46 protein-coding genes and 1 tRNA gene (2 of these 47 running past the window's edge) are annotated in these 57,671 nt (G+C 70.4%); 16 read left to right on the forward strand and 31 right to left on the reverse strand.

The window, feature by feature from the left end; translation table 11 throughout:
• The 10 genes from ACFSE6_RS09035 to uvrA all read right to left on the reverse strand — a co-directional run.
• Nucleotides 1-796, reverse strand: the 5' portion of a protein-coding gene (locus ACFSE6_RS09035; protein ID WP_388005354.1) for a phosphoglycerate kinase. Its footprint begins 395 nt before the window's first position; 796 of the gene's 1,191 nt are visible here — the first part of the coding sequence; its start codon is at nucleotides 794-796; its stop codon lies beyond the left edge, outside the window.
• 90 nt (nucleotides 797-886) lie between these two features.
• The gene (gene gap, locus ACFSE6_RS09040) at nucleotides 887-1,891 is read right to left on the reverse strand and encodes a type I glyceraldehyde-3-phosphate dehydrogenase (RefSeq protein ID WP_388005357.1); all 1,005 of its coding nucleotides are present in this window, start codon (nucleotides 1,889-1,891) and stop codon (nucleotides 887-889) included.
• Nucleotides 1,892-2,124: 233 nt separating this feature from the next.
• A complete protein-coding gene (gene whiA / locus ACFSE6_RS09045; RefSeq protein ID WP_388005947.1) occupies nucleotides 2,125-3,105 on the reverse strand; it encodes a DNA-binding protein WhiA in 981 nt (326 codons plus the stop codon).
• Between the two features lie 17 nt (nucleotides 3,106-3,122).
• Nucleotides 3,123-4,136, reverse strand: coding sequence for a gluconeogenesis factor YvcK family protein (locus ACFSE6_RS09050; RefSeq protein WP_465254134.1), 1,014 nt, complete (start codon nucleotides 4,134-4,136; stop codon nucleotides 3,123-3,125).
• On the reverse strand, nucleotides 4,133-5,092 hold the full coding sequence (rapZ, locus tag ACFSE6_RS09055; RefSeq protein ID WP_388005360.1) for an RNase adapter RapZ: 960 nt from the start codon (nucleotides 5,090-5,092) through the stop codon (nucleotides 4,133-4,135). Before rapZ ends, ACFSE6_RS09050 begins: the two co-directional genes overlap by 4 nt.
• Nucleotides 5,093-5,097: 5 nt before the next feature.
• Nucleotides 5,098-7,068, reverse strand: a complete 1,971-nt coding sequence (gene uvrC, locus ACFSE6_RS09060; RefSeq protein ID WP_388005363.1) for an excinuclease ABC subunit UvrC — start codon at nucleotides 7,066-7,068, stop codon at nucleotides 5,098-5,100.
• Nucleotides 7,069-7,190: 122 nt separating this feature from the next.
• Nucleotides 7,191-7,673: an OsmC family protein gene (locus ACFSE6_RS09065; RefSeq protein WP_388005366.1), complete on the reverse strand. Its 483-nt coding sequence runs from the start codon at nucleotides 7,671-7,673 to the stop codon at nucleotides 7,191-7,193.
• Between the two features lie 57 nt (nucleotides 7,674-7,730).
• Nucleotides 7,731-9,506 (reverse strand): outer membrane protein assembly factor BamB family protein, encoded by a 1,776-nt coding sequence (locus ACFSE6_RS09070; protein ID WP_388005369.1) that lies wholly within the window; start codon nucleotides 9,504-9,506, stop codon nucleotides 7,731-7,733.
• 198 nt (nucleotides 9,507-9,704) lie between these two features.
• Nucleotides 9,705-11,975: a family 43 glycosylhydrolase gene (locus ACFSE6_RS09075; protein WP_388005372.1), complete on the reverse strand. Its 2,271-nt coding sequence runs from the start codon at nucleotides 11,973-11,975 to the stop codon at nucleotides 9,705-9,707.
• 115 nt (nucleotides 11,976-12,090) lie between these two features.
• Entirely contained in the window at nucleotides 12,091-14,943 is a 2,853-nt protein-coding gene (gene uvrA, locus ACFSE6_RS09080) for an excinuclease ABC subunit UvrA (protein WP_465254135.1), read from the reverse strand.
• Nucleotides 14,944-15,092: 149 nt separating this feature from the next.
• Here uvrA and ACFSE6_RS09085 point away from each other — a divergent pair, with 149 nt between their 5' ends.
• The 8 genes from ACFSE6_RS09085 (at nucleotide 15,093) to ACFSE6_RS09120 (ending at nucleotide 22,497) form a co-directional block, all read left to right on the forward strand.
• Nucleotides 15,093-16,994 carry a glycoside hydrolase family 15 protein gene (locus ACFSE6_RS09085; protein ID WP_388005378.1) on the forward strand — a complete coding sequence of 634 codons (1,902 nt, stop codon included), beginning with the start codon at nucleotides 15,093-15,095 and terminating at the stop codon, nucleotides 16,992-16,994.
• 4 nt (nucleotides 16,995-16,998) lie between these two features.
• Entirely contained in the window at nucleotides 16,999-17,685 is a 687-nt protein-coding gene (locus ACFSE6_RS09090; RefSeq protein ID WP_388005381.1) for an MBL fold metallo-hydrolase, read from the forward strand.
• A gap of 69 nt (nucleotides 17,686-17,754) precedes the next feature.
• The gene (gene pcaD, locus ACFSE6_RS09095) at nucleotides 17,755-18,522 is read left to right on the forward strand and encodes a 3-oxoadipate enol-lactonase (protein WP_388005384.1); all 768 of its coding nucleotides are present in this window, start codon (nucleotides 17,755-17,757) and stop codon (nucleotides 18,520-18,522) included.
• Between the two features lie 41 nt (nucleotides 18,523-18,563).
• Complete coding sequence (locus ACFSE6_RS09100; protein ID WP_388005387.1) at nucleotides 18,564-18,851, forward strand: YciI family protein; 288 nt, start codon at nucleotides 18,564-18,566, stop codon at nucleotides 18,849-18,851.
• Nucleotides 18,851-19,813 (forward strand): bile acid:sodium symporter family protein, encoded by a 963-nt coding sequence (locus ACFSE6_RS09105; RefSeq protein ID WP_388005390.1) that lies wholly within the window; start codon nucleotides 18,851-18,853, stop codon nucleotides 19,811-19,813. The genes ACFSE6_RS09100 and ACFSE6_RS09105 overlap by 1 nt, the downstream gene beginning before the upstream one ends.
• 146 nt (nucleotides 19,814-19,959) lie before the next feature.
• Nucleotides 19,960-20,652, forward strand: a complete 693-nt coding sequence (locus ACFSE6_RS09110; protein ID WP_388005393.1) for a 3-oxoacid CoA-transferase subunit A — start codon at nucleotides 19,960-19,962, stop codon at nucleotides 20,650-20,652.
• A complete protein-coding gene (locus tag ACFSE6_RS09115) occupies nucleotides 20,649-21,302 on the forward strand; it encodes a 3-oxoacid CoA-transferase subunit B (RefSeq protein ID WP_388005396.1) in 654 nt (217 codons plus the stop codon). Before ACFSE6_RS09110 ends, ACFSE6_RS09115 begins: the two co-directional genes overlap by 4 nt.
• A 10-nt stretch (nucleotides 21,303-21,312) precedes the next feature.
• The gene (locus ACFSE6_RS09120) at nucleotides 21,313-22,497 is read left to right on the forward strand and encodes a thiolase family protein (RefSeq protein WP_388005399.1); all 1,185 of its coding nucleotides are present in this window, start codon (nucleotides 21,313-21,315) and stop codon (nucleotides 22,495-22,497) included.
• A gap of 288 nt (nucleotides 22,498-22,785) precedes the next feature.
• On the opposite strand, the gene ACFSE6_RS09125 is transcribed toward ACFSE6_RS09120, so the two are convergent.
• Complete coding sequence (locus ACFSE6_RS09125) at nucleotides 22,786-23,862, reverse strand: TerC/Alx family metal homeostasis membrane protein (protein WP_465254138.1); 1,077 nt, start codon at nucleotides 23,860-23,862, stop codon at nucleotides 22,786-22,788.
• Nucleotides 23,863-24,098: 236 nt separating this feature from the next.
• On the reverse strand, nucleotides 24,099-26,195 hold the full coding sequence (gene uvrB / locus ACFSE6_RS09130) for an excinuclease ABC subunit UvrB (protein ID WP_388005405.1): 2,097 nt from the start codon (nucleotides 26,193-26,195) through the stop codon (nucleotides 24,099-24,101).
• A gap of 170 nt (nucleotides 26,196-26,365) precedes the next feature.
• Here uvrB and ACFSE6_RS09135 point away from each other — a divergent pair, with 170 nt between their 5' ends.
• Complete coding sequence (locus ACFSE6_RS09135) at nucleotides 26,366-27,919, forward strand: Re/Si-specific NAD(P)(+) transhydrogenase subunit alpha (protein ID WP_388005408.1); 1,554 nt, start codon at nucleotides 26,366-26,368, stop codon at nucleotides 27,917-27,919.
• Nucleotides 27,920-27,929: 10 nt separating this feature from the next.
• Complete coding sequence (gene pntB, locus ACFSE6_RS09140) at nucleotides 27,930-29,348, forward strand: Re/Si-specific NAD(P)(+) transhydrogenase subunit beta (RefSeq protein WP_388005411.1); 1,419 nt, start codon at nucleotides 27,930-27,932, stop codon at nucleotides 29,346-29,348.
• Here the strand turns inward: pntB and coaE are convergent.
• Nucleotides 29,332-29,934: a dephospho-CoA kinase gene (gene coaE / locus ACFSE6_RS09145; protein WP_388005414.1), complete on the reverse strand. Its 603-nt coding sequence runs from the start codon at nucleotides 29,932-29,934 to the stop codon at nucleotides 29,332-29,334. The two genes, pntB and coaE, sit on opposite strands and share 17 nt — an antisense overlap.
• A gap of 162 nt (nucleotides 29,935-30,096) precedes the next feature.
• Between coaE and ACFSE6_RS09150 the strand changes: the two genes are divergently transcribed.
• Nucleotides 30,097-30,528: an OsmC family peroxiredoxin gene (locus ACFSE6_RS09150; RefSeq protein ID WP_388005417.1), complete on the forward strand. Its 432-nt coding sequence runs from the start codon at nucleotides 30,097-30,099 to the stop codon at nucleotides 30,526-30,528.
• A 97-nt stretch (nucleotides 30,529-30,625) separates the two neighbouring features.
• Here the strand turns inward: ACFSE6_RS09150 and rpsA are convergent, their stop codons facing one another.
• Nucleotides 30,626-32,104 (reverse strand): 30S ribosomal protein S1, encoded by a 1,479-nt coding sequence (rpsA, locus tag ACFSE6_RS09155; protein ID WP_388005420.1) that lies wholly within the window; start codon nucleotides 32,102-32,104, stop codon nucleotides 30,626-30,628.
• Between the two features lie 244 nt (nucleotides 32,105-32,348).
• Complete coding sequence (locus tag ACFSE6_RS09160) at nucleotides 32,349-33,734, reverse strand: hypothetical protein (RefSeq protein ID WP_388005423.1); 1,386 nt, start codon at nucleotides 33,732-33,734, stop codon at nucleotides 32,349-32,351.
• A gap of 435 nt (nucleotides 33,735-34,169) precedes the next feature.
• On the opposite strand from ACFSE6_RS09160, the gene ACFSE6_RS09165 reads away from it, so the two are divergent.
• Complete coding sequence (locus ACFSE6_RS09165) at nucleotides 34,170-35,036, forward strand: class I SAM-dependent methyltransferase (protein WP_388005426.1); 867 nt, start codon at nucleotides 34,170-34,172, stop codon at nucleotides 35,034-35,036.
• Nucleotides 35,036-35,503, forward strand: a complete 468-nt coding sequence (locus ACFSE6_RS09170; protein ID WP_388005429.1) for a TIGR03668 family PPOX class F420-dependent oxidoreductase — start codon at nucleotides 35,036-35,038, stop codon at nucleotides 35,501-35,503. Before ACFSE6_RS09165 ends, ACFSE6_RS09170 begins: the two co-directional genes overlap by 1 nt.
• 208 nt (nucleotides 35,504-35,711) lie before the next feature.
• Here the strand turns inward: ACFSE6_RS09170 and polA are convergent, their stop codons facing one another.
• The gene (gene polA, locus ACFSE6_RS09175) at nucleotides 35,712-38,447 is read right to left on the reverse strand and encodes a DNA polymerase I (protein ID WP_388005432.1); all 2,736 of its coding nucleotides are present in this window, start codon (nucleotides 38,445-38,447) and stop codon (nucleotides 35,712-35,714) included.
• On the opposite strand from polA, the gene ACFSE6_RS09180 reads away from it, so the two are divergent.
• Nucleotides 38,446-38,883 (forward strand): PaaI family thioesterase, encoded by a 438-nt coding sequence (locus ACFSE6_RS09180; protein ID WP_388005435.1) that lies wholly within the window; start codon nucleotides 38,446-38,448, stop codon nucleotides 38,881-38,883. The two genes, polA and ACFSE6_RS09180, sit on opposite strands and share 2 nt — an antisense overlap.
• Before the next feature lie 40 nt (nucleotides 38,884-38,923).
• Here ACFSE6_RS09180 and ACFSE6_RS09185 read toward each other — a convergent pair whose 3' ends face one another.
• From ACFSE6_RS09185 to hisI, 15 genes are all read right to left on the reverse strand, one after another.
• The gene (locus tag ACFSE6_RS09185) at nucleotides 38,924-39,490 is read right to left on the reverse strand and encodes a GNAT family N-acetyltransferase (RefSeq protein WP_388005438.1); all 567 of its coding nucleotides are present in this window, start codon (nucleotides 39,488-39,490) and stop codon (nucleotides 38,924-38,926) included.
• A 9-nt stretch (nucleotides 39,491-39,499) separates the two neighbouring features.
• Entirely contained in the window at nucleotides 39,500-40,129 is a 630-nt protein-coding gene (locus tag ACFSE6_RS09190; protein WP_388005953.1) for an ANTAR domain-containing response regulator, read from the reverse strand.
• A 256-nt stretch (nucleotides 40,130-40,385) separates the two neighbouring features.
• Complete coding sequence (locus ACFSE6_RS09195) at nucleotides 40,386-40,778, reverse strand: VOC family protein (protein WP_388005441.1); 393 nt, start codon at nucleotides 40,776-40,778, stop codon at nucleotides 40,386-40,388.
• A 273-nt stretch (nucleotides 40,779-41,051) separates the two neighbouring features.
• Nucleotides 41,052-41,133 (reverse strand) — tRNA-Leu (locus tag ACFSE6_RS09200).
• An 81-nt stretch (nucleotides 41,134-41,214) separates the two neighbouring features.
• Nucleotides 41,215-42,645: a pyruvate kinase gene (pyk, locus tag ACFSE6_RS09205; RefSeq protein ID WP_388005444.1), complete on the reverse strand. Its 1,431-nt coding sequence runs from the start codon at nucleotides 42,643-42,645 to the stop codon at nucleotides 41,215-41,217.
• Between the two features lie 86 nt (nucleotides 42,646-42,731).
• Nucleotides 42,732-44,216 (reverse strand): glutamate synthase subunit beta, encoded by a 1,485-nt coding sequence (locus tag ACFSE6_RS09210; RefSeq protein WP_388005447.1) that lies wholly within the window; start codon nucleotides 44,214-44,216, stop codon nucleotides 42,732-42,734.
• Nucleotides 44,209-48,771 carry a glutamate synthase large subunit gene (gene gltB / locus ACFSE6_RS09215; protein ID WP_465254139.1) on the reverse strand — a complete coding sequence of 1,521 codons (4,563 nt, stop codon included), beginning with the start codon at nucleotides 48,769-48,771 and terminating at the stop codon, nucleotides 44,209-44,211. Before gltB ends, ACFSE6_RS09210 begins: the two co-directional genes overlap by 8 nt.
• 259 nt (nucleotides 48,772-49,030) lie before the next feature.
• The gene (gene lgt / locus ACFSE6_RS09220; protein ID WP_388005956.1) at nucleotides 49,031-50,149 is read right to left on the reverse strand and encodes a prolipoprotein diacylglyceryl transferase; all 1,119 of its coding nucleotides are present in this window, start codon (nucleotides 50,147-50,149) and stop codon (nucleotides 49,031-49,033) included.
• Between the two features lie 13 nt (nucleotides 50,150-50,162).
• Entirely contained in the window at nucleotides 50,163-50,999 is an 837-nt protein-coding gene (gene trpA / locus ACFSE6_RS09225; RefSeq protein WP_388005453.1) for a tryptophan synthase subunit alpha, read from the reverse strand.
• Nucleotides 50,992-52,257, reverse strand: coding sequence for a tryptophan synthase subunit beta (trpB, locus tag ACFSE6_RS09230; RefSeq protein ID WP_388005456.1), 1,266 nt, complete (start codon nucleotides 52,255-52,257; stop codon nucleotides 50,992-50,994). Before trpB ends, trpA begins: the two co-directional genes overlap by 8 nt.
• Nucleotides 52,254-53,069 carry an indole-3-glycerol phosphate synthase TrpC gene (gene trpC / locus ACFSE6_RS09235; protein WP_388005459.1) on the reverse strand — a complete coding sequence of 272 codons (816 nt, stop codon included), beginning with the start codon at nucleotides 53,067-53,069 and terminating at the stop codon, nucleotides 52,254-52,256. The genes trpB and trpC overlap by 4 nt, the downstream gene beginning before the upstream one ends.
• Nucleotides 53,070-53,223: 154 nt before the next feature.
• Nucleotides 53,224-53,502: an HGxxPAAW family protein gene (locus tag ACFSE6_RS09240; RefSeq protein WP_388005462.1), complete on the reverse strand. Its 279-nt coding sequence runs from the start codon at nucleotides 53,500-53,502 to the stop codon at nucleotides 53,224-53,226.
• 77 nt (nucleotides 53,503-53,579) lie between these two features.
• Complete coding sequence (locus tag ACFSE6_RS09245) at nucleotides 53,580-54,236, reverse strand: Trp biosynthesis-associated membrane protein (RefSeq protein WP_388005465.1); 657 nt, start codon at nucleotides 54,234-54,236, stop codon at nucleotides 53,580-53,582.
• Complete coding sequence (locus ACFSE6_RS09250) at nucleotides 54,233-55,843, reverse strand: anthranilate synthase component I (RefSeq protein WP_388005468.1); 1,611 nt, start codon at nucleotides 55,841-55,843, stop codon at nucleotides 54,233-54,235. The genes ACFSE6_RS09245 and ACFSE6_RS09250 overlap by 4 nt, the downstream gene beginning before the upstream one ends.
• Nucleotides 55,840-56,241 carry a phosphoribosyl-AMP cyclohydrolase gene (gene hisI, locus ACFSE6_RS09255; RefSeq protein WP_388005471.1) on the reverse strand — a complete coding sequence of 134 codons (402 nt, stop codon included), beginning with the start codon at nucleotides 56,239-56,241 and terminating at the stop codon, nucleotides 55,840-55,842. The genes ACFSE6_RS09250 and hisI overlap by 4 nt, the downstream gene beginning before the upstream one ends.
• Before the next feature lie 47 nt (nucleotides 56,242-56,288).
• Between hisI and ACFSE6_RS09260 the strand changes: the two genes are divergently transcribed.
• On the forward strand, nucleotides 56,289-56,969 hold the full coding sequence (locus ACFSE6_RS09260) for a TIGR03085 family metal-binding protein (RefSeq protein WP_388005474.1): 681 nt from the start codon (nucleotides 56,289-56,291) through the stop codon (nucleotides 56,967-56,969).
• Between the two features lie 92 nt (nucleotides 56,970-57,061).
• Nucleotides 57,062-57,671 carry the 5' end (the start) of a CocE/NonD family hydrolase gene (locus ACFSE6_RS09265; protein ID WP_388005477.1) on the forward strand. The gene runs 1,460 nt beyond the window's last position, so only the first 610 of its 2,070 coding nucleotides appear in the window; its start codon is at nucleotides 57,062-57,064; the stop codon falls past the right edge of the window.

Below are 57,671 nucleotides of genomic sequence, written 5' to 3' on the forward strand. Positions count from 1 at the left end.
GCAGGACGATCTCGACGCCCTTCTCCTCGGCCTCGGCCAGGTAGCCCCGGACCGTCTCGATCTGGTCCTCCTCGAGCAACGAGGAGCCGACGCCGTAGCCCTTCGCCTTGAGGAAGGTGAACACCATGCCGCCGCCGATGAGCAGCCGGTCGGCCTTGCCCAGGAGGTTGGCGATGACGCCCAGCTTGTCCGAGACCTTCGACCCACCGAGCACGACGGCGTACGGGCGTTCGGGGCTCTCCGTCGCCCGGGAGAGCGCCTCGATCTCCGTGCCGACGAGCTTGCCCGCCGCGTGCGGCAGGCGCTGGGCGACGTCGTAGACGGAGGCCTGCTTGCGGTGCACAACGCCGAAGCCGTCCGAGACGAATGCGTCGGCGAGCTGAGCGAGCTCGTCCGCCAGCGCGCCGCGCTCGGCCTCGTCCTTGGCGGTCTCGCGTGCGTCGAACCGCACGTTCTCGAGCAGCGCGAGCTGCCCGTCCCCCAGGCCGGCGGTCACGGCGCGGGCGTCCTCGCCGGTCACGTCCTTAGCGAGCGCGACCTCGGCGCCCAGGAGTCCCCCGAGCCGCTCCGCGACCGGAGCCAACGAGTATGCCGGGTCCGGCGCGCCCTTAGGGCGTCCCAGATGCGCCGTGACGATGACGCGCGCCCCCTGAGCCAGCAGTGCCTGCAGGGTCGGCAAGGCGGCCCGGATGCGGCCGTCGTCGGTGATTCTCGTCCCGTCCAGCGGGACGTTGAAGTCGGAACGGACCAATACGCGCTTGCCGCGCAGGTCACCCAGGTCCTCGAGGGTCTTCACGGGATGCTCCTCAGGCTGAAACGGTGGGGTCGGCACACGGGCGCCCGCGTGCGCGGCGGCTCGGGCCGCGCACGCGGGCGCCCGGGGGTGTCAGAGACGCTCGCCGACGTACTCGGACAGCTTCACGAGCGAGTTCGAGTAGCCGTACTCGTTGTCGTACCACGAAACGACCTTGACCTGGTCGTCGATCACCTTGGTCAAGCCGGCGTCGAAGATGCTCTGGAACGGGTTCCCGGCGATGTCGGAGGAGACGATCGGGTCCTCGGTGTAGGACAGCACGCCCTTCATCGGGCCCTCGGCGGCCTTCTTCATCGCGGCGTTGACCTCCTCGACGGTCACCGAACGGCCGGCGGTGAAGGTCAGGTCGGTGGCCGAGCCGGTCGGCGTCGGCACGCGCAGCGCGTACCCGTCGAGCTTGCCCTTGAGCTCCGGCAGCACCAGCGAGACCGCCTTGGCGGCACCGGTGGAGGTCGGGATGATGCTCAGCGCGGCGGCGCGGGCACGGCGGAGGTCCTTGTGCGGGCCGTCCTGGAGGTTCTGGTCCGCGGTGTAGGCGTGCACGGTGGTCATGAGGCCGCGCACGATCCCGAACTCGTCGTTGAGCACCTTGGCCATCGGGGCCAGGCAGTTGGTGGTGCACGACGCGTTGGAGATGACGTTGTGGCTGGCCGGGTCGTAGTCCGTGTGGTTGACACCGACGACGAACGTGGCGTCCTCGTTCTTCGCGGGCGCGGAGATGATGACCTTCTTCGCACCGGCGTCGAGGTGGGCCTTGGCCTTGGTGGCGTCGGTGAAGATGCCGGTCGACTCGATGACGATGTCGGCGCCCAGCTCGCCCCAGGGCAGGTTGGCCGGGTCACGCTCGGCGAGTGCCTTGACCGTCTGGTTCCCGAACGAGATGGAGTCCTCGGTGTGCGAGACCTCCTCGGAGAGCGGCCCGAAGACGGAGTCGTACTTCAGCAGGTGCGCGAGAGTCTTGTTGTCGGTGAGGTCGTTGACACCCACGATCTGGATGTCCGCCCCCGATGCCAGCACGGCGCGGGTGAAGTTACGCCCGATGCGGCCGAAGCCGTTGATGCCGACGCGGATGGTCACTATGTCCTCCTGAAGTGCGCCAGCCCGGCGCACGCATCTCGTCCTATGTCGTCAGCACCGCAGAGGTGCTCCCGGTCGGCACGGCGGATGGCGCGGTGACCGCGCGGCCGCACCGGACCAGCAGAGGCGAGTCTACCCACGGACGAGGGCCGCTCCCACGCGAGTGGACGACCGCGACGCGATCGTCTCGTTGGCGGCCCCCGACCGCTCGCCCCGGCGCCGGCCGGCGACGCTCACAGGTCGAGCATGTCGGGGGTCAGGCTGGCCTCGGTGTCGGGGACGCCGAGCTCGTGCGCGCGGCGGTCCGCCATCGCCAGCAGCCGGCGGATACGGCCGGCCACGGCGTCCTTCGTCAGCGGCGGGTCGGAGAGCTGGCCCAGCTCCTCCAAGGACGCCTGTTTGTTCTGCAGGCGGAGCCGGCCGGCCTGCAGCAGATGGTCGGGCACGTCGTCACCGAGGATCTCGAAGGCACGTTCCACCCGCGCCCCAGCGGCCACGGCCGCGCGGGCGGACCGCCGCAGGTTGGCGTCGTCGAAGTTCGCGAGCCGGTTCGCCGTGCCCCGGACCTCCCGGCGCATGCGACGTTCTTCCCACTGCAGGACGGCGTCGTGGGCACCCATCCGGGTGAGCATGGCGGAGATGGCGTCGCCGTCGCGGATGACCACCCGGTCGATGCCGCGGACCTCGCGGGCCTTGGCCGTGACGTTCATCCGGCGGGCGGCGCCGACCAGAGCGAGCGCGGCCTCCGGGCCGGGACAGGTGACTTCCAGTGAACTCGAGCGGCCGGGTTCGGTCAGAGACCCGTGGGCGAGGAAAGCGCCCCGCCACGCAGCCGTCGCCTCGGCGACCCCGGCCGAGACCACCTGCGGCGGCAAGCCGCGCACGGGCCGGCCGCGGTTGTCCAGGAGCCCCGTCTGCCGGGCGAGGGACTCCCCGTCACGGATCACGCGCACCACGTAGCGGTTACCGCGCCGCAGTCCGCCGCCGGAGACGACGATGATGTCCGAGTGGTGCCCGTAGACGTCGAGCATGGTCTGGCGGAGTCGACGCGCCGAGACGCCGGCGTCCAGCTCGGCCTCGACGACGATCCGGCCGGAGATGATGTGCAGTCCGCCGGCGAACCGCAGGGTCGCCGCCACCTCGGCCTTGCGGGCGGAGACCTTGTCCACGTTGACCCTGGCGAGTTCGTCCTTCACGGCTGACGTCAACGACATGCCGGCCATCTTCGCACTCATCCCCCCTGCTCCTCAGACTCCATCGGACCCACGTCACCCAGGACGCCTTCGAAGGCATCACGGTAGGCCGCGGCCAGGCGCAGCGGGTCGTGCCGTGGTGTGCCGTCGCCCACCCTGATCTGCCGCAGCAGCACACGTGCGCCGCACGCGGCGGCCGCGTCTGCCAGGTCGTCGAGGTCCTCCACCGCCGTGGGGTCCGCGAGGACGACGTCGATGCGGAAGTCAGGCGCCGTGTCCGTGAGACTGCGCACGTGGTCGGCCGCCGTCATGTCGTCGGTCTCCCCCACCTGTGCCGAGAGGTTGACCGTCAAGGCGCGACGGGCCCGCGTGGTGCGCAGCGCCTCGCCGAGTTCCGGCACGTAGAGATGTGGGATCACGGAGGTGTACCAGGAGCCCGGTCCGAGGACCACCCATTCCGCCTCCCGCACCGCAGCCACGGCCTCCGGGCAGGCGGGCGGTGACTCCGGCAGCAGCCGGATCTCCTCCACCCGACCGGGTTCGACGGCGACGGCCGACTGGCCGCGGACGGTGCGCAGCCCTCCGCCGGCGTGCACGTCGGCCTCGATCTCGAGCGGCACGGCGGCCATCGGCAGCACGCGCCCGTGCACGCCGAGCAGCCGGCCTACCATGTCGAGTCCGGCCACTTCGTTCCCGAGCAGCTCCCACAGGGCGACGATGAGGAGATTGCCGACGGCGTGCTGGTCGAGCTCCCCTTCGGTGGCGAACCGGTGCTGGAGGACGTCGCGCCACAGCAGCCCCCAGTCGCTCTCGTCACAGAGCGCGGACAGAGCCATGCGCAGGTCGCCCGGCGGCAGGACGTCGAGTTCGCGGCGCAGCCGCCCGGAGGAGCCGCCGTCGTCCGCGACGGTGACGACGGCGGTCAGGTCCTTCGTCAGGTGCCGCAGGGCGCCGAGCGTCGCGGCCAGGCCGTGGCCGCCACCCAGGGCGACGACGGCGGGGCCGGCCGGCTGACGGCGCACCGACGGCGGGAGCTCGGGCACGGCGGTCATTCGCGCCCCATGTCCCGGTGCAGGGTGCGAACGGAGAATCCGTGTCGGCGCAGCCGGTCGGCGAATGCCTCGGCCATCGCGACGGAGCGGTGCTTGCCACCGGTACAGCCGACGGCGATCGTCACGAACGGCTTGAGCTCGTTGATGTAGCCGTCCAGGACGGGGGCGAGGGCGTCCACGTAGTGATCCGCGAAGTCCGTCGCGCCGTCCTGGCCGAGCACGTACTCACTCACCTTCTCGTCCTGGCCGGTGAGGTGGCGGAGTTCGCTGACCCAGTACGGGTTCTGCAGGAAGCGGACGTCGACCATGTGGTCGGCATCGAGCGGCAGGCCGTACTTGAATCCGAACGATACGACGGTCAGCCGCAGCGAGCGGTCCCCCGTCTCCCCCGCCACGAGCTCGCGGACCTTACGGGCGAGGTCGTGCACGGACAGGTCGGTGGTGTCGATGAGAACGTCCGCGCGGTGGCGCAGGTGCCCGAGCATCGACCGTTCCTCGGCGATGCCGTCCAGCAGGCGACCGTCGCCCTGCAGAGGGTGCGGACGGCGGACCGACTCGTAGCGCCGCACCAGTTCGGAGTCGGCGGCGTCGAGGAAGACGATGCGGTAGCCCACGCCCTGGGCCCGCAACTGGTCGAGGACATCGATGAGCTCGGCGAAGAAGGTGCGTGAGCGCACGTCCACGACGGCGGCCAGGCGGTGCACTCCGCCCTCGCCCGGACTCATCATCCGGGCGAGCGTGGCCAGCAGCCGGGGCGGCAGGTTGTCGACGACGTACCAGTCGAGGTCCTCCAGCGCCGCGGCGGTGCGGGAGCGTCCGGCGCCGGACATCCCGGTGATGATGAGGAGTTCGGGCGGATCGTTCGGAGGCAGTGGCGTGGACTCGTCGAGGACGGGGATCCCCTCGGGAACGGTCGGTGGCCCGTCGTCGCCGGCCGCGGCTGCACGCTGCTCCATGGTGCTCAGGATGCCAGGTCGTCCTGGGGAGCGGCGCCCAGCGATTCCAGGACGGCCCGGGCCGTGCGCGGCCCGATGCCCTTCACGGCGGCCACCTCGTCCACGCCGGCCCGCCGGATGTTCTTCACCGAACCGAAGGCCTTGAGCAGGGCGGCCTGGCGGGTGGGCCCGAGCCCGGGGACATCGTCGAGCACGGACCGGGTCATGGCTTTGCCACGTCGCGTGCGATGGTGGCTGATGGCGAACCGATGTGACTCGTCGCGCAGATGCTGGAGCAGGTAGAGCGCAGGTGAGGTGCGCGGCAGCACGACCGGGAAGTCGTCCCCCGGGAGCCAGACCTCTTCCAGGCGTTTGGCGAGGCCGACGAGTGCGACCTCGTCGATGCCGAGGTCGTCCAGGACCCGGTGAGCGGCGGCGACCTGGGCGGGTCCGCCGTCGACCACGACGAGCTGCGGCGGGTAGGCGAACTTGCGCGCCTTGCCCGTATCGGGGTCGACCGGACCGGTCTGCAGGGGCACGCCGTCGTCGTCCATGGCGGGTGTGCCGCCGGGCGCGGCGCGCCCGGCGTCCCGTTCGGCGACGTAGCGGCGGAAGCGGCGGCGCAGCACCTCGTCCATGGCGGCGGTGTCGTCCGCCGCCCCCTCGCCGTGCTCGCCGCGGACGATGTAATGGCGGTACTCCGACTTCTTGGGCACCCCGTCTTCGAACACGACCATGGAGCCGACCTGGTGCGAGCCCTGGATGTGCGAGATGTCGTAGCACTCGATCCGCAGCGGCGACTCCTCCAGGTCGAGGGCCTCCTGCAGCTCGGCGAGCGCCTGGGACCGGCTCGTGAGGTCGCCGGCCCGGCGGGTCTTGTGCAGGCTCAGCGCCTGCTCGGCGTTGGTGCGGACGGTCTCCGCCAGGGCCTTCTTGTCGCCGCGCTGCGGCACCCGGATGCCCACCTTGGAGCCCCGCTCCCCGCTGAGCCAGGCCGCCATGCCCTCGACGTCGTGCGGGAGGTAGGGCACGAGGATCTCGCGGGGCACGGCGGTGGTCGGGTTGTCGCCGTAGACCTGTTGCAGCAGGTGCTCGACAAGGCCGGCCTCGTCGACCTCCTCCACGCGCTCGACCACCCAGCCGCGCTGCCCGCGGATGCGGCCGCCGCGGACGTGGAAGACCTGCACCGAGGCCTCGAGGTCGTCGGCGGCGAGGCCAAAGACGTCGGCATCCGTCTTGTCCGGCAGCACGACGGCGTTCTTCTCCACCACGCGGCGCAGGGCGGCGGCGTCGTCGCGCAGCCGGGCGGCCCGCTCGTAGTCCTGCTCGGCGGCTGCCTCCTTCATCTCGCGTTCCACGCGCCGCAGGTGCGGTCCCGTCTCCCCCTCCATGAAGTCGCAGAACTGCTCGGCCAGGTCGCGGTGGTCCTCCGGGGAGATGCGCCCGACGCAGGGGGCGGAGCACTTGTCGATGTAGCCGAGCAGACAGGGCCGGCCGGCGGACTGGGCGCGCCGGTAGACCCCGGGCGAGCAGCTGCGGATCGGGAACACCCGCAGCAGTTGGTCCACGGTCTCCCGGATGGCCCAGGCGTGGCTGTACGGGCCGAAGTAGCGGGTGCCGGGCTTCTTGGCGCCGCGCATGACCTGCACGCGGGGGATCTCCTCGCCCATGGTCACTGCGAGGAACGGGTAGGACTTATCGTCGCGGTATTTGATGTTGAACCGCGGGTCGAACTCCTTGATCCAGGAGTACTCCAGGGCGAGGGACTCGACCTCGGTGCGCACCACGGTCCACTCCACCGACGCGGCAGTGGTGACCATCTGCTGGGTGCGCGGGTGCAGCGCCGCGAGGTCCTGGAAGTAGCTCGCGAGGCGACTGCGCAGGCTCTTCGCCTTGCCCACGTAGATGACCCGGCCGTGCGCGTCGCGGAACCGGTAGACCCCCGGCCGGTCGGGCACCTCACCCGGTTTCGGGCGGTACGTGGACGGATCGGCCATACCGTCGAGGTTACGTCAGCCCACCCATGCGGCGTGTTCCACGGCGGTTGGTCACGGGACGGTCCCTGGGCGGGCGCCGCACCCCCGTGCTGCCGCGCCCCGCGGCACCGCGGTGGCCGGGTTCACGCCGTCGGCAGCGGGACCGCGACGGGTTCGACGTGGACGGGGAAGGTCACGGACCGGGCGAGGTGGTTGTACTCGCGCGCTTCGGTGTGCAGTCGTGCCGCCAGCTCCTCGGTGATTCCGGGATCGGCGTAGGTCACGTGCGGACGCAGCACGACGTCGACGAACGGACCGGAACCGGCGCCCTCGACGCGTTGGGTCCCGGTGGCCTTGTCGGCATAGCTGGTCACGACGACGTCGCGCTTGGCGGCCGTGCGCAGGAACCAGAGCATCTGCGCCTGGGCCAGCGATCCGAGGAACAGTTCCTCCGCGCGATGTCGGCTGACGTCGGTGCGGACCTTGAGGTCCGAGGTGGCCAGCAGCGTCGGCTTTCCCTCCACGCGTACCTCATGGTCGCGGGAGTAGCCGGTGTAGCTCGCAGTTCCGCGTTCGTCTGCCCCGGTCCAATCGACAGTGACGTCGTAGGTCAGCAGTCCGCCCATGCAGCAACGTTACCTGGATCACACCCCGCCTGCCCATGCGGCGCACCCGGGATACCGTCAGCCGGCCGGCGCGAGGCCGACCACGAAGGCGGTGCCGTCCCGCACCGTGTTGGCGACCACCCCGCCGGGGACTGCCGCGACGGCGGGCGGACCGTCCGAGTCACCCCCGGGGATGAAGAGCTCGCCGTCGGCCTCCTCGAGCGGCACGGGCTCGGACGCCGTCCCGTCCGGTGCCACATGGACGGCGACCGGTCCGGACGCGTCCGACGTCGACAGGCACCAGAAGCCCGATCCGGCCCCGGAACCGGCCGAGCCGGCCCCGGAGCACTCCAGCTGGGCGACCCAGATGAGGTTCCGTGCGTCGGTCTCGAGGGTCGCGGACGCGCCGGTTTCGGTGTCGAGCACGGCTTCGGTCGGGTCGTTGTCGGAGCGGATCTCGTCCCAGGGCAGGTCGCCGCCCGCGGCGATCAGCACATGGCTGCCCGACGCGGCATAGGCCCGTGCGGTCCCGATGTCTCCAGCGACCTCCCCGGTTCTCGCGTCCACCAGCAGACGCCGTTGCTCGGCGCTGTCGTCCCAGGTGTACTCGAGCGTCAGGAAGCCGGGCACCCGGGACGCGAACCGTTCGGCCGCGGAGACCGGGACGTCGTCCGGGCGGAGGTCGTTGGCGTCGACGATCCAGCGCTGCTCGCCGGTCCGCGCGTCCACACCCCACGCCTGGTCGCCGCCGCCGCACACCAGGGTGCGGCCGGTGGTGGTCAGCGGATCACACTCGTCGTCTTGCCGGAGCGCGTCGCCGGTATCCATGTCCACCACCGTGGTCAGGGCTTCGTGGCCCGGATCGGCACTGCGTCCCGGACCGCCGGTGGTCTCGGAGCGCTCCTCCCGGTGCAGAACGACGGTCTCGTCGGTGGCGGCCACCAGCTCGCCCGGCAGCTGGCGCTGCCGCGGAGGATGGGACCAGACCTCTTCCCCGGTCATCGCGTCGAGCACGACCAGCCCGCCTTCGCCGGCCACGCGGTAGTCGACCACCACGTGTGAGCCGTCCGGCGAGACCTCCGTCGCCAGGGCGATCGCTCCCCGGCGGGACCAATGCCAGCGTTCCTCGCCTGTCGCGCCCTCCAGGGCAACGATGGTGTTACCACCGTGGTACGTCGGGTCGACCGACGGGTCCGTGACCCCAGGTGGGGGCAGGTCCGCGACTTCGACGACGACGCCGTCTCCGGCCGGCCACATCCCGGAGACGTAGTCGTCCACCGGACTGCCCCACCGGCGCACGACCGGCGGGTCGGGGACCGGCCGCGGCTCGGCGGCGTCCGCCCTCGTACTGTTCACGAAGAACGGCTCGGCCACCGCCGGGGGAACCAGCGCTATCACCGCCGGCACCGCGATCGCCACGACGGCCACGACTCCCCCACGCCAGTTCAGCTGCCAGGCGGTTCGACGCACCGGAACCACGAGCACGCCGCCCGCCAGGCACCCGCCCGCCACCGCGGCCATCAGTGTCGCCTCCGGCAGCAGTCCGGCCTGCCAGCCGGAGTACACGGCACGTGCCAGGAGCACCGTGCCGCCCACCAGTGCGAACACGGTCACCAGGCGGATGACCTGTCCGGGCCACTCGAGCAATCCGCTGTACGGCCGGTCCATCGCTCGCTGGTACCGCGTCAGCGCGACCATTCCCGCAATGGCGACGGCGACCATGACGACGGCCAGGTAGGGCAGCCCAGCGAGATCCGGTTCCGTCGCCGTGACGACAAACCCTCCGGCCACAGTCCCGACCGTGCCGACAAGCAGCAGGCCCGAAGCCAACCCGGCACGCACGCCGACGATCATCGGCCCTCCGGAACCCGGTCTCCGGCGTTGACGCCGCCTGGCGCCGCGGAGACGGACGTGCCCGCGTACGGAACCAGCGCGGCGAGGCAGCCCCTCCACTGCGCGTCGGTCATTGCAGCGAGACTAGACCGACGACGCACGGCAAGCGATGGGCAGTTCTGCCCGGCCCGCCCCGCACGAGCCTCATCGGCTGGGCTGCTACGCCTCCGGCCAGGTGGTCTCGTAGAAGCGGACGTAGTCGAACTGCGCGCTCACGTCCGGCGAGGCACCGCCCTGCGAGATCAGTCCGATGCGTGGCGTCTCGCCGGGCTCGAACGCCCAGACGGCACCCCAGGTCCAGGTCTCGCCGTCGTTGCTGCTTCCCGCGCGGTAGAGGTGCTCGCCCTCGGCGTTCACATGGTGCGCGATCCGGAGCCAGGTGCTGTCCTGTCCCGGCCGGCCGACGATAGACCCGCCGAAGGACAGCCCGTCGGCCTCGGGCATCTCGCGGCCGAACTCGACCTGACGCGTGTCGTTGATGGCGACCTTGCTGAGCCGGGCGAAGTCATCGTCGCCGCGGTAGACGACCAGGCCTGCCTGCTGGAAGTTCTGGTTGCCGCGGATGTCGAGATCGAGGTCCACCCGAGTCTCGACGATCCAGTCCTCGTCACTCGGGGCATCCCGGAGTAGTACGCCCGCCGGGTTCTCGCCGCCGACGAGCTCGCCCTCCTCGACGGGCCAGGTCAGCTGACCGCCGGACACCTCGGCGTCCGGGTTCTCGCGCACCCAGGTCCAGTCCGCCAGGTCGGGCGCGTCGAACTCGTCGCCGCCGAGCTGCCGGCCCGGCTCGGGTACCGGGACCATCTCGGTCGCCTCGGTGGCCGGTTCTGCCACGGTGAGGTTGTCCAGCACCGCCCCGCCGGCTCCGTGGCCGCGGAAGCGGACGGGGGCGCTGGGCAGGCTAAGACCCTCGTGCCGCGTGCGCACTTCGGCCGCCGGGTCGTTCAGATCCGACTCCGAGGCCTGCACGAGTACCTCAGGACCGTCGACCTCGACGACGACAGTCTGCCAGTCGGGAGCGGCCGGCAGCTCGTCGGTGGCAACCTGCCTGGCACCGCCGGAGGCGGTCTCCACCGTGAGTGTGCCGGCACCGGGGTCAGCAGTCACCACGGCGCCGTCGCGCCGGGTCCCGAGACGCACCGTGACCGGGCCCCCGTCGGAGCGGGCGTCGAACCGCACGCGCACCCGGTCGGCGGGCGCGGCCGCCGCCGTCCGTGCGTGACCACGCAGTTTCGCCGTGGCACCGGCCAACGGATCCTCGGGGCCGCGGACGAAGCCGCGCATGCCTCCGGCCGTCAGGTCCTCGGAGACGATCCCGAGGTCGGACTCGGTCACCGGCGGCGTCTGCGGCCCCGACGACGGGCCCGCCCCGGCACGGACGCGCGGCCAGCCGTCGATCCAGTCGATCGGATCGATGAGGGTGGGACGCCGGTTGATGCCGAACGGCTCGTCCAGCCATGGCTCGTTGCGATCGATACCGTGGTAGACCATCCAGTCGCGTCCGGCCGCGTCGGTGGCGATCGCGTGGTGGCCGACGCCGATGAACTCGTTGCCGTTCTGGTGGATGACGTTCGTGCCACCGATGTACGGATCAAGCAGGCTCTGGCCGGTGTCGTCGACGAACGGGCCGAGCGGGGACCTCGACCGGCCGGCGCTGACCGTGTAACCGGTGGTGGGTCCGGCGCAGCAGTTCGCCGACGACCCCATGAAGTAGTACCAGTCGTCGTGCCGGACGACGTAGCCGCCCTCATACCGGTCCCCCAGAGTCAGCTGGGTGTACTCACCGGTGGCGGTGAGGCCGTCGTCGCTGACCGGTGTGCCCCAGAAGCCGCCGTCGTAGGCACCGAAGTAGAGGTAGTTCTGCCCGTCGACGTCGGTGAAGCCGGCCGGGTCGATGGTGCCGAGGAAGCCCTCGCCGTCGTCGTCCGGACGGGGCTCGATGATGGGCTCGTCGGTCGGGGTGAATGGCCCCTCGGGCCGGTCGGCCGTCGCGACGCCGACCGCGCTGTCCGCGCCCTCGTTCAGGGTCGTGTCCGTGACGGTGAAGTACAGCACGTACTGCCCGTCGATGTAGCGGATGTCCGGCGCCCACAGGAAGGTCTCGTCCGTGGCGTAGGACGGCATCGTCGTCTCGTCGAAGAGCGTGCCCAGGTACTCCCAGTCCGTCCAGTCGCGGGTGCGGGCGACGTGCATCATCCCGTACTCGTCACCGGAGACCAGGGGGTCGGCGGTCGCGTAGACGTACCACCACCCGTCCTTGCCCTGGATGACGGCCGGGTCCGCGTAGGTGTCGGAGAAGCTGTCGGTGACGGCGTTCTCGTACTGGTCCGGGGCCGCCCCCGCGGGCGCCGCGACCGCGAGCAGGGTTCCGGCGAGCAGGACAGCGAGGGCGTGGCGCAGGCGTGAGCCGGAGCGTCGTACGGTGATCATCCTCGATCTTTCTGGCGACGTGGGTGGGCGTGTGACCAGCGCTTACGGTGGCAAATCGATTACAGTTCCGTCAAGCTGACGCCCAGCTCGCCCCCAGACACGTTGGGGAACCCGCTCAGACCGCCGCCGCGGCAGGCTCGAAGATCTCGGCGAGGAACTGGCCGGTGTACGACCCCGCCACACCGGCGACGTCCTCGGGGGTCCCGCTCGCGACGACGGTGCCGCCGCCGCTCCCCCCCTCGGGCCCCATGTCGATGATCCAGTCGGCGCTCTTGATGACGTCGAGGTTGTGCTCGATGACGATGACCGTGTTGCCCTTGTCCACCAGGCCCTGCAGGACCATCAAGAGCTTGCGGATGTCCTCGAAGTGCAGGCCCGTCGTGGGCTCGTCGAGCACGTACACGCTCCGACCGTTCGATCGCTTCTGCAGCTCGGAGGCGAGCTTGACGCGCTGCGCCTCCCCTCCCGAGAGCGTCGGGGCCGGCTGACCGAGCCGGACGTAGCCGAGCCCCACATCGACCAGGGTCCGCAGGTGCCGAGTGATGGCGGGCACCGCAGAGAAGAAGTCGGCCGCCTCCTCGATCGGCATGTCGAGGACCTCGGCGACCGTCTTGCCCTTGAAGTGCACCTCGAGCGTCTCCCGGTTGTACCGAGCACCGTGGCAGACCTCGCACGGGACGTAGACGTCCGGCAGGAAGTTCATCTCGATCTTGATGGTGCCGTCACCCTTGCAGGCCTCACAGCGCCCGCCCTTGACGTTGAACGAGAACCGGCCGGGACCGTAGCCCCGGATCTTGGACTCGGTGGTCTCGGCGAACAGCTTGCGCATGTGGTCCCACACGCCCGTGTAGGTGGCCGGGTTCGAGCGGGGGGTCCGCCCGATGGGCGACTGGTCGACGTGGACGACCTTGTCGAGCTGGTCAACGCCGGTGACCCGCCGGTGCCGCCCGGGCACGCTGCGGGCCCGGTTCAGCTCGTTGGCGAGCGCCTTGTACAAGATGCCGTTGACCAGTGTCGACTTGCCCGAGCCAGACACACCCGTCACCGAGATGAACGTCCCGAGCGGGAAGTCGACGGTGATGTCCTTGAGGTTGTTCTCCCGCGCCCCGACGACCGTGAGCTTCCGCTTCTTGTCGATCGGCCGGCGTACGGCCGGGGTGGGGATCTCTCGCCGGCGCGCCAGGTAGGCGCCGGTCACCGAGTCCTCCGTCTCGAGCAAGCCGGGCAAGGTTCCTGAGTGGACGACCTTGCCGCCGTGCTCCCCGGCCCCGGGGCCGATGTCGACGATCCAGTCGGCGGTGCGGATGGTGTCCTCGTCGTGCTCGACGACGATGAGCGTGTTGCCCAGGTCACGCAAGCGGCTGAGGGTGTCGATGAGGCGCCGGTTGTCCCGCTGATGCAGGCCGATGCTGGGTTCGTCGAGCACGTACAACACGCCGACCAGGCCGGACCCGATCTGCGTGGCGAGCCGGATGCGCTGCGCTTCGCCGCCGGAAAGCGTCGCCGCGGCGCGCGAGAGCGTCAGGTAGTCGAGCCCGACGTCGAGCAGAAAGCCGAGGCGGGCGTGGATCTCCTTGAGCACCTGACCGGCGATCGCCGCCTCACGGGCGCCGAGCTCGAGGCCGTCGAGATAGCGCTTGGCGTCCGCGATCGAGAGGTCGCACAGTTCGGCGATGTTCAGCTCGCCGACTCGCACCGCGAGGACCTCGGGCTTGAGGCGGGTGCCCGAGCAGATCGGGCACGGGATCTCCCGCATGTAGCCCTCGTACCGCTCGCGGGACCAGTCCGACTCGGTCTCGGCGTGCTTGCGCTTGACGAAGTCGACGACGCCCTCGAACCCCGAGGTGTACGACCGCTCGCGCCCCCACCGGTTCCGGTAGCGGACGTGGACCTGGTAGTCCTTGCCGTGCAGCACGGCTTCCTTCGCGCGCTTCGGAAGCTGGCGCCACGGGACGTCGACCGAGAAGTTGAGCTGCTCGCCCAGGGCGGTGAGCTGGCGGACGAAGTAGTCGCTCTGTGCAGCCCACGGAGCGACGGCCCCCTCGGCCAGGCTGAGTTCCTCGTCGGGCACGACGAGTTCGGGGTCCACCTCGAGCCGGGTGCCGAGTCCCGTGCATTCGGGACAGGCGCCATACGGAGCGTTGAAGGAGAAGGTCCGCGGTTCGATCTCGTCCAGCACGAGAGGGTGGTCGTTCGGGCACGCGCGCTTCTCGGAGAAGCGCCGCTCACGTTCCGGATCGGCGCCGTCGAGGTCGACGAAGTCGGCGACCATGAGCCCGTCGGCAAGCCGTAACGCGGTCTCCACGGAGTCGGTCAGGCGTTGACGGACGTTCTCGCGGACCACGAGCCGGTCGACGACGACGTCGATGTCGTGCTTGATGTTCTTCTCCAGCGACGGCGGCTCGGCGAGTTGGATCACCTCACCGTCGACACGTGCGCGCGCGAAGCCCTGGGACTGCAGCTCACGGAAGACGTCGGCGTACTCACCTTTGCGTCCGCGCACCACGGGCGCGAGCACCTGGAACCGGGTGCCCTCCGGCATCTCGCGGAGACGGTCGACGATCTGCTGCGGGGTCTGGGCGGTGACCCGCTCCCCGCACACCGGGCAGTGCTGCGTGCCCGCGCGGGAGTAGAGGAGTCGGAGGTAGTCGTAGACCTCCGTGATGGTGCCGACCGTCGAGCGCGGGTTGCGGTTGGTCGACTTCTGGTCGATCGATACGGCGGGACTCAGTCCCTCGATGAAGTCGACGTCCGGCTTGTCCATCTGACCGAGGAACTGCCGCGCGTACGCGCTCAACGATTCGACGTAGCGGCGCTGCCCCTCGGCGAAGATGGTGTCGAACGCCAGCGACGACTTGCCGGACCCGGACAGGCCGGTGAAGACGATGAGCTGGTTGCGCGGAAGCTCCACGCTGATGTTCCGGAGATTGTGCTCGCGCGCGCCACGCACGAGTAGCTGATCGCTCACCCGTCCGATGATAGGTCGCCCCACCGACATTCGGACACCCGTTCGATGGCGCCGCCACGTGACATCGCCGACATCGGGCGGCGGCACGCGGCTGGCCCGAACCGTCTCTTCCTCGGCGACAGGCCGCAATGTCTGTCACGATGCTGGCGATGAGCTCCGCCACGCCCGCGCTCTCCCCGGCCCCCGGTTCCCCACGGGCCGGCACCACCCCGATCGGCGAGTACGCGGTTCTCGGCGATTCCCGCACGGTCGCGCTCGTCTCTCGTGACGGGTCGATCGACTGGCTCTGCCTGCCGTGGCTCGACTCGCCGGCCCTCTTCGCCGCGCTGCTCGGCGGGCCGGACAACGGCCGATGGCGCCTGGCCGCCGTGCCCGGCGACGGCGCAGACAGCGACGGGCCCGACTCCGACGTGACGGCCACCCGGCGCTATCGCGGGGACAGCTTCGTGCTGGAGACCACGTGGACGACGCCGACGGGAACGGCCCGCGTCATCGACGCCATGCCGGTGGGCGACGAGCGCTCCGACGTCGTCCGCCGTGTCGAGGCAGTCAGCGGCACCGTGACGTTCGAGCACGAGTGGGTGGTCCGGTTCGGTTACGGCAAGACGCGCCCCTGGATCCGGCGCATCGGCACGGCCACTGGCGAGGCGGTGCGAGCGATCGCCGGTCCCGACTCCCTGAAGCTCGAGGGCGACCGATTGCCGAGGGGAAGAGCGGGACGCCACACCGACCGGTTCACCGTCTCCGCCGGCGAACGCGTCGACCTCGTCCTGACCTGGAGCAAGTCCTGGCAGGCGGTCCCCGACCGCACGGACGTCACCCGCGCACTCGCCGAGACCGAGGAGCTGTGGAGCGACTGGGCGCGGTCCGCCGCGTACTCCGGGCCGTACCGTGACCTGGTCGTGCGGTCCTTGCTCGTGCTCAACGTGCTCACCCAGGGGCCCACCGGCGGCATCGCGGCAGCGGCCACCACCTCGCTGCCGGAGGAGCTCGGTGGAGAGCGCAACTGGGACTACCGCTTCTGCTGGCTCCGGGACGCCGCGCTGACCGTCGAGGCCCTCATCGAACTGGGATACCGAGGTGAAGTCGAACGCTGGCGATCCTGGTTGCTCCGGGCGGTCGCCGGCGACCCGGAGAACGTGCAGATCATGTACCGGCTCGACGGGTCGCGCGAGCTGCCCGAACGCGAACTCGACCACCTCGCCGGCTACGCGGGCTCGCGCCCCGTCCGCGTCGGGAACGCCGCCGTCGACCAGCACCAGAACGACGTGCTCGGCGAGGTGATGCTCGCCCTCGACCTTGCACGCCGCCACGGGCTGGAGAGTGATCCGGACGCGTGGGCGCTCCAGCGGGTGCTGATCGATCAGCTCGTCGAGCACTGGCGCGAACCCGATCACGGCATCTGGGAGGTCCGCGGCCCGCTGCGGCACTTCACGCACTCCAAGGTGATGTGCTGGGCTGCACTCGACTGCGCCGTAAGGGCTGTCGAGCAGCACGGCCTCGACGGCCCGATCGAGTCGTGGCGGGCCGTCCGCGACGAGATCCACGCCGATGTGCTCACTCACGGTTACGACACCGACCTCGGCTCGTTCGTCCAGTACTACGGCGCGACGACGACGGACGCTTCCCTCCTGCAACTCGTCCAGGTCGGCTTCCTCGCACCGGACGATCCGCGCATCCTCGGGACGATCGCTCGCGTGCGGGACGAGCTTGCGGACGGGCCCTGGGTGCACCGGTACCGGACCTCGACGGGGGTCGACGGCGTTGCGGGAGACGAACATCCCTTTCTGGCCTGCTGCTTCTGGCTGGTGGACGCGCTGGCCCGCACGGGCGACGTCCGGACCGCGCGCCGCTACATGGACGAACTGGTTTCCGCGGCCAACGACGTCGGGCTCTTCGCCGAGGAGTACGACCCGGTGAACCGCCGCTTCACCGGCAATATGCCTCAGGCGTTCTCCCACCTGGCGCTGGTCCGGGCCGCTCACGCCCTGCAGGCGGCCGGCGACGCCGATCGCCCGCTGGGCGCGCACGCCCCCGGTACGGAACGATGAGGCCATGAGCGAGATCCAGGACGAGTTGCCCGATGCTCACGTCGAGCCCGGCGGCCGGTCCGTGGCTCACCGGTTGGGAAGTGTGACGGTCCGTAAGGCGTCGGTCTCTGAGGAGGACAACAACGCCTACCTCGTCACCAGCGGCGATTCCCAGCTCCTCGTCGACGCCGCCGACCGTGCCGATCGCGTGCTCGCGCTGATCCGTGAAGGCGGCGACGGCCTGTCCGCCTTGCTCACGACTCACCGCCACTGGGACCATCACCGCGCGCTGACTGCGGTCGCCTCGGCCACGGGGGCCGAGGTACTCGCCGGCGCCGAGGACGCCCCGGAGCTGCCGGTCCGCCCCACCCGCACGCTCACCCACGGCGATGTGGTGACGCTCGGCGAGACCACGCTCGAGGTGATCGCCCTGCGCGGGCACACCCCCGGGTCGGTCGCCCTCGCCCTGACCGAGCCCGACGACGGCCCGTCGCCCGGCCGCGTCCACCTCTTCACTGGAGACTCCCTCTTTCCGGGCGGAGTCGGGCGCACCTGGTCGGCAGAGGACTTCGCCACCCTCATCGACGACGTCACCTCCCGTGTCTTCGACCGGTTCGCCGACGACACGCGGGTCTATCCCGGTCACGGCGACGACACCACACTCGGCCGGGAACGGCCACACCTCGCCGAGTGGCGCGCCCGGGGCTGGTGAACCACCTCGACCGTCCACGCGTCGTCCGTAACTGTTGGCCCCTCCCCCGACGGCCAATACGGTGACGCCATGTCCACACCGATCGTCCACCACGAGGTGACCGGCGAGCCCGAACAGCCCGCCGTCGTCCTGTCCAACTCGCTCGGGACCAATCTGCGGCTGTGGGACGCGCAGGTTCCCGCCCTGGCCGAGCACTTCCGGGTCATCCGCTACGACAGCCGAGGCCACGGCCGCTCCCCGGTCGAACCGGGGCCGTACTCGATCGAGGACCTGGGTGGCGACGTCGTCGCCCTGCTGGACCACCTCGGTATCGACCGCGCGTACGTCGTCGGCATCTCCATCGGCGGGCTCACCGCCCAGTACCTCGCGGCCGCCCATCCCGACCGTGTGCGCGGCATCGTCGTGGCGAACAGCGCACCGAGGCTCGGCCAGCCGGACGCCTGGCGCGACCGGGCGCAGCGCGTGACCACGGAGGGCATGGCGGCGGTCGCCACCGGTGTGGTGCAGAAGTGGTTGACCACCGCCTACGCCCGGGACCATCCGGAGACCGAGGCCTGGCTCACCGACATGCTCCTGGCCAACGATCCGAGTGGGTACGCGGCCACCTGCTCGGCGTTGGCCCGCGCGGACCTGCGCGAGGCGATCCGTTCGGTGACCGTGCCGACCCTGGTCATCGGCGGCGCCGCGGACACCTCGGTCGAACCGCAGGACACCCGCACCGTTGCCGAGGCCGTGCGAGGCGCGATCTACCACGAACTGCCGACCGCCCACATCTCGAACGTCGAGGCCGCCGACGACTTCACCCGACTCGTCCTGGGCTTCCTTCTCTCCGGCTGACAGACGGTCTACCCCGCTCCTGTCGTCGGTAGGCTGGCGGGATGAACCTGTTCGCCGTCGAGTACGTCTACGACCAGGCCCGCACCGCCGACATCGATGCGCTACGGCCCCAGCACCTGGAGTTCCTCCGGCAGTTGCACGAGGACGGCCGGGTCGTGGCCGCGGGTCGTTGGCAGGACGCCGCCACCCCGGGGGCCCTGCTGCTCGTGCACGGGCAGGACCACGACGACGTCCTGCATCTCCTCGACGGTGACCCGTTCCACCGCGCCCACCTCGTCGTGCGCCGGACGGCGCGTCCGTGGCAGCCGGCCGTCGGCTCCCTCGGCTGATGAGGCGATTCCTCAAGACCTGGATCGACCCTTTCGTCCTCGCCCTCCTCGCCGTCCTGGCGCTCGGGATTCTCGTCCCGGTACCGGAGGCTGCTCGTGAGGCGGTCGAGACCGCGGGCACCGTCGCGGTCACCATCCTGTTTCTCGTCTACGGCATGCGGCTGTCGACGCGCGAGGTGCTCGCCGGGCTGCGCAACGTGCGGCTCCAGGGCGCCATCCTGGCCGCGACGTACCTACTGTTCCCCGCCATCGGCCTGGCGCTGCACGGGCTGACCGGGTCGCTGATCGGCGGTTCACTCGCCACCGGCCTGCTGTATCTCACGCTCCTGCCCTCGACCGTGCAGTCGTCCGTCGCCTTCACCTCCATCGCACGCGGCAACGTCCCCGGCGCCCTGTGCGCCGCGACGATCTCCAACGTGCTCGGCATGGTGCTCACGCCTCTGCTCGTCCTCGCGTTCCTTGGTCAGGTGGGACCGGCAGGCTTCCAGGGGCTGCGCGACGTCCTGCTGCACCTGCTTCTCCCGTTCGTCGTGGGTCAGCTCCTGCAACCGCTGACCGGCAGCTGGATCCGCAACCATCGCTCCGTGACCGTCTCGGTCGACCGCGGCACCATCCTCATCGTCGTCCTCGGCGCGGTCCTCGAGGCCACCGCCGACGGCGTCTGGTCCGCCGTGTCCTGGCAGATGCTGCTGGCCCTGGTCGCGCTGTGCGGTCTCGTCCTCGGTGCGCTGCTCGCCGCGACGTGGTGGGGCGGGCGCGGCCTCGGACTCGACGTCTCGGATCGCATCGCGCTGCTCATGTGCGGGTCGAAGAAGTCGCTGGCCACCGGTCTCCCCATGGCCGCCGTGCTGTTCCCGGCTTCGACGGCTGCGGTCGTCGCCGTGCCGGTGATCGTGTTCCACCAGATCCAGCTGATCGTCTGTGCTGTGCTCGCCCGGCATCTGGCTCGGCGGGTGCACTAAGCGTCGCCGGCGCCTCCGCATGCGCGGCGCCGCCCTGCCGGTTCGCGACGGTCGTCGTCCTTGACCGCGTACGCCGGCGAGGGAACAATTGGTTCCCCAAGCGCGCATCTGTGCGCTTACCGAACAGGAAGTGAGCCGCGCACCTCATGTTGATCACCGAGGATCTCCGTGAGGCCGTGGCCGGCATCCCCGACGGTGCGACCGTGATGATCGGGGGCTTCGGCACGGCTGGACAGCCCGTCGAACTCATCGACGCCCTCATCGACCAGGGGGCGAGCGACCTGACCGTGATCAGCAACAACGCCGGCAACGGGGACGTGGGACTGGCCCAACTCATCGCGCTCGGGCGGGTCCGCAGGATGGTGTGCTCCTTCCCCCGGCAGAAAGACTCCTGGCATTTCGACGAGCGGTACCGCGCGGGCAGGATCGAGCTCGAGGTGGTTCCCCAGGGCAATCTCGCCGAACGGATCCGCGCCGGCGGTGCGGGTATCGGCGCCTTCTACACCCCGACCGGTTACGGCACGTTGCTGGCCGAGGGCAAGGAGACTCGCACGATCGACGGTCGCGACTACGTCCTGGAGTACCCGCTCACGGCGGATGTCGCCCTGATCAAGGCCCGGCGCGCGGACAGCGTCGGCAACCTGGTCTACCGGAAGACGGCCCGCAACTTCGGCCCGATCATGGCCGCAGCAGCCGCGACGACGATCGCCCAGGTCGCCGACGTGGTCGAGGCGGGCGGGATCGATCCGGAGGCCGTGGTGACACCAGGCATCTACATCGATCGAGTGGTGCGCATCGCCGAGCCGGCGGCAGCAGGAGAGCTGGAGGTCGGGCAATGAGCCAGCCACTGGACCGGGACGGCATCGCACGCCGCGTTGCAGCGGACATCCCGCAGGGCGCGTTCGTGAATCTGGGCATCGGGATGCCCACCACGGTGGCGGGTTACCTCGAACCGGACCGCGGGGTCACGTTGCACACCGAGAACGGGATGCTCGGCATGGGGCGTGAGGCGAGTGGCGACGAGATCGACCTCGATCTCATCAACGCCGGCAAGATTCCGGTCACTGAGTTGCCAGGGGCGGCCTACTTCCACCATGCCGACTCGTTCGCCATGATGCGTGGCGGCCATCTGGACCTGTGTGTCCTTGGTGCCTTCCAGGTGTCGGCGTCCGGCGATCTCGCGAACTGGCACACCGGTAAGCCGGACGCGATCCCCGCCGTCGGGGGCGCGATGGACCTCGCGATCGGCGCGAAGCAGACCTTCGTCATGATGGAGCTTCGCAGCCGCGACGGGACGCCGAAGCTCGTGCAACGGTGCAGCTATCCGTTGACGGGCGTGGGCTGCGTATCGCGGGTGTACACCGACGTCGCCGTCTTCGACCTGGCCGACGGTACGGTCGCCGTAACCGAGACCTTCGGCCCGGCCACGGTCGACTCGCTGCGCGAGCTGACCGGCCTCGACCTGCTCGACCGCACCGCGGCCCACTGAGGAGTCCCCCATGGCGAGAGCTGCCTTCGTCTACGACGCCGTCCGCACCCCGTTCGGGCGGTACGGCAAGGCGCTGGCCGGTGTGCGGCCGGACGATCTCGGTGCCGCGGTGATCGGAGCGCTCCTGGACCGCAGTCCGGACCTCGATCCGGTGAGGATCGACGAGGTGCTCTTCGGCAACGCCAACGGGGCCGGCGAGGAGAACCGCAATGTGGCGCGGATGTCGTCGTTGTTGGCCGGCGTGCCCACGTCTGTCCCGGGCGCGACGGTGAACCGCTTGTGCGGCTCGGGCGTGGAGGCGATCATCCAAGGTTCACGTGCCATCGAGACGGGCGATGCGCGTCTTGTGCTGACCGGCGGGACCGAGTCGATGTCCCGGGCGCCGTGGGTGCTGCCGAAGACCGAACGGCCCTATCCCGCCGGTGACGAGACACTGGTCTCCACGACGCTGGGCTGGCGTCTGGTCAACCCCAGGATGCCGGCCGAATGGACGGTCTCGCTCGGCGAAGGCGCCGAGATCCTGGCCGATCAATACGGCATCGGCCGCGACCAGCAGGACGAGTTCGCGCTGCGCAGCCACCGGTTGGCGACCGAGGCCTGGGACGCCGGCCGGTACGACGCGGAACACGTCCCGGTCCCGGGCGTCGACCTGGACCGGGACGAGAACATCCGGCCCGACGCCTCGCTGGAGACGTTGGCCGGGTTGAAGCCGGCATTCCGCCGCGAGGCCGGCACGGTCACCGCGGGGAACGCCTCGCCGCTGAACGACGGCGCCTCCGCGGTCCTGCTGGCGGACGAGGCGGCCGCAGCCGACCTCGGCCGGGCGCCGCTGGCCAGGGTGGTGAGCCGGGCGGCGTCCGCCGTCGACCCGCCGATCTTCGGCATCGGGCCGGTCGAGGCCGCGAACCTCGCACTCGAACGCGCGGGCAGGTCGTGGCAGGACGTGGATCTCGTCGAGCTCAACGAGGCGTTCGCCTCGCAGTCGTTGGCCTGTCTGAAGCTCTGGCCGGACCTCGATCCGGAGAAGGTCAACGTCGATGGCGGGGCGATCGCGATCGGCCATCCGCTGGGGGCCTCGGGTGGGCGCATCGTGGGTCACCTGGCACATGCGCTGGCCGCTCGCGGCGGCGGGCTGGGCGTCGCAGCGATCTGCATCGGCGTCGGTCAGGGCCTCGCCGTTGTCCTGGAGGGGTGACGAGCACGAGCGAGGAACGAGCGGAGTGCGAGGAACCCCGACCACCCAACACCAGGGGTGACGAGCACGAGCGAGGAACGAGCGGAGTGCGAGGAACCCCGACCACCCAACACCAGGGGTGACGAGCACGAGCGAGGAACGAGCGGAGTGCGAGGAACCCCGACCATCCAACACCAGGGGTGACGAGCACGAGCGAGGAACGAGCGGAGTGCGAGGAACCCCGACCATCCAACACCAGGGGTGACGAGCACGAGCGAGCACCCCGGACAGGGTGTCGCCCGATCGGTCTCAGCTCTCCTCGCGCTCGCGCTCCTCACGGGCCAGGCGCGCGCGAGCCTGCGTGAGGTCTTCGCCGGGACGGACCATGACGCCTTCGACCGCGGCGAGGCGCCGGTCCTTCGCGTTGCGGCGGAGGCTGGCGATCACGGTGACGATCAGCACGCCGACGATCCAGCCGAGGGAGACGTACTGGTCGGGCTCGGGGATGCTGTGCCAGTCGTAGAACTGGAGGAAGCCCAGCTCCGTCTCGTGAAGGGCGTGGATGACCTGCTTGACACCGATGAAAGCGAGGATCGCCGCGAGGCCGTAGTGCAGGTACACGAGCTTGTCGAGGAGCCCGTCGATGAGGAAGTACAGCTGCCGCAGTCCCAGCAGTGAGAACGCGTTGGCCGCGAAGATCAGGTACGGCTCGTGCGTGACGCTGTAGATCGCGGGAATGGAGTCGACGGCGAAGACGAGGTCAGCGCTGCCGATCGCGATGATGGCGAGGAGCAACGGGGTGATCATGGTCCGCCCGTGGTGGCGGTGGAGCATCTTGCCGCCGACGAAGCCCTCGGTGACCGGGACGACGCGGCGGACCAGGCGGACGAAGGCGTTCTCCTGGTATCCCTCGTCCTCCCCGGTGTCGACAGTGCCTTCGCGGGCCTGGCTGATGGCGGCGTAGATGAGGATGGCACCGAAGAGGAAGAAGACGTCGGACCACCGTTCGACCACGGTGGCGCCGATCGCGATGAAGATGCCGCGAAGGACGATCGCGATGACGATCCCGGCGAGCAGGACCTCCTGCTGATACTTCCGAGGCACCTTGAACGCCGCGATGATGATGACGAACACGAAGAGGTTGTCGATCGAGAGGCTCTTCTCGAGCAGGTACCCGGTGAAGTAGCCGGTGCCGTGCTCGTGGCCCCAGACGCCCCAGACGATGAAGCCGAACACGATCGCCATGGCGACGTAGGCGGCGGACCACCATGCCGCTTCCTTGATGGACGGGGCGTGCGGGTTGCGTAGGTGGCCGACGATGTCGACCGCGATCATGACGACGATGAGGCCGACGAGCGAGAACCAGCCGAGCGCGTGGACGTCCACGGAATCCTCCGGTACGTAGGGGTAGGTACCGGAGGTCTCTTCCACCCGATCCGACCGGCGCCGTAGTGGGCCCTCAGTCGATCCGGGCCGGTGGAACCGAGCGGGCCAGGCTGCTCGCCGTGATGACGACTCCACCGATCAGGGAATACTCCCCTCCCGCGGACAAGAGTACGTCAGCGCGACGGCGTCGGCGACAGCTGCCCGCGTGACGTCGGACGCACGCCGCGCGGCGGTCCTCAGGCGTTCGCGGCCGTCATCTGCCGCAGCTCCTTCTTGAGGTCGGCAATCTCGTCCCGCAATCGCGCGGCGAGCTCGAACTGGAGGTCCTCGGCGGCCGCGTGCATCTGGTCGGAGAGGTCTTGGATGAGCTGGGCGAGGTCGCTCGAGGCCGCACCGGCGAGCTTCTCCCGCGTCGTCTCCCCTGCCGCCTGCTTCTGCTTCCTGCTCGGTCCGGAGCCGGCACCGCGGTAGCCGCCCTCGAGCAGCTCGGCGGTGTCGACGTCTTCGCGCGCGAGCATGTCGGTCACGTCCGCGATCCGTTTGCGCAGCGCCTGCGGCTCCACCCCGTGCTCCTCGTTGTAGGCGAGCTGCTTGGCACGGCGGCGGTTCGTCTCCTCGATCGCGCTCGCCATCGACGGCGTGACGGTGTCGGCGTACATGTGGACCTGTCCGGACACGTTCCGGGCGGCCCGCCCGATGGTCTGGATGAGAGAGGTCTCCGAGCGCAGAAAGCCTTCTTTGTCGGCGTCGAGGATCGAGACGAGCGAGACCTCCGGCAGGTCGAGACCTTCACGCAGCAGGTTGATGCCGACGAGGACGTCGAACGTGCCTAGTCGCAGCTCGCGGAGCAGCTCCACCCGCTTGAGCGTGTCGACGTCGGAGTGCAGGTAGCGCACCTGAATGCCCCGCTCGAGCAGGTAGTCGGTCAGGTCCTCAGCCATCTTCTTGGTCAGCGTGGTGACCAGGACGCGCTCGTCGCGTCCGACGCGTTCGTTGATCTCCCCGAGCAGATCGTCGATCTGCCCCTTGGTGGGCTTGACGACCACCTCGGGGTCCACCAGGCCCGTCGGGCGGATGATCTGCTCGACGACGCCGTCGGACTGGCTGAGTTCGTACGGTCCCGGGGTGGCCGAGAGGTAGACGGTCTGGCCGATCCGCTCGAGAAACTCCTCCCAGCGCAGCGGACGGTTGTCGACTGCCGAAGGCAGCCGGAACCCGTGTTCGACCAGCGTGCGCTTTCTCGACATGTCGCCCTCGAACATGGCCCCGATCTGCGGCACGGTCACGTGGGACTCGTCGATCACGAGGACGAAGTCCTCCGGGAAATAGTCGAGCAAGGTGTTCGGCGCGCTTCCAGGTGCGCGACCGTCGATGTGCCGCGAATAGTTCTCGATGCCGGAGCACGTCCCGATCTGGCGCATCATCTCGATGTCGTAGGTCGTGCGCATCCGCAGCCGTTGGGCCTCGAGAAGCTTGTTCTGCCGCTCGAGCTCCTCCAGCCGTTCCGCGAGCTCGGCCTCGATCCCCGCGATGGCACGCTCCATCCGCTCGGGTCCGGCGACGTAGTGGGTCGCCGGGAACAGGTGGACGGACTCCTCGGAGCGAATGACCTCTCCGCTGACCGGGTGCAGCGTGCTCAGCGCATCGATCTCGTCCCCGAACATCTCGATCCGGATCGCGAGCTCTTCGTAGACCGGGATGATCTCGATCGTGTCGCCACGGACCCGGAACGTGCCGCGGGAGAACGCCATGTCGTTACGCGTGTACTGCATCTGGACGAACTGCCGCAGGAGCTCGTCGCGCTCGAGCTGCTGGCCCACGTGGAGCTGGACCATCCGGTCGACATACTCCTGCGGCGTACCGAGACCGTAGATGCAGGAGACCGAAGCGACGACGACCGTATCCCGCCGGGTCAGCAACGAGTTGGTGGCGCTGTGCCGCAGTCGTTCGACCTCGTCGTTGATCGAGGAGTCCTTCTCGATGTACGTGTCCGTCTGCGGCACGTAAGCCTCAGGCTGGTAGTAGTCGTAGTACGAGACGAAGTACTCGACGGCGTTGTGCGGTAGCAGTTCGCGGAACTCCGTGGCGAGCTGGGCCGCCAACGTCTTGTTCGGCGCCATGACGAGCGTCGGACGCTGGATCCGCTCGACGAGCCACGCCGTGGTCGCGGACTTTCCCGTGCCGGTGGCACCGAGCAGCACGACGTCCTTCTCGCCGGCGTTGATGCGGTCGGCGAGCTCGGCGATCGCCGTCGGCTGGTCACCCGACGGGCTGTAGTCGGAGACCACCTCGAACGGGGCGACGGTCCGTTGCAGGTCGGTCACGGGGCGCATGTCACTACGGTACGGCGCGGCACTGACACGGCGTGGGGCAGGGCGACGGGCGTCACAGCGTGACCGGGGCCTGCGCCGTACCCGCCGGTCGGCGTGTCCGGCGTGCACACGCCTGCGCCGGGCCGCCCCGGGCGTTACGTTGGCGCCAGACACCGTGGTCGGGAGGGCGCATGAGGATCGGCATTCCCCGTGAACCGCACGAGCACGCGCGGCTGGTGTCCGCGACACCGGCCACCGTGCGCCGCCTCGTTCAGCTCGGCTACGAGGTCCTCGTCGAGTCCGGCGCAGGCGAGCGGGCACGCCTGCCGAACCGCTCCTACGTCGAGGCCGGTGCCCGGATCGGCGACACCGCCGAGGCTTGGGGAGCCGATGTCGTGGCCGCCGTCGGGACGCCCACGCGGCGCGAGATCGATCTGCTCCGGCCCGGGGCCACGCTCATCGGCCAACTCGCCCCCGGCACCCGCCCCGAGCTGCTCGACCTCCTCGCCGAACGGCGCATCACCGCGCTGGCGCTCGACGCAGTGCCGCGGATCTCACGCGCACAGTCGCTCGACGTGCTCTCCGCCCTGTCCAACGTGGCCGGGTACCGGGCGGTCATCGAGGCGGCCCAGGAATTCGGCGGCATGTTCGCCGGGCAGGTCACCGCAGCCGGGACGACGGCGCCCGCGAAGGTCTTCGTCATCGGAGCCGGCGTCGCCGGTCTCGCGGCCATCGGGACGGCGTCCAGCCTCGGTGCACAGGTCCGGGCCTTCGACGTACGGCCGGAAGCCGGCGAGCAGGTGGAGTCGATGGGCGCCACCTTCGTCCAGGCGGCGGAGGCCACCAGTGGGGCGACTGCCGACGGTTACGCCGGGGCGTTGACCGAGGACCAGGAGGCGGCCACCCGGCGGCTGTACGCCGCCGAGTGCGCGGACGCCGACATCGTCATCACGACCGCCCTCGTGCGCGGCACCGCCCCGACGACGGTCACCGCCGAGACGATCGCCGCCATGCGGCCCGGCTCGGTGATCGTCGACCTCGCCGCTCCCGGTGGTGGCAACGCAGAGGCGACCGTACCCGGAGAGCGGGTCGTCACCGACAGCGGTGTCATCGTCCTCGGTTGGACGGATCTGCCTGACCGACTGCCGCAGCACACCTCCCAGCTCATCGGCACCAACATCGCGAATCTGCTCGCGCTCATGACGCCGGGACGGGACGGCGAGCTCACCGTGGACCTCGAGGACGCCGTCGTACGCGGGATGACCGTCGCCCGCGATGGCGAGGTGCTGTGGCCGCCACCGCCCGTCTCCGTCACGGCGACCATGCCCTCGTCGCCCGCCGGCGCCGCTGCGGCGACGACCGAGCCGGAGCCGGACACCGCGGCGTCCGGCGGCCAGGTGCGTCGGCGCGGCCTGCTGCTGGGTCTGGCGGTCGCGTTGGCCGGACTCGCCGTCGCCTCCTCGCCGTCCGACGTCGGCGGCCACGTCGTGGTCTTCGTACTCGCCGTCATCGTCGGCTTCTACGTCATCTCCTCCGTGATCCATTCGCTCCACACGCCGCTGATGAGTCAGACCAACGCGATCAGCGGCATCATCCTCGTCGGCGCACTCCTGCAGGTCGGCAACGAATCGTGGGTGGTGACCACGCTTGCCGTCGTCGCCGCCTCGGTCGCCGCGATCAACGTCTTCGGCGGGTTCCTCGTCACCCGGAAGATGCTCGCCATGTTCCGGACGGCGGAGCGGTGAGGGGGCGGGGATGAGTGTCGTCTCCGTGGTCCAGGGCAGCTACCTCGTGGCCGCCGTCCTGTTCATCCTCTCGCTCGCCGGCCTGTCCAAGCAGGAGACCGCACGCCGCGGCAACGTCCTCGGTATCGGTGGGATGGTCTTGGCCCTCATCGCCACCGTGGTGCTCGCGCTCGACCGCTCGGAGCGGCCCTGGGAGCAGACGGCCGGTCTCATCGTGCTCGTCTTCGTCGTTGGCGCGACGGTCGGAATCTGGCGCGCACGCACGGTGGAGATGACACAGATTCCCGAGCTGATCGCGCTGCTGCACTCCTTCGTCGGGCTCGCAGCCGTGCTGGTGGGCTACGCGTCCTACTTGACCGAACCAGAGACGGACACCGTCCACCTGGTCGAGGTGTTCCTGGGCGTCCTGGTCGGCGCCGTGACGTTCACCGGCTCCGTCGTGGCGCACCTCAAGCTTGCAGGGCGGATCCGGAGCGCGCCGCTGCACCTGCCCGGCCGGAACGGCCTCAACCTGGCGGCCGCGCTGGCGCTGGCGGCTCTGATGGCGTGGTACATCGTCGCGGGGACGCGCGAGGCCGGTACCGGTGCGCCCTCCGGACTGCTGCCGCTGGCTATCACGACGGCAGCGGCCCTCGCGCTCGGATGGCATCTCGTGGCCTCGATCGGCGGGGGAGACATGCCGGTCGTGGTCTCGATGCTGAACTCCTACTCCGGCTGGGCGGCGGCCGCCGCGGGGTTCATGCTCGGCAACGACCTGCTCATCATCACCGGCGCCCTCGTCGGCTCCTCCGGTGCGATCCTCAGCTACCTCATGTGCCGCGCCATGAACCGCTCGTTCGTCTCGGTGATCCTGGGCGGGTTCGGCGCCGAGGACGGTGTCGCCGCAACGGGGGCCGGCCCGGACGGCGAACACCGTGAGACCTTCCCCGGCGAGGTCGCCGAGCAGCTCCGTGGCGCCCGTTCGGTGATCGTGGCGCCCGGCTACGGCATGGCGGTGGCGAAGGCGCAGTACCCGCTCGCCGATCTGGCGGCCAAGCTGCGCGGTCGTGGCGTGCAGGTGCGGTTCGGCGTCCATCCGGTCGCCGGACGGCTGCCCGGCCACATGAACGTCCTTCTGGCCGAGGCCAAGGTGCCCTACGACGTCGTCCTCGGCATGGACGAGATCAACGGCGACTTCGCGGATACCGACGTCGTACTGGTGATCGGTGCCAATGACACCGTCAATCCTGCCGCGCAGGAGGACCCCGGCTCGCCCATCGCCGGCATGCCGGTGCTCGAGGTGTGGAAGGCACGCGACGTCGTTGTCTTCAAACGCTCCATGGCCACCGGATACGCCGGCGTGCAGAATCCGCTGTTCTTCCGCGACAACACCGCCATGCTGTTCGGCGACGCGAAGGAGCAGGTGGAGAAGATCATCCAGGCGTTGTGACCCGGTCCGCCCAGAAGTCGTCGACCTGGCGGCGCAGGTTCTCCTCGGACCCGGTGCCGTCCAGGACCACGTCGGCCGCGGCGAGCCGTTCGTCGTCACTCGCCTGGGCGTCGATCCGCGCCTGCGCGTCCACCTCGTTCATGCCGCGTCCCGCCGTGAGCCGGCGTAGGCGTTCCTCGGCCGGGGTGTGCACGACGACGAGGACATCGAAGCTCTCCCCCTGGTGCGTCTCCACCAGCAGGGGGATGTCGTGGACCACCGTCTCTGCGCCGGCCTCTCGCGCCGCGGCCTCCCGCTCGGCGGACAGGCGCCGGACCTGCGGATGGACGATGGCGTTGAGACGCTCACGCGCCACGGGGTCGCCGAAGACCACCGCGCCCAGGGCTGCGCGATCGAGCGCGCCCTCGGCATCCAACACGCCGTCGCCGAACGTCTCGGTGATCCAGCGCAACCCGACGGAGCCGTCCGCGACAGCCTCACGTGCCAGCACGTCGTGATCGATGACGACGGCGCCCAGCTCACCGAAGCGGCGCGCAGCAACGGACTTGCCGGCGGCGATGCCGCCGGTGAGACCGATCCTGACCATGACCTCGAGACTACGGCGTCGGACGCGCTCGCACAGCGGCCCGACCGTGCCGCGACATGCCAGCGGTAGCCGTCCGGCGATCCGGCGCGGCAGGATGGCGGTGACCCAACCGGACGCCGCCGGCGGTCGCTGCCGGACCGGCGTAGATCCGAAGGAGCGCACATGCCCAACCCGATCGTGAGCAAGGCCAGCACCACGTGGAACGGCACCCTGTTCGAGGGGTCGGGGAGCACGAACCTCGACTCCTCCGGTGCGGCGGCGTTCGACGTCGCCTGGAGCAGCCGCGCCGAGTCGCATCAGGGCAGGACGAACCCAGAGGAGCTGCTCGCCGCTTCCCACGCCACCTGCTTCTCGATGGCGTTGTCCAACGAACTCACCAACAACGGCACGCCCCCGACTCAGCTGCAGACCTCGGCGGAGGTCACGTTCGTGGCCGGGGAGGGCATCACGGGGATCGCGCTCAGCGTGCGGGCGCAGGTGCCGGACATCTCCGCGGAGGACTTCCAGAAGATTGCCGACGGCGCCAAGTCCGGCTGCCCCGTCAGCCAGGCGCTCCAGGCGGTTCCGATCACCCTGGACGCGTCCCTCGCGTGACGTAGTGGTGCCGGTCTTCCCGGCAGACGCGACGAGGCCCGCCACCGTTCGGTGGCGGGCCTCGTGTATGGGAGCTGAGACAGCGTCCTGACCGGTGTCAGTTGCCGGTGAGCTTCTCCCGGAGGGCGGCCAGGGCCTCGTCCGAGGCGAGCGTCCCGCCGGACTGGTCCTGCGTGGAGGTGTAGGTCGCCGGTGCGGCAGCGGCAGCAGGCGCGGCCTCGCCGGACTCGGACGCCGCGGCGTCGGCCTCCATGGCGGCGCGGACCTGCTCCTTGTGGGCCTCCCAGCGCTCGTGGGCCTTGGCGTACTCGGCCTCCCAGGCCTCGCGCTGCGCCTCGTAGCCCTCGAGCCACTCGTTGGTCTCCGGGTCGAAGCCCTCGGGGTACTTGTAGTTGCCCTGCTCGTCGTACTCCGCGGCCATGCCGTACAGCGACGGGTCGAAGTCGTCGCTGTTCGGGTCGACGCCCTCGTTGGCCTGCTTCAGGGACAGCGAGATCCGGCGACGCTCCAGGTCGATGTCGATGACCTTGACGAAGACCTCGTCACCGACCTTGGCGACCTGCTCCGGCACCTCGATGTGGCGCTGGGCCAGCTCGGAGATGTGCACCAGGCCCTCGATGCCGTCCTCGACGCGGACGAACGCACCGAACGGCACGAGCTTCGTGACCTTGCCGGGCACAACCTGGCCGATGGCGTGCGTGCGGGCGAAGGCCTGCCACGGGTCCTCCTGCGTCGCCTTGAGCGAGAGGGAGACGCGCTCGCGGTCCATGTCGACGTCGAGGACCTCGACCGTGACCTCCTGGCCGACCTCGACGATCTCGTTCGGGTGGTCGATGTGCTTCCAGGACAGCTCGGAGACGTGCACGAGGCCGTCCACACCGCCCAGGTCCACGAACGCGCCGAAGTTGACGATCGAGGAGACGACGCCCTGGCGGACCTGCCCCTTCTGCAGGGTCTGCAGGAAGTTGGAGCGGACCTCGGACTGGGTCTGCTCGAGCCAGGCGCGGCGGGAGAGCACCACGTTGTTGCGGTTCTTGTCGAGCTCGATGATCTTGGCCTCGAGCTCGCGACCGACGTAGGGCTGCAGGTCGCGCACGCGCCGCATCTCCACCAGGGAGGCGGGGAGGAAGCCGCGCAGGCCGATGTCGAGGATGAGGCCGCCCTTGACGACCTCGATGACGGTGCCGGTCACGACGCCGTCCTCGTCCTTGATCTTCTCGATGGTGCTCCAGGCGCGCTCGTACTGTGCGCGCTTCTTCGACAGGAGCAGACGCCCTTCCTTGTCCTCCTTCTGGAGAACCAGAGCCTCGATCTGGTCACCGACGGCGACGACCTCTTCGGGGTCGACGTCGTGCTTGATCGACAGCTCGCGGGAAAGGATCACGCCCTCGGTCTTGTAACCGATATCGAGGAGAACCTCGTCCCGGTCGACCTTGACGATGGTGCCCTCGACGATGTCCCCGTCGTTGAAGTACTTGATGGTCTCGTCGATCGCGGCGAGGAGTTCGTCCTCGCTCCCGATGTCGTTGACGGCCACCTGAGGGGACGTCGGCTGGGTGGGCGTAGTGGTGGTCATTGAGCTGTGGACTCCGATGCGGACAGGAACAGGACGTCGGTGCGACGTACAGGGTGGACAGGATGATGTTGTGTCGACGTCCACGAGCCGGCGTTGCCGGCCTCGCGGACGCCACATGGTGACTCAGGCGCGCGCAGCCAAGGCCGCACTGCGCCAAAGAGTGATGCTACCGACGGCGCACGAGAGGCGGCAACCGGGCTGGTGGCAGGCGAGCACCGAGCGGCCGTGAGATCCGTCTCGCCTGTCACGGGATGTCGAGCAGGGCGAGCTCGTCGAGTCCCACGCCGGCGATCTCCTCGCCCACGGGCACGGTGTAGATGCCGTACGGCTGCCGCAGCACGTGCCGTTCTCTGCCGTCGGAGAGGGAGAGCAGGCGGAACTCGAAGGTGCCGGCGAGGAGGTCGTCCTCGCGGACGATGGGTGCGTCGACGTTGTCCACCTCACGGTTGAACCAGGCCAACTCGTCGCTTCCCGGCGTCAGCAGCGCCAGTCCGTTCTCACCGGAGATGAATGTGTGCCCCTTCGAGGTCGACACGCTCGGTTCGATGGTCTGCCCGAAGGCCGAACCGGTGCCCAGGTCGGCGAACGGGCCGTTGACGTGCCCGGTCCCGCGGTCGACGGAGAACACGCGGCCGTCCTCGTCGGCGAAGACCGGACGGGTGACGTCGGTCGCTGCGCCGCCGTCCGTGCCCGGGAACAGCAGCCGGATCCGCTCGACTCGATGGAGCTCGTCGAGGCTGTAGGAGTAGGCGACCGCACCGTCCGGTTCGTTGCACCAGAGGCGTTCGCCGTCGTCGACCAGCCGAGAGCACCACGGGAGCCCGAGCAGCTCGCCGCTCGCCGGGTCGACGAACGCCGTCGCCATCCCTGCCCAGATCGCGACCGTCCGGCCGCGCGGGCCGACGTCACGGAAGCGGGTGCGGTCCATGATCGGGCCGTCGCGCTCCACCCCCGGCCCGGGGCGACCGATGATGCGGTCGTCGGAGAACAGATCGTCATGGTGCTCACGGCCGGCCAGGTCCAGGCTCCACCGGGGCTCCAGCTGTGCTGTGAATCCGGAGACGACGGCGTGCGGGGACGGTTCGCGTTCCTCCAGCACCATGAGTGTCTCCCCGGCCACGTGCACGGCGCTGGCCCATGCCTCCACATCGGCGGTGCGGGCGTCCTGGCCGGTGGCAGGGTCGAGGAGGTGCAGGCGCCACCGGGTCCCGAGGTCCGTGGCCCTGTCCCGCTGCAGGGCGGAGGCGCAGAAGACGAGGCCGTCCGGCAACGGGTCGGGTGCGCACAGGCCGCCGTCGAGCTCGCGACGCCAGACCTCCTCACCGGATTCCGGGTCGAGGCCGTGCAGGGCGATGTCGCCGCCGGCCTCGTCGCCGGTCATGGCGAGCCAGGCCGGACCGGCGTCGACGAGGTAGTTGCCGTCGAACGAGCCGTCGAGTTCGCCGACGAAGTCCGGTTCGTCCAGCTCGGGCCGCAGGTCAGCGTCCTGGACCACCCAGGTGGCGCCGACGTCGTTCGGGCGGGCGGTGTCATCGGGTGTCGCGCCCGAGTCCGACCGGCTCTCACCTCCGTCGGAGAGTGCGGAGACGGCACGCACCAGAAGCAGCACGACGACGACGGCGCCGATCACCAACGCGCGCCGCCGGAGTCGGCTCCGCGTCCGGGTCCAGGGGTTCCGAGGTGGCACGGGCGAGGAGGACGGCCCGGTGGCCCGCGGCGAGTCCAGGCGCTCGGCCGCCCGCGGCGGCGGGGGCTGCGGTCCGGCACCGGGCTGCCCTTCCTGGTTCGTTTCCGCCTGGTACGGCGGACCCGCCGTCGCCGCTGAAGGGTCCGGCCAGGCATGACCCGCCTCGCTCTCGTGAGGACCACCGTGGTGCCGACGACCGGCCCGGTCGTCCCTCAGCCGCCGGACGAGCCGGCCGTACGGGTTGCTTCGCCGGCCGCTACCCGGCCTCGGTGCCGCCCCGTAGTCGCCATACGGCTCCTTGTCGCCGCGATCACGCACCACGTCCCCCTTTCGGCAGCAAGGTACCCGGTGCCGGCGTGTGCCGAGGACACTGGTCACGTGACTGAGAACGACGACACACTCTCCGCCGTCGACGACACCGCAGAGTCCGGCGAGCCGACAGCACCGGTATCGGCCGGCTATGAACGTGTCGACGGCGAGGCCGCGGCGGAGGCCAACGCCCGCTGGTGGACCGCGGCGTCCGAGTCGTACCTGGCCGAGCACGGCGGCTTCCTCGGCGCGGCCGACTTCTGCTGGTCGCCGGAAGGAGTGCGCGAGGCCGATGTCGCGCTCCTCGGCCCACTGGAGGCGTTGCGGGCTTCGCGGGTCCTCGAGATCGGCTGTGGTGCGGCGCAGTGCGCCCGGTGGCTGGCGGCGCGCGGGGTCGACGTCCTGGCCAGTGACGCCTCCGCCGGGATGCTGGAGCGTGCCGCAGAGTTGGACGCAGCAACCGGAACGGCCGTGCCGCGGGTGCTGGCGGACGCCCGGCACCTGCCCTTCGACGACGGGGTCTTCGACGTGGCGTTCACCGCGTTCGGGGCGCTGCCCTTCGTCCCCGACGCCGGGGCCGTGCACCGGGAGGTGGCGCGGATCCTCCGGCCGGGTGGGCGCTGGGTCTTCTCGGTGACCCACCCGATGCGGTGGGCGTTCCCGGACGATCCGACGGAGCGTGGCCTGACGGTCAGCCGGTCCTACTTCGACCGGACCCCGTACGTCGAACGCGATCGTTCCGGGGCTCCCCTCTACGCCGAGTTCCACCGCACCCTCGGGGACCACGTGCGCGACGTCGTCTCGGCGGGCCTGGTGCTCGAGGACCTCGTCGAACCCGAGTGGCCCGATGATCTTCAGCAGGTCTGGGGCGGCTGGGGGCCGGAACGGGGTCGCCTCCTGCCGGGGACCGCCATCTTCGTGACCCAGAGGCCCTGATGGCGCGGCTCGAGAGCGACGCCTGCCGGAACAGTTTCGCCGCGGCCCGGATCGCCCATCTGGCGACGGCGGACGAGGGCGGTCAGCCGCACGTGGTGCCGGTGACGTTCGCTGTCCTCCCCGACGCCGCCGCACCCACCGGTGCGGCGGTCGTCGTCGCGGTGGACCACAAACCCAAGACGACGACGCGGCTGCGCCGGCTGCGCAACCTCACCGAGAACCCCCGCGCGGCCCTCCTCGTCGACCACTACGAAGACGACTGGACGCGGCTGTGGTGGGTGCGGGCCGACGTCGACGGTGCCGAGGTCCGACCACTCGCCGAACAGGACACCCCGGCCGGCGTGCGCGGCGTCTCAGCGCTCGATGCACTGGTGGCCAAGTACCCGGCCTACGCCGAACACCAGCCGGACGGCCCGCTGCTCCACCTGCCGGTCGCTCGCTGGTCGGGCTGGACGGCCGGCGCCTGACCTCCCTGGCTGCTCCCCGCCTCGGGCTCGTCAGTGGGCCGCATTGAACTGGCCCACCTCCTCACCCTCCGGCTCCGGCAGCCACTCCTCCCTCACGGCCGCACTCCGCCTCGGGCTCGTCAGTGGGCCGCATTGAACTGGCCCACCTCCTCACCCTCCGGCTCCGGCAGCCACTCCTCCCTCACGGCCGCACTCCGCCTCGGGCTCGTCAGTGGGCCGCGTCGCGCCAGGAGCGGCCGGTGCCCACCGAGACGTCCAACGGGACCGACAGTTCCGCCGCGGCGCCCATCTCCCGGCGGACCAGTTGCTCGACCTGCTCGGCCTCCCCCGGCGCCACCTCGAGGACGAGCTCGTCGTGGACCTGCAGCAGCATCCGGGACCGGAGGCCCGACTCGTCAAGCGCCCGGGCGGTGCCGATCATCGCCATCTTGATGATGTCCGCCGCCGATCCCTGGATGGGGGCGTTGAGGGCCATCCGTTCGGCCATGTCGCGACGTTGCCGGTTGTCGCTGGTCAGGTCGGGCAGGTAGCGGCGCCGGCCCATGATCGTTTCTGTGTACCCGGTGCGCCGGGCGTGCGCGACGATTCCCGTGAGGTAGTCCCGCACGCCGCCGAACCGCTCGAAATAGGTGTCCATCAGCTCGCGCGCTTCCTCCCGAGCGATGCCCAGCTGACGCGAGAGACCGAACGCGCTGAGGCCGTACGCGAGCCCGTAGCTCATGGCCTTGATCTTGCTGCGCTGGGCGGGCGTGATCTCCTCGGTCTCGAACACGCTGGAGGCGACGTAGGAGTGCAGGTCCTCGCCGGAGTTGAAGGCGTCGATCAGGCCCTCGTCCCCGGACAGGTGCGCCATGATCCGCATCTCGATCTGCGAATAGTCGGCGGTCATCAGCGCCTCGTACCCGTCCCCGACCACGAATCCCTCCCGCAGCCGCAACCCGTCGGCCGTGCGAACGGGGATGTTCTGCAGGTTCGGGTCCGTCGAGGACAGCCGACCGGTGGCGGCGATCGTCTGGTGGAACGTCGTATGGATCCGGCCGTCGGCCGAGATCGACTTCAGCAGACCCTCGGCGGTCTGCCGCAGCCGAATCTGGTCACGGTGCGCCAGCAGATGCTCGAGGAACGGGTGCTCGGTCTTGGCATAGAGATCGGCGAGCGCGTCGGCGTCCGTGGTGTAGCCGGTCTTGGTCTTCTTCGTCTTCGGCATGTCCAGCTCGTCGAAGAGCACCTCCTGGAGCTGCTTCGGGCTGGAGAGGTTCACCTCGTGGCCGATGGCGTCGTATGCGGCGGCCGCATGCCGCTCCACCGCGTTGTCGAAACCCGCACGCAGGTCCTCGAGGTTGGCGACGTCGGCGCAGATTCCGGTCTGTTCCATCCGCCGCAGGACGGTGAGTACGGGCAGCTCGACCTCCTCCAGCAGCCGCCGTCCACCGCGGCGCTCGAGCTCTTCGCCGAGGACGTCGGTGAGCTGGACGACGGCGGACGCGCGAAGCGCCGCGGGCCGGTCGGCTCCGGCGGCGTCGTCGAGGGCGAGCACGGCCTGCCCGTCGGGTTCAGCCTCCTCCAGTTCGCGCCGGAGGTACCGCACCGACAGGTCCGCCAGCGCGTAACGCCGGTTGTCCGGGTGGATGAGGTACCCGGCCAGTGCGGTGTCGAAGACGACGCCACCGAGATCGAGCCCGCGACCGCGCAACTCGTGCCAGGCCGTCTTCGCCTCGTGCACGGCCTTGGGCCGGTCCGCATCGGCGAGCCATGCGGCAAGTGCAGCCTCGTCCTCCGGTCCGACGTCGGCCATGTCGACCGTGACTGCGGCTCCGGTCGCCGTCGCCAGTGCCAACGACCACGCGTCTCCGGCCCCCTGGGCGTAGCTGCCGGTGACGTCGAGGCCCACCGTGGTGCCCGCACCGGCGTGCACCTCGAGCCACGGCCCGAGACCGTCGGTGAGGTCGCCGACGGCGTGCAGGTCGAGGTCGAGGCCCGGCGTCGGTTCCTGGGGCACCGTGTCCGGCAGCGTGGCGAAGAGACGGTCGCGCAACACGTCGAACTCGAGGGCGTCGAACAGCTGGTGCACCGCTTCGCGGTCGACCGGTCGCCGTTCCAGCTCGCCGACACCGAGCGGGAGATCGACGTCGATCATGAGCTGGTTGAGCTGGCGGTTGCGGATGACCTGGTCGAGATGGTCCCGCAGGCTCTGACCCGCCTTGCCGGTGATCCGGTCCGCGTTGGCGATGACGTTGTCCAGTCCGTCGTACTGGTTGACCCATTTCGCGGCGGTCTTCGGGCCGACACCGGGCACACCGGGCAGGTTGTCGCTCGTCTCCCCCACCAGCGCGGCAAGGTCCGGGTAACGCGCCGGCGGCAGGGCATACTTCTCGAGCACTGCGGTCGGCGTCATGCGGGTGAGCGTGGAGACGCCGCGGATCGGATACAGCACGGTGACGTCGTCGTCGACCAGCTGGAACGTGTCCCGGTCGCCCGAGATCAGCAGGACCTCCATCCCCTGCTTCGCCGCGGCGACGGCCAACGTGGCGAGGATGTCGTCCGCCTCGAACCCCTCCTTCTCGAGGATCGGGACGTTCATCGCCGCCATCACCTCGTGGATGAGATCGATCTGCCCGGCGAACGGCTCCGGCGCGGCGTCGCGGTTGGCCTTGTACTCGGCGTACTGCTCGGTGCGGAACGTCCCGCCGGCCATGTCGAACGCGACGGCGAGATGGGTCGGCTGCTCCTCGTCCAGGAGCTTGATGAGCATCGAGAGGAAGCCGTACACGGCATTGGTGTGCTGACCCGTGGTCGTCGAGAAGTTCTCCACCGGCAGCGCGTAGTAGGCGCGGAACGCCATCGAGTGTCCGTCGACGAGAAGCAGGCGAGGGCGGTCCGGCGACGTCCCCGTGGTGCCCGGGATGGTGCTCGTTTCACTCACGGATGTCACCCTATGGCCCATGACTGACGTGACGGGTCCTGCGTCGCAGACCGACGACGTGCTGACCATGCTCGCCCAGGGCGCGGACGGCACGCTCGTCGCACGGCTGGGGATCGAGTTCCTCGAGGCGGGGCCGGAGTCCGTCGTGGCGCGAATGCCGGTGGCAGGAAACACGCAGTATCACGGCCTGCTGCACGGGGGTGCGACCGCCGCGCTCGCGGAGACGGTCGGGTCGGTCGCCGCCGGGGTCCACGCCGGCCGCGACCGGGTCGTCGTGGGCACCGAGCTCAACGCCACGCACCACCGCACGGCCCGGTCGGGACACGTGATCGCCCGGACGACGGCGCTGCATCAGGGCCGTCGGACCGCCACCTACGACATCACGGTCACCGACGACGCGGGCCGGCGGGTGTGCACCGCCCGACTGAGCTGCATGATCCTGGACCGGGACGACTGACCTGCCGCTCGAGCCCGCAGGTCCTACGTGCTCGCGCCTGTCAGGCAAGGAGGGCGTTCAGCTGCGCCTCGGTCAGCGGCCGGTCCGCGTAGACCAGCCGTACGGCCCGCGGGTCCGGGTTGCCCGCGTCGTGGCCGCGAAACACCTGGGTGAGGCCGAGACGCTCCGCCACAGCCCGGGAGGCGGTGTTGTGCTCCAGGAGGAACGCAGTCACCGGTGCCTCCGGCCGCACCTCGGCGGCGGCGTCCATGGCGGCCCGGGCGATCTCGAGCGCATACCCGCGCCGCTGCTGCTCCGGCACGAGCCGGTAGTAGAGGTTGAGCACCCCGGCGGGCCGGAGCCGCACGCCACCGATACCGACGAACGTGCCGTCCGGCAGGCGGGCCACCCAGTAGCCCAGCCCGGCCGCCCAGTCCTCGCGGTACTCGGCGAGGTCACGGGCCGTCCTGGCCGTGGTCGTGTGCCGCCCGGACGGCAGGTGCTCCCAGACCCTGGGGTCGCTGTGCAGCGCGTACAGCTCGTCGAGGTCGGTCTCCTCGGCCGCCGTGAGCACCAGGCGTTCGGTGCGACGCCGATGCGGCGTTCCGGCCCCATGGGAGAGCGCCACAGCCGAGCGCTACTTCTTCGCGCCGACCTGTTCGATGACGGCGTCGGCGACCTCGCGCATGGTCAGCCTCCGGTCCATCGAGGTCTTCTGGATCCACCTGAAGGCCTCGGGCTCGCTCAGGCCCATCTTGGTCATGAGCAGACCCTTGGCGCGGTCCACGCGCTTGCGCGTCTCGAACTGCTCGGCCAGCGAGGCCACCTCGGACTCGAGGGAAGTGATCTCGTCGTGCCGGGAGATGGCGATCTCTACGGCCGGGAGCAGGTCCGCCGGCGTGAAGGGCTTGACGACGTACGCCATGGCGCCCGCGTCCCGGGCCCGCTCGACAAGCTCCTTCTGCGAGAAGGCGGTGAGCATGACGACGGCGCAGGTCCGGTTGCCGATGATGCGCTCGGCCGCGGTGATGCCGTCCATGACGGGCATCTTCACGTCCATGACGACGACGTCCGGTTCGAGCTCCTCGGCGAGCGAGATGGCCTGCTCGCCGTTGGCGGCCTCGCCGACGACCTCGAAGCCGGCGTCGGTCAGCGACTCGACGATGTCCAGGCGGATCAACGTCTCGTCCTCGGCGACGACGACACGTCGCTTCGTCCCGGCGTCCTCCTCGTCGGCGGCGCCGGCCTCGGGGCCGGGCAGCTCGATCGTGCCGGTGGTCTCCTCGTCCGCTTCGGCGCTGGGAGCGGCGTCGTTCTCGTTCGTGGTCACGAGCGCAAGCCTATAGCGGCGCCAGGGCATGACGACACCGCGGAACCGGCGACGTGACAGCACTCACGCGACAACGTCCCCGCCTGGGCGCCCGCTGTACCGTGGCGCTCGCCGACCGTGCGACAGCGGGCACGGTTCACCATCGTCACAGGAGGGCTTCGTGGCCACGCTGCTGGCCCCGCTGGCGCAGGCGTCACGCCTGGACGACGCAGAACTCGTTACCTTCAGGATCCCGGAGGACGACGAGTCCGTCCTCCGGCGACGGCGGGTAAAACGGGACGGCGCCGAGATCGATGAGACGCTGCACCTCGGCGGCCACGTCCCTCGTCGACAGGTCGAGGTGGACGCGGTTCTTGACGGTCTTGGACTCAGGAACCGCCTGGAACCACAACCGAGGGCTGCCCACCGGGCCCTCGACTAGGACCGACGGATCCTCCTCCGGGCCGTCGAGCCCCATTGCCCGTAGCCGCGCGAGCTCGTCATCGTCGTAGGCAGCCACCGTGTAACCGTCGAGGGCCTGTGCCCAGAAGCGGGCGAGCGAGGCGGCGTGCCGGCAGTCAAAGACGACATCTCGGATCGCGGCCATCTCACTGCTCCTCCGTTGTCGATCGGTCACGAGCCTGTCGGCGACGCCGCTCCAGCAGCGCGGCCACGCCATCAAGTATCCGCTCGAGCCCTCCCGCACGACTCCGAGGGGCGCAACTTCGTCTATGGAGAGACTTTCGATTTAGTCGACGACCATCGCCGGAGCGCACTCGGACGCGTACGTTCGCAGCGCAGCTGACCCACCGGCGGAAACGGAGGCCCCGGGCTTAAGCATTACCCAACCGATGGTGACGCCACGAGGTGACGCATGAGGTGCTCCCGGCGGGACTCGAACCCGCACGCCTCTCGGCACCGCATTTTGAGTGCGGCGTGTCTACCAGTTCCACCACAGGAGCGTTGCGCGCCGACCAGGGTACCCGTGGTCGGCCGTCGCGGAGTGCGCCGGCCGGCGAGGCCGGCCCGGCGGGCGGCTTGGCTCAGCCGGTGACGCGGCTGAACGTCTCGCCGATCTTGTGCACGCGGATCGAGTTCGTCGTGCCGGCGCGCCCTGGCGGCATACCGGCGACGATGACGACCTTGTCGCCCTCCGCGGCGAGGCCGGTGGTCTGCAGCACCTGGTCGACCTGGTTGACCATGTCGTCGGTGTGGCTGACCTCCGGCACGGTGTAGGTCTGGATGCCCCACGTCACGGCCAGCCGGTTCCGGGTGACCGGGTCCGGCGTGAACGCGAGCAGCGGGATCGAGGACCGCAGCCGCGACATCCTCCGGGCGGAGTCGCCCGACTGGCTGAACGTCACGAGGTACTTCACGTCCAGCATCTCGCCGATCTCGGTCGCGGCACGGGTGATGACACCGCCGCGCGTGTGCGGGCTGGAGCCGAGCGGAGCGATGCGCTCGCCGCCCTTCTCCTCGGTGTTCTCCACGATCCGCGCCATCGTCCGCACGGTCTCGATCGGGTAGTCACCGACCGACGTCTCGCCGGAGAGCATCACTGCGTCCGAGCCGTCGAGGATCGCGTTCGCGACGTCGGAGGCCTCGGCGCGCGTCGGGCGCGGGCTGGAGACCATGGACTCCAGCATCTGCGTGGCCACGATCACCGGCTTGGCGTTGCGACGGGCGAGTTCGATCGCCCGCTTCTGCACCAGCGGAACCTGCTCCAGCGGGAGCTCGACGCCGAGGTCACCGCGGGCGACCATGAGCGCATCGAAGGCGTCGACGATCTCGACGAGGTTGTCCACCGCCTGCGGCTTCTCGATCTTCGCGACCACCGGGACGCGGCGCCCGACCTCGTCCATGATCGCGTGGACGTCGTCGATGTCAGCGGCGTGCCGGACGAAGGACAGCGCGATGAAGTCCGCGCCGAGCTCGAGCCCCCACCGCAGATCTTCCTTGTCTTTCTCCGACAGCGCCGGGACGGAGACCGCAACGCCGGGAAGGTTCAGACCCTTGTGGTTCGAGACCGGTCCGGGCACCTCCACGCGGGTGACGACCCGGGGGCCGTCGACCTCGAGGACACGCACGGCGACCTTGCCGTCGTCGATGAGGATCCGGTCGCCCGGCTTGCAGTCTCCGGGAAGCCCCTCATAGCTGGTGGAGACCAGCTCCTTGGTGCCGGGCACGTCCTCAGTGGTGATGGTGAAGGTGTCCCCTTCGGCGAGCTCCTCGGAGCCGCCCGCGAAGTCGCCGAGACGGATCTTCGGGCCCTGGAGGTCCACCAGCACCGCGACGGCACGGCCGGACGCCTGGGCGGCGTCGCGCACGTGGCGGTAGACCACCTCGTGCTCCTCGGCGGTGCCGTGCGAGCGGTTGATCCGAGCGACGTCCATACCGGCGTCGACGAGTTCCTGGATCTTCTCGGCCGACGCCGTGGCCGGGCCGATCGTGCAGACGATCTTCGCTCTACGCATGGCACCAACCCTATGGGGTCCAGGCCTGCTCGCCCGACCGCTCTCCGACCTTCGGACACCTCCGCACCGCCGGCTCGCAGCGGCGTTCAGGCGGAGACGGCAACGGTCGATGGAGCGACCGGTGCGGGCAGTTCCGTCTCGCCCCGCAGGAACTCGTCGACGGCGGCGGCCGCCGCGCGGCCCTCGGCGATGGCCCAGACGATGAGCGACTGGCCACGACCGGCGTCCCCGGCGACGAACACCCCGGGCACGGATGTGGCGTAACTCTCGTCACGCGCGATCCGTCCCCGTTCGTCGACCTCGACGCCGAGCTGCTCGACGAGTCCCTCACGCGGCACGCCCTGGAAACCGAGTGCGAGCAGCACCAGGCCGGCCGGGATGACCCGCTCGGTCCCCTCGATCGGCTCGGAATGGCCGTGGCTGCGCACGACGTCGACCAGACGGATGTGGCTGACCTGGCCCGGGCCCGTCGACCCGTCGGAGAGGAACTCGACGGTGGACGCGCCGAACACCCGCTCGCCGCCCTCCTCGTGCGAGGTGGAGACGCGGTAGACCTTCGGGTAGGTCGGCCAGGGCTGGTCGCCCGGCCGTTCCTCACCGGGCATCGGATTGATGTCGATCTGCGTCACGGACGTCGCACCCTGGCGCAGAGCGGTGCCGTAGCAGTCAGAGCCGGTGTCGCCACCGCCGATGATGACGACGTCCTTCCCGGTCGCCACGATCTGGTCGTCGACGGGCCGGCCGGCCACCACGCGGTTGTGCTGGACGAGGTAGTCCATCGCGGGGTGGATCCCGCCGAACTCGCGGCCGGGGACCGGCAGCTCCCGCGGCACGGTCGACCCCATGGCGAGCACGATGGCGTCGTAGCGTTCCAGCAGTTCCTTCCCGCTCAGCGCGTTCTCGCCGCTGCCGCCGACGTCGACGCTCGGCCGGAATCGGGTGCCCTCGGCCTCCATCTGCTCCAGCCGCCGGTCGACCTGGACCTTCTCCATCTTGAAGTCGGGGATGCCGTAGGTGAGCAGTCCTCCGATGCGATCGTCCTTCTCGTACACGGCGACGGTGTGGCCGGCCCGGGTGAGCTGCTGCGCGGCCGCGAGTCCGGCCGGGCCCGAGCCGATGACGGCCACCGTGTTGTTCGTCAACCGGTCGGGGATCTGCGGCTCGACGAGCCCGAGGTCGAACGCGTTGTCGATGATCGACTGCTCGATGTACTTGATCGTCACGGCCGGCTGGTTGATGCCGAGCACGCACGCGGTCTCGCACGGGGCTGGGCACAACCGGCCGGTCCACTCGGGGAAGTTGTTCGTCGCGTGCAGCCGCTCGATCGCCCCGGCGAAGTCCTCCCGCCGGGTCAGCTCGTTCCACTCCGGGATGAGGTTGCCGAGCGGACAGCCGTTGTGGCAGAACGGCACGCCGCAGTCCATGCAGCGGGTCGCTTGCCGCACCAGGGCCGGGGAATCCTCCACCCGACGTGTGTAGACCTCGCGGTTGTCGAGGATGCGGACGGGAACGGGGCGACGCTTGGGCAGCTCCCGCTCGCGGTACTTGAGAAAGCCTTGGGGGTCAGCCACGAGATGCCTCCATGATCGAGGCCCAGACGTCGGGCGAGGCCGGGTCGAGACCGTCCTCGGTGGCCCGCACGAGGGCGGCCGAGACGGCGGCGTACTGGCGGGGCAGCACCTTGGTCACCCGCGAGGCGAGCGCCTCGGTGTCCGCGAGGAGCTCCTCGGCGACCGTCGAACCGGTCAGCTCCAGGTGCCGGCCGAGGAGGTCGGCGACGATCGAGACGTCCTCCGCGTCCAGACCGGAGAGGATGAGCTCACCGGCGGCCAGCGCGGGCCCGTTGATCTTCGTCGTGTCGAGGTCGAGCACGTACGCGGTACCGCCGGACATACCCGCACCGAAGTTGCGGCCGGTCGTGCCGAGCACCACGAGGGTCCCGCCGGTCATGTATTCGGCGGCGTGGTCACCCACCCCCTCGACGACGGCGACCGCCCCGGAGTTACGCACGCAGAACCGCTCGCCGGCGCGCCCGCGGAGGAAGATCTCCCCGGACGTCGCGCCGTAGGCGACCACGTTCCCGGCGATGACGTTGTCCTCGGCGGCAAACTCCGAACGCTCGTCGGGACGGACGATGATGCGGCCCCCGGAGAGCGACTTGCCGACGTAGTCGTTGGTGTCCCCCACGAGGCGGAGCGTCACACCACGCGGCAGCAGGGCACCGAAGGACTGTCCGGCCGAGCCCGTCAGGGTGATGTCGATGGTCCCGTCCGGCAGGCCGTCCGGGCCGTGCCGCTTGGTGATCTCGTGCCCGAGCATGGTGCCGACCGTCCGGTTGACGTTCCGCACCGGCAGATCGATCCGGACCGGTTCGCCGTCCTCGATCGCGGGCCGGGAACGGGCGATGAGGTCGTTGTCCAGCGCCTTGTCCAGGCCGTGGTCCTGGGCGCGCACCTGCCGCAGCTCGCTGCCGGGGCGAGGTTCGAGCTTGGTCAGGAGCGGACCGAGGTCGAGTCCGGAGGCCTTCCAGTGGTCGACGGCCTCGGTCACGTCGAGCAGGTCGGCCTGGCCGATGGCCTCGTCCAGCGAGCGCAGTCCGAGGGACGCGAGGTACTCGCGGACCTCCTCGGCGATGAACTCGAAGAAGTTGACCACGTGGTCCGCCTGCCCGGTGAACCGCTCGCGCAGCTCCGGGTTCTGCGTGGCGACGCCGACCGGGCACGTGTCCAGGTGGCACACCCGCATCATGATGCAGCCCTCGACGACCAGCGGAGCGGTGGAGAAGCCGTACTCCTCGGCACCCAGCAGCGCGGCGATGACGACGTCGCGACCGGTCTTCATCTGTCCGTCCGCCTGCACGACGATGCGGTCACGCAGGTCGTTGTGGACGAGGGTCTGCTGTGTCTCGGCGAGGCCGATCTCCCACGGCCCGCCGGCGTGCTTGAGGGAGGTGAGCGGGCTCGCCCCGGTTCCGCCGTCGTGCCCGGAGATGAGGACGACGTCGGAGTGGGCCTTGGCCACGCCCGCGGCCACGGTGCCGACCCCGATGGAGGAGACCAGCTTGACGTGGATCCGCGCGCCGGGGTTGGCGTTCTTCAGGTCGTGGATCAGCTGGGCGAGATCCTCGATCGAGTAGATGTCGTGGTGCGGCGGCGGGGAGATGAGGCCGACGCCGGGGGTGGAGTGCCGGGTGGTGGCGACCCACGGGTAGACCTTGTGCGCGGGCAGCTGTCCACCCTCGCCGGGCTTGGCACCCTGGGCGACCTTGATCTGGATGTCGTCGGCATGGGTGAGGTAGTCCGCCGTGACGCCGAACCGGCCCGAGGCGACCTGCTTGATGGCCGATCGCCGCTCCGGGTCGCGCAGGCGGTCGGGGTCCTCACCGCCCTCACCGGTGTTCGACTTCGCGCCCAGCCGGTTCATGGCGATCGCCAGCGTCTCGTGCGCCTCCGCCGAGATCGAGCCGTAGCTCATCGCACCGGTGGAGAACCGCTTGACGATCTCACTGACCGGCTCGACCTCCTCGATCGGGATCGGATCGCGGTCCGCGGTTCTCAGCTTCATCAGTCCGCGCAGTGTCATCAACCGGCGGGACTGGTCGTCGACGCCGCGGGTGTAGTTCTTGAAGATGTCGTAACGCCGGGTCTTCGTCGAGTGCTGGAGCCGGAAGATCGTCTCCGGATCGAACAGGTGCGGCTCTCCCTCGCGACGCCACTGGTACTCCCCGCCCATCCGCAGCGTGCGGTGCGCCGGCGCAATCCCGGAGGGCGGGTAAGCCGTGGCGTGGCGGGCCGCGACCTCCGCCGCGATGACGTCCAGGCCCACGCCGCCGAGCGGGCTCGGCGTTCCGGTGAAGTACTCGTGCACCAGGTCCTCGGACAGGCCGATCGCCTCGAACACCTGCGCACCGCGGTAGGACATGACCGTGGAGATGCCCATCTTGGACATCACCTTCAGCACGCCCTTGCCCAGCGCCTTGATGACGTTCTTGACGGCCTGCTCGCCGGTGACGCCGGTGACCACGCCCTCGCGGACGAGGTGCTCGACGCTCTCCATCGCCAGGTAAGGGTTGACCACGGCGGCGCCGTAGCCGATGAGCAGGGCCACGTGGTGCACCTCGCGCACGTCACCCGCCTCGACGATCAGCGAGATCTTGGTGCGGGTGTGCTTGCGCAGGGTGTGGTGGTGCACCGCGGAGGTGAGCAGCAGTGAGGGGATCGGCGCGAGCTCGGCGGTCGACTCCCGGTCCGAGAGCACGATGAAGCTCACGCCAGCGTCGATGGCGTTGTCCACCTCGTCGCAGATCTCGTCCAGGCGCGCCTTGAGGGCCGCGCCACCGCCGGAGACCCGGTAGAGCCCCTCGATGGTGACGGTGGAGAAGCCCTTCCCATTCTCCGGGCTGCGGCCGATGTGCTTGAGCTGAGCCAGCTGGTCGTTGTCGATGGTCGGGAACGGAAGGACCACCTTGCGGGCGTGACTCGGCGAGTCCGCGAGCATGTTCGGTTCGGGGCCGATCGCGCTGCCGAGTGAAGTGACCAGTTCCTCGCGGATGGCGTCCAGCGGCGGGTTCGTCACCTGCGCGAACAGCTGGGTGAAGTAGTCGAACAACAGCCGTGGCCGCGCGGAGAGCACGGCGATCGGGGTGTCCGTGCCCATGGAACCGATGGCCTCTGCCCCGGTGGCCGCCATGGGTGCGAGCAGGATGCGCAGTTCCTCCTCGGTGAAGCCGAAGGTCTGCTGACGCCGGACCACCGACAGCCGCGAGTGGTCCACGTGGTCACGCGGCGGAAGGTCCTCGAGGCGAACCAGCCCCTCCTCGAGCCATGCGCCGTACGGGCGGGCGTCCGCGAGCGACCTCTTGATCTCCTCGTCCGGGACGATGCGCCCCTCCCCGGTGTCGACGAGGAACATCCGGCCCGGCTCCAGCCGGCCTTTGCGGCACACGCGGGCCGGGTCGAGGTCGAGCACGCCCGACTCGGAGGCGAGGACCACCAGCCCGTCGTCGGTGACCCAGTACCGGCCGGGTCGCAGGCCGTTGCGGTCCATGACGGCGCCGATGAGCGTGCCGTCGGTGAAGGTGACCGCGGCCGGGCCGTCCCAGGGCTCCATGATCGTCGAGGCGTACTCGTAGAAGGACCGCAGCGCGGGGTCCATGTGCTCGCTGTTCTCCCAGGCCTCCGGGATCATCATGAGCATCGCGTGCGGCAGCGATCGGCCGCCGAGGTGGAGCAGCTCGAGGACCTCGTCGAAGGTGGCCGAGTCCGAGGCACCCGGGGTGCACACCGGCAGCAGGTCCTCGACGTCCCCGAGGACGTCCGAGGCGAGCATGCCCTCGCGTGCCGTCATCCAGTTCCGGTTGCCCCGGATGGTGTTGATCTCCCCGTTGTGGGCGACGAGGCGGAACGGGTGCGCCAGCGGCCACGACGGGAAGGTGTTGGTCGAGAACCGGGAGTGCACGAGGGCCAGCTCGGAGACGAACCGCTCGTCGGACAGGTCCGGGAAGAACGGCTGGAGCTGGTCCGTGGTCAGCATGCCCTTGTAGACCAAGGTGCGGCAGGACAGGGAGGCGACGTAGACGCCGGTGGCGTGCTCGGCCCGCTTGCGAAGCCGATACACCATCCGCTCCAGGTCCATGGTCGACGGTTCCGCGCCGGAGTTCTCGGCGGCGGTGACGAAGATCTGCCGGAACGTCGGCATGGCGGCCAGCGCGCTCGGACCGATCATCGACGGGTCGGTCGGCACATCACGCCAGCCGAGGACCCGCAGGGCCTCCTCGGCAGCGATCGTCTCGAACGTCTCGGCGACCTCACGCGCCGCCTCGGCCTCCGTCGGCAGGTACACCGTGCCGACGGCGTACCGGCCGGCGGGTGGCAGCGCGAAGTCGACCACCTCACGGAGGAAGGCGTCCGGGATCTGCGTGAGGATGCCCGCACCGTCACCGGTGTTCTCCTCGGCGCCGACGGCGCCACGGTGATCCAGGTTGTGCAACGCGGTCAGACCGGCATCGACGATGTCGCGACCGGGGGCGCCGCGCAGGGTGGCCACGAAGGCGACGCCGCACGCGTCGTGCTCGCGGTCGGGCTGGTACAGCCCCGTGCCGCCGGGCGTGCGGGCAGCGGGCGACATCACGGATGCCTCCTGCGTCTGCTGCGCCTGCTCCATCAGCGTTCTCCCTCACTGCGGAGCGGTCCTTGCGGGACGACTCCGCATCGTCGTGCGTGCTGGTGGGTCCTCGTCGTCCCGTGGTGGGGCGATGTTACTCGCCGATGACGACGACGTAACAAAAAGCGTCCACATTCTTGACACACGGCTGGTGAAACCGTGGTGCGTAGGACAAGCGAACGGGCGACGGGCCGCGCATGTCAAGCACGAGCACTGTACGTCGTCACGGGTGAGTCGTGGTGCCGCGAGACTCCGGTCGGTCATCGCCCGCGTCGGAGTCCACGGCCGTCCCGGCAGGTCCCGCCGGTTCACCCGTGCGCACCTCCTCGGGCCGGCCTGGCGTGTCGCCCCGGTCCTCGGCGTCGTCTGTGGTGCCCGCGGTGCCCTCGGCGGCGACGGTGCCCTCGGTGACAGGCTCCCGGCCGGGGAGCCACACCGACTCGACGGCGGCCGCGCGCGGGGTCTGCACCATCGGGTCCAGGCGGTCGTCGACCACCCGGTCGACGAGGCGGTCACCGGTTCCGGTCCCGTTCTCCCGGGCACGCGCCTGCCGTCGGCCGAGGACGACGAAGATCACAAGGGCCACGACGAACAGCGCGATCGAGGTCCACACGTTCAACCGCAGACCGAGCACCATCTCCGCCTCGTCGATGCGCAGCATCTCGATCCACACCCGACCCAGCGTGTAGAGCATGACGTAGAGCCAGAAGACGCGGCCGCCGCCGAGACGGAAGCGTTTCTCGAGGCGGATGAGGACGAACGCAGCGAGGAGGTTCCACACGAGCTCGTAGAGGAACGTCGGGTGGAAGAGCGTGCCGGGCGGGTACCCGCCGACGAGGTGAGCCGGATCGATCTCGAGACCCCACGGCAAGGTGGTGGGACCGCCATAGAGTTCCTGGTTGAACCAGTTGCCGAGTCGGCCGATCGCCTGGGCCACGAGGAGCGCGGGAGCGAGGGCGTCAGCGAACGGCCCGAGCCGCAGGCCCTTCCGCCGCAGGGCGAGCCACGCCGCCACGGCCCCGGCCGCGACGGCACCCCAGATCCCGAGTCCGCCCTGCCAGATGAACAGGGCCCGGACGAGGTTGCCGTCGGGCCCGAAGTAGGCGTCCGGCGAGGACAGCACATGGTAGATCCGTGCCCCGACGATGCCGGCCGGCACCATCCAGAAGGCGACGTCGAGTGCGGTGTCCCGCGGGCCGCCGCGGGCGGTGTAGCGCCGTTCCAGCATCCACAGCGCGACGACGATGCCCAGCAGGATGCAGATCGCGTACGCGCGGATCGGGACAGGCCCGAGCTGCCACTCACCGACGGGAGGGCTGGGGAGGGAGGCGAGCGGCGTCAACACCGGACGAAGCCTACTTCCCGCGGTGCGCGCCGGTGGCGAGCTCCGCGGCGAGCGTTTCGAGATCGGTCAGCGCGGTCTCGAGGTCTCCGCTGCCGTCGAGCAGTGTGCGCACGAAAGCCGACCCGACGATCACGCCGTCGGCGTACTCGGCGATCTCGGCGGCCTGCGTGCCGGTGGAGACCCCGAGTCCGACGCACACGCGTTCACCGCCGGCCCGGCGGGTACGTTCGACGAGGGTGCGGGCGGCAGAATCGACGTTGGCCCGGGTCCCGGTCACGCCCATGGTCGAGGCCGCGTAGACGAACCCGCGGCACGCCTGCGCCGTCATCGCCAGCCGTTCGTCGGTGGAGCTGGGCGCCACGAGGAAGACACGATCCAGGCCGTGGGCGTCGGAGGCGGCGATCCACTCGCCGGCCTCGTCCGGAATGAGGTCCGGGGTGATCAGGCCGGCGCCGCCGGCGGCGGCCAGGTCCCGTGCGAAGGCGTCGACGCCGTAGCGGTGCACCGGGTTCCAGTACGTCATGACCAGGACCGCGGCGCCGGTCTGAGCGACCTGGTCGACGGCGCGCAGCACGTCGGCGGTGCGCACGCCGCCGTCGAGTGCGGCCTGGGCTGCCTGCTGGATCACGACACCGTCCATGCCGGGGTCGGAGTACGGCAGCCCGAGCTCGATCACCTCGGCGCCGGCGGCGACCAGCGTGCGGGCGGCCCGCACGGACGTCTCGACGTCGGGGAACCCGACCGGGAGGTAGCCGACCAGGGCGGCTCCGCCGTCCTGGCGGGCGCGGTCCAGCGCCGCCGCGGTGTGCGAGCCAGCCGAGGTCTCCGAGGCGAGCGCCTCACTCATGCGGGGTCTCCTCCTCGAGCAGCGAGAACCAGTGCGCCGCGGTCTCGACGTCCTTGTCGCCGCGTCCCGAGAGGTTGACCAGGATGGTCGGCGGCGCCTGGCCGGCGGCTTTCGCCTCGGTGCCGAGGCGGATCGCCCCGGCGAGAGCGTGGGCGGACTCGATGGCCGGGATGATGCCCTCGGTCCGGCACAGCAGCTGGAAGGCGTCCATGGCCTCGGCGTCAGTGACCGGCTGGTACTCGGCGCGGTGGATCTCGGAGAGCCAGGAGTGCTCGGGCCCCACGCCGGGATAGTCCAGCCCGGCGGAGATGGAGTGCGACTCCTTGGTCTGGCCATCCTCGTCCTGCAGGACGAACGTGCGGGCGCCGTGCAGCACGCCGGGATCGCCACCGGTGATCGAGGAGGCGTGCCGGCCCGTCTCCACACCGTCGCCGGCTGCTTCCAGACCGACGAGGCGGACGCCGTCGTCGTCGAGGAAGGCGTTGAAGATGCCGATGGCGTTCGAGCCGCCGCCGACGCAGGCGCAGACGATGTCCGGCAACGCGCCGGTGAGGTCGAGGACCTGCGCGCGAGCCTCCTCGCCGATGATCTTCTGCAGGTCCCGGACCATGGCGGGGAACGGATGCGGCCCGGCCGCGGTGCCGAAGACGTAGTTCGTGGTCTGCACGTTGGTGACCCAGTCGCGGAAGGCCTCGTTGATGGCGTCCTTGAGCGTGCGCGAGCCGGTGGAGACTGGGACCACCTCGGTGCCGAGCAGCCGCATGCGGGCGACGTTGAGCGCCTGGCGCCTCACGTCCTCCTCCCCCATGTACACGGTGCACTCGAGGCCGAGCAGGGCGGCGGCGGTCGCGGTGGCGACGCCGTGCTGACCGGCGCCGGTCTCGGCGATGACGCGCTTCTTGCCGATCTTGCGGGTGAGCAGCGCCTGGCCGAGGACGTTGTTGATCTTGTGCGAGCCGGTGTGGTTGAGGTCCTCGCGCTTGAGGATGATCCGGGCGCCGCCCGCGTGCTCAGCGAAGCGGGGCACCTCGGTGATGATGCTCGGCCGGCCGGTGTACGTGCGGTTCAGGCGATCCATCTCCTCGAGGAAGGAGGGGTCCACCTTGAGCTTCTCCCACGCGTCCGTGAGGTCGTCGAGCGCGGCGACGAGGGCCTCGGGGACGTAGCGTCCGCCGAACTCGCCGAAGTACGGACCGTCGACGTGGCCGAGGTGACGTGGCAGCGCGACCTCCCCGGTCCCGGGCCGTGCGCCGCTCATCGCCGCACCGTCCGCAGGGAGGGATGAGAGCCGGCAGCGACCATGTCGGCGACCGCGGCACGGGGGTTGCCACCCGTGACGAGCGCCTCCCCGACCAGGACGGCGTGGGCGCCGGCGCGCGCATAGTCCAGGACGTCGTGCGGGCCGCGGACTCCCGACTCGGCGACGCGGACGACGTCGTCCGGGACCACGTCGGCGACGTCCGGGAACACCGACCGGTCAACCTCGAGGGTGTGCAGGTCGCGGGCGTTGATGCCGATGACCCGCGCACCGGCGTCGAGGGCCCGCCGAGCCTCGTCGCGGTCGTGCGCCTCGACGACGGCGGTCATGCCGAGCGAGTGGACCCGCTCGACGAGCCCGGTCAGCACCGGCTGCTCGAGGGCGGCGACGATCAGCAGGACGAGGTCGGCTCCGTGCGCCCGGGCCTCCCACACCTGGTACGGGCTGACGACGAAGTCCTTCCGGAGCACGGGGATCTCGACGGTCTCCCGCACGGACTCGAGGTCCTCGAGCGATCCGCCGAAACGCCGGCGTTCGGTGAGCACGGAGACGGCGGCGGCACCGCCGGCCTCGTACTCGGTGGCCAGTCCGGCCGGGTCGGCGATGTCCGCGAGCGCCCCCTTGGACGGGCTGGACCGCTTGACCTCCGCGATGATCGTCAGCGCTCCGCTGCCGCCACGCAGGGCGCTCACCCCGTCGCGGGCGCTCGGGCGCGCCGCCACGGCCTCCTTGAGGCTCTCGAGCGGGCGGCGTGCCTGCCGGTCCGCGAGATCCTCGCGGACCCCGGCGACGATGTCTTCGAGCACGGTCACGAGGCGCGCTCCCTTCCTTCGACCGTCCGAGATCTCATCGTAGGCCGCGCGGGAGCGTGCTCAGTACGCCGTGGCGTCTATCCGGACGGGAGACGGACGGCCACGTGACGAGGCTCGCCGTGGTCGAGGGCTCCGGCAGCGGGTCGGCCGGCGGTCAGTTGCCGTACCAGTCCGCGGATCGCTTCGCGTCCTCGCCGTCGGACCGGCCGGGACGCGCCGCCCGAGCGATGATGCTCACGATGATCGCGGCGGCGCCGATGCCGGCGCCGACGTAGATCACGGTCATCTCGGAGAAGATCATGCCGATGCCCGCCACCAGCGTGGCGATCGTGACGCCCACCGCCAGGATCCACGCAGCGACGGTCCGGCCGTGATGGTGCGACGGCGAGGCGGGCGGCAGCGTGTAGGTCTGCGGCTGCGGGATCTGCGGCACGGGTCTCTCCTGGGTCGTTCCGGGCACCGCCCAGCCTATCGGACCAGGCCGCCCGCGCTGTGCATGCGACGGCGGGCTCAGCGTGCGCGGCCGCCGTCACCGTCCCCCTCGGCGGTGGGGTCCTCTCCCCGACCCAGAGCGTCCCAGTCGTCCATCGACCGGTGGCGCTCGTCGGTCTCCCGAGCGAGCGACGACGGCTGCTCGGCGCCACCGCGCGCCAGCTCCTCCGGCACGGGCCGGGCGCGTTCGAACCGACGCCCGGTGGCGCTCCACCGGCCGGAGAACGCGATGATGCCGACGCCCGCCAAGGCGAGCGCGGCCGCGAGAACGAACGTCAGATAGGGCCAGGGCGTGACGTCGACGGCGCCGGTGAGTTCCGGGACACCGCTGATCTCGCCGGCGGCGCGGCGCACCGGGGTCGCGGGATCGCTGAGGAACCCGCTCACCACGGCGACGACGGCCACGGCCGAACCGAGCAGGGCGAGACCGCCGAGGAGTGCGCCGACCCGGCGTCCGAGGGCGACCGCCAGTCCCGCCGCACCGGCGACCAACGCTGTGGCCGCCAGCGCGGGTGCCGCCGTCGTCCCGGAGACGGAGACCGGCTCGGGGCCGAGCACGGTCGTCACGTGTGCGCGGGCCCACGCCGGTGAGCCCGACCCGGCGAGGAGCGCCGCGAGCGCGAGCACCGACAGCACGAGCCGGCTGCGGGTGAGTCGGTCGGCGAGCCGGCTCACCTGGACGCGACCTCGCGGAGGCCGGCGGCGATCTGGACGGCCCGCACGGCCGCGGCCGCCTTGTTGCGGCTCTCCTGATACTCGGTGGCCGGGTCGGAGTCCGCCACGATCCCGGCGCCGGCCTGGACCGTGGCCCGGCCACCGGAGATGACCGCGGTGCGGATCGCGATGGCGAGATCGGCGTTGCCGTCGAGGTCGAAGTACCCGACGACGCCGCCGTAGATGCCGCGGCGGACCGGTTCGAGGTCGTCGATGAGTTCGATCGCTCGCGGTTTCGGGGCGCCGGAGAGAGTGCCGGCAGGGAAGGTCGCGGTGAGACAGTCCAGTGCGGTGGTCCCCGCGCGCTGCCGGCCGACGACGGTGGAGACCAGGTGCATGATGTGGCTGTAGCGGTGGATCGCCATGAAGTCGACGACGTCGACGGTCTCCGGGTCGCAGACCTTCGTCAGGTCGTTGCGGACCAGGTCGACGAGCATGACGTGCTCGGAGCGTTCCTTGGGGTCGGCGAGCAGGTCCTCGCCCAGGTCCTTGTCCTCGGTCGGACTCCCGCCCCGGGGTCGGGACCCCGCGGCCGGGAACATGGTCACCTCACCGTCCTGGACGCGCACGTGCGTCTCGGGACTGGAGCCGACCACGGAGAAGTCGCCGGGACCGCCGGGTTCGTCCTCGCCGGCACCGCCGTGCAGCCGCAGGTAGTACATGTACGGGCTCGGGTTGATGGTGCGCAGCACCCGGTAGACGTCGAGCGGGTCCGCCGGGCAGTCGATGTCGAGCCGTTGGGACAGGACCACCTGGAAGACCTCGCCGTCCCGGACGGCCTGTTTGGCGGCTCGCACGGCGTCCTCGAAGTCCTCGCGGCGGGTGCGGAAGCGCAGCTCGGGCTCGGTGACGTCGCTGCGCGCGGCGGCCGCGCTCACGCTCGGGCGGGTCAGTCCCGCAGCCATGGCGTCGAGACGCGCGAGCGCGTCGGTGTACGCCTCGTCCACACGGTCGTCCGTGTCGTCCGCGTTGACGGCGTTGGCGATGAGCCACACGGAGCCGTCGTGATGATCGAGGGCGACCATGTCCGTGGCCAGGCAGAGGGCGACGTCGGGCGTGTCGTGCTCGGCCGGGGCGAGCGCCCGCAGAGTCGGCTCCCACTGGCGCAGCACGTCCCAGCCGAGCGCGCCGACCAGGCCGCCCGTGAGCGGCGGCAGCCCTGGCAGGGCCGGTGTGCGCAGCGCCTCCAAGGCCGCGGCGAGGACGTCGAGCACCGGTCCGGATGTCGGGATGCCGACGGGCACGTCGCCCGTCCAGGCCGCCTGGCCCTCGCGCGAGGTCAGCGTCGCGCGCGAGGAGACGCCCACGAACGACCACCGGGACCAGACGCCGTCGTGCTCGGCCGACTCCAGGATGAACGTACCCGGGCGGCCGCCGGCGAGCTGCCGGTAGACGCCGGTGGGAGTGAGGTCGTCGGCCAGCAACCGACGGACCACCGGGATGACACGGCGGTCCGCGGCCATCGCACGGAACTCGGGAAGGCTCGGCCAGGTCCGGCCCCAGGCGAGGTCGGGGACCTGCGCGGGCGGGCGCGTCGTCGACTCGTGCGTGGACGCCGAAGCGGTCATGCTCGCTCTCCCTTCTGCCCTCGGGCGTCGTCCCGGTCGCCCACCACGGCGCCCAGGTCGCCGCCCGCCTCGAAGCACGTCCGTGTGCCGGTGTGGCAGGCGGGCCCCACCTGGTCGACCCGGACGAGCAGGGCGTCGCCGTCACAGTCGAGCGCCACGGACTTCACGTGCTGGGTGTGGCCGGAGGTGTCGCCCTTGCGCCAGAGCTCGCTGCGCGAACGTGACCAGAACGTCGCACGGCCGGTGGTGAGGGTCCGGTGGAGGGCCTCGTCGTCCATCCACCCGACCATGAGCACCTCGCCGGTGTCGTGCTGCTGGACGACGGCGGCGACGAGGCCATGCTCGTCCCGCTTGAGGCGCTCGGCGATCTCGGGGGCTAGTGCGGATGTCGGTGGCACCAGAGAATCTTGTCACGCACGTGTCGTCGTCGACGTCGGGAGGACGCATGACCAGCCAGGCAGATGCCCACCGGGCGTCGACCGATCGGGGCGGGGCCGCGCCGTCGTGGGCGGAGGCCGAGCGTGCGGCGTTCGTCCGGACGCTCCACGCCACCGACCCGGCCGCCCCCACCCTCTGCGAGGGCTGGACCGTGCACCGGCTGGTCGCCCATCTCGTCAGCCGCGAGCACCGGCCGGCCGCCGCCCTGCGGGACGGGACGGCAGCGGTGGGTGACGAGCCGAGTCTCAACGCACTTCTCGACGGTCCCGACGCACCGCCGTACCGGGATCTCGTCGACCGTTTCGCCGCCGGTCCACCGCGCTGGTCGCCGTTCTCGTGGGCGGCCGAGACCACCAACCTCATCGAGTACGTGGTCCACCACGAGGACGTGCGTCGCGGCGGGCCGGAGCCGGCCGAACCCCGCGTACTGCCCACCGACATGGTGCGCGCGGTGTGGGAACGGCTGGGACCGATGGCCCGGCTCGCGCACCGGTCGAGTCCGACAGGGGTGGTGCACGTCGTTCCGGGCGGACCGCGGCGGACCGTGCGCCGGCGGACGGACGCGGTGGCCGTGGTCGGTGACCCGGTGGAGCTGGCGCTGTATACGCTCGGCCGCCGTGACGAGGCCGAGGTCGACCTGCTCGGCCGGCCGGAGACCGTCGAGGCGTTCCGAGCCGCACAGCGCTGACCGGATATCCGCCGGCCGCGGTCATCTATGCACAGATTATGCAGAAAAGTGCAAATTATGCTGACAGCGCGGCCGCCGTTACGGTGCGGACCATGCCGTCCCCCTCCGACTCAGCACGATTCCGCACGGACCCGAAACACGTGACGGTTCTCGAGCACGTGACCATCCCGCTGGCCGACGGCACGCGACTCGCGGCCCGTATCTGGCTTCCCGCCGACGCCCAGAACTCACCCGTGCCGTCCGTTCTCGAGTACATCCCGTACCGCAAGAACGACATGACCGCGCCGCGCGACCTCACCATCCACCCGGAGTTCGCGAAGGCCGGCTACGCCTCCATCCGCGTCGATCTACGCGGCTCGGGCGACTCGGACGGGGTGATGGCGGACGAGTACGCCGAGTCCGAGCTCGCCGACGGCGTCGAGGTGCTGCGCTGGATCGGTCGTCAGCGCTGGTCCAACGGCAAGGTCGGCATGATCGGGAAGTCGTGGGGCGGCTTCAACGGGCTGCAGATCGCGGCCCGGCGCCCGCCGGAGCTCGCCGCGGTCATCACCGTCTGCTCCACGGACGACCGGTACGCCGACGACGTCCACTACAACGGCGGCGCGATCGTGGGATCGGAGATGCTGTCCTGGGCGTCCACCATGTTCGCGTACAACGCCCGACCCGCTGACCCCAAGGTCGTCGGCGAGAGATGGCGCGAGA

This window comes from Georgenia deserti (assembly GCF_042680605.1).
Classification (GTDB): Bacteria; Actinomycetota; Actinomycetes; order Actinomycetales; family Actinomycetaceae; genus Allobogoriella; species Allobogoriella deserti.

What these genes read in the sequence shown, in the direction of transcription:
- whiA (WP_388005947.1), bottom strand. Translation starts at nt 3,105, where the DNA reads ATGTCGTTGACGTCAGCCGTGAAGGACGAACTCGCCAGGGTCAACGTG.
- ACFSE6_RS09050 (WP_465254134.1), bottom strand. Translation starts at nt 4,136, where the DNA reads ATGACCGCCGTGCCCGAGCTCCCGCCGTCGGTGCGCCGTCAGCCGGCC.
- rapZ (WP_388005360.1), bottom strand. Translation starts at nt 5,092, where the DNA reads ATGGAGCAGCGTGCAGCCGCGGCCGGCGACGACGGGCCACCGACCGTT.
- uvrC (WP_388005363.1), bottom strand. Translation starts at nt 7,068, where the DNA reads ATGGCCGATCCGTCCACGTACCGCCCGAAACCGGGTGAGGTGCCCGAC.
- ACFSE6_RS09065 (WP_388005366.1), bottom strand. Translation starts at nt 7,673, where the DNA reads ATGGGCGGACTGCTGACCTACGACGTCACTGTCGATTGGACCGGGGCA.
- ACFSE6_RS09070 (WP_388005369.1), bottom strand. Translation starts at nt 9,506, where the DNA reads ATGATCGTCGGCGTGCGTGCCGGGTTGGCTTCGGGCCTGCTGCTTGTC.
- ACFSE6_RS09075 (WP_388005372.1), bottom strand. Translation starts at nt 11,975, where the DNA reads ATGATCACCGTACGACGCTCCGGCTCACGCCTGCGCCACGCCCTCGCT.
- ACFSE6_RS09085 (WP_388005378.1), top strand. Translation starts at nt 15,093, where the DNA reads ATGAGCTCCGCCACGCCCGCGCTCTCCCCGGCCCCCGGTTCCCCACGG.
- ACFSE6_RS09090 (WP_388005381.1), top strand. Translation starts at nt 16,999, where the DNA reads ATGAGCGAGATCCAGGACGAGTTGCCCGATGCTCACGTCGAGCCCGGC.
- pcaD (WP_388005384.1), top strand. Translation starts at nt 17,755, where the DNA reads ATGTCCACACCGATCGTCCACCACGAGGTGACCGGCGAGCCCGAACAG.
- ACFSE6_RS09100 (WP_388005387.1), top strand. Translation starts at nt 18,564, where the DNA reads ATGAACCTGTTCGCCGTCGAGTACGTCTACGACCAGGCCCGCACCGCC.
- ACFSE6_RS09105 (WP_388005390.1), top strand. Translation starts at nt 18,851, where the DNA reads ATGAGGCGATTCCTCAAGACCTGGATCGACCCTTTCGTCCTCGCCCTC.
- ACFSE6_RS09110 (WP_388005393.1), top strand. Translation starts at nt 19,960, where the DNA reads ATGTTGATCACCGAGGATCTCCGTGAGGCCGTGGCCGGCATCCCCGAC.
- ACFSE6_RS09115 (WP_388005396.1), top strand. Translation starts at nt 20,649, where the DNA reads ATGAGCCAGCCACTGGACCGGGACGGCATCGCACGCCGCGTTGCAGCG.
- ACFSE6_RS09120 (WP_388005399.1), top strand. Translation starts at nt 21,313, where the DNA reads ATGGCGAGAGCTGCCTTCGTCTACGACGCCGTCCGCACCCCGTTCGGG.
- uvrB (WP_388005405.1), bottom strand. Translation starts at nt 26,195, where the DNA reads ATGCGCCCCGTGACCGACCTGCAACGGACCGTCGCCCCGTTCGAGGTG.
- ACFSE6_RS09135 (WP_388005408.1), top strand. Translation starts at nt 26,366, where the DNA reads ATGAGGATCGGCATTCCCCGTGAACCGCACGAGCACGCGCGGCTGGTG.
- pntB (WP_388005411.1), top strand. Translation starts at nt 27,930, where the DNA reads ATGAGTGTCGTCTCCGTGGTCCAGGGCAGCTACCTCGTGGCCGCCGTC.
- coaE (WP_388005414.1), bottom strand. Translation starts at nt 29,934, where the DNA reads ATGGTCAGGATCGGTCTCACCGGCGGCATCGCCGCCGGCAAGTCCGTT.
- ACFSE6_RS09150 (WP_388005417.1), top strand. Translation starts at nt 30,097, where the DNA reads ATGCCCAACCCGATCGTGAGCAAGGCCAGCACCACGTGGAACGGCACC.
- rpsA (WP_388005420.1), bottom strand. Translation starts at nt 32,104, where the DNA reads ATGACCACCACTACGCCCACCCAGCCGACGTCCCCTCAGGTGGCCGTC.
- ACFSE6_RS09170 (WP_388005429.1), top strand. Translation starts at nt 35,036, where the DNA reads ATGGCGCGGCTCGAGAGCGACGCCTGCCGGAACAGTTTCGCCGCGGCC.
- ACFSE6_RS09180 (WP_388005435.1), top strand. Translation starts at nt 38,446, where the DNA reads ATGACTGACGTGACGGGTCCTGCGTCGCAGACCGACGACGTGCTGACC.
- polA (WP_388005432.1), bottom strand. Translation starts at nt 38,447, where the DNA reads ATGGGCCATAGGGTGACATCCGTGAGTGAAACGAGCACCATCCCGGGC.
- ACFSE6_RS09195 (WP_388005441.1), bottom strand. Translation starts at nt 40,778, where the DNA reads ATGGCCGCGATCCGAGATGTCGTCTTTGACTGCCGGCACGCCGCCTCG.
- pyk (WP_388005444.1), bottom strand. Translation starts at nt 42,645, where the DNA reads ATGCGTAGAGCGAAGATCGTCTGCACGATCGGCCCGGCCACGGCGTCG.
- gltB (WP_465254139.1), bottom strand. Translation starts at nt 48,771, where the DNA reads ATGTCGCCCGCTGCCCGCACGCCCGGCGGCACGGGGCTGTACCAGCCC.
- trpA (WP_388005453.1), bottom strand. Translation starts at nt 50,999, where the DNA reads ATGAGTGAGGCGCTCGCCTCGGAGACCTCGGCTGGCTCGCACACCGCG.
- trpB (WP_388005456.1), bottom strand. Translation starts at nt 52,257, where the DNA reads ATGAGCGGCGCACGGCCCGGGACCGGGGAGGTCGCGCTGCCACGTCAC.
- ACFSE6_RS09250 (WP_388005468.1), bottom strand. Translation starts at nt 55,843, where the DNA reads ATGACCGCTTCGGCGTCCACGCACGAGTCGACGACGCGCCCGCCCGCG.
- ACFSE6_RS09260 (WP_388005474.1), top strand. Translation starts at nt 56,289, where the DNA reads ATGACCAGCCAGGCAGATGCCCACCGGGCGTCGACCGATCGGGGCGGG.